Raw genomic sequence first — 51,392 nt, forward strand, 5'->3', positions numbered from 1 at the left:
AAGAACCTCTTCCGTCATCGCAAGGCGCGCTACAAGGGACTGCTCAAGAACACGGCGCAACTGTTCAGTTTGTTCGCCTTGGCGAACCTCGTGATCGCGCGAAACCAATTGCGGACGATTCATGGGAGCAATCCATCATGCGTGTGAGAAATGCGAGAAATGAGGCACTTCCTCGGGTCGAACTTCTCCGAACGGGCGACGCTTCGCTTCGGCATTCAGCCTTGCCACGCCCGCGTCGTCGATAACCTCGCGTGATCGCCTATTAATCAGTGATTCCCTAGGGCATTTACCTACGGAGCGGTGCGCCGGATTCAATAGCATCAAGCTAAAATCTTTGACATAAATCGACATTGCGGTCATGCAGGGAACAATGGCGGTTTCCCGACTTGCCCTTGTCTTCAAGTCTTCCGGATAGGCATGTGCAAGGTATGCGTCGAACCACACAAGGGAGCGTATGAATGATGGATTTCACACCGGATCAACTTGTTGCGTCGGGCAAAGCCAACGCAGCCGCCATGTTTGCGCTCACGAACCGGGCATTCGAAGGCTACGAGCAAATGATTCAACTCAATCTCCAGGCGGCTCGACAGGCGCTTACCGAAAGCGGGTCGTACTGGGCCGAAGCACTGTCGTGCAAGTCCCCGGAAGCAGCCATTGCACAGCAAACGAAACTCTTGCAATCGCGCGCCGAGCGAGCATTGTCGTATGGTGGTCAACTCGGCACCATTGCGTCACGCACCCACGTGGAATGGATGAAGATCGTCGAATCGCAATACGACGTTCATTCCCGCAGTGTTCCGCACCTTTAAACGTCTTACAAGGTACACACCGGTCCGCACGACGGTTGCGATGAGTTCGCTGACTACGTCGTTTAGGCCGCGCATTATGCGCGTCTCGAGTTGTTTCACGACACTATGATGGCCGGAGCGTCGTGCGTCGGCGCATATTGCCAACATCCGAATGTTTCGCTGCGAGGCCCCTATGCTCACGATGCTAAGTCCGCACGAAATCTCAACGTTGATGATGGCGTGGGATGCCCCGGACCAGATTGGATCTCACCGCGAGGAGCTTCTCACGCTACTGGAGCGCCAACTGGTCACCTTTGAGCCCTCGGCTTCCGATGATCGACGGATCCAGGTGACAGCTGAGGGGCGTGCAGTCCTGAAGGCGGTTTCGCGAGTTCGCTAAGCAGTGTCGGCAGGACCGGCTTGGGCTATTCAAGCAGGCCGCGCAGCGCGATAATCGACCACAATGCCCGGAAGCAAGTGGGCGTCAGCCGTCGCCTGGATTGGACGCAATGACGGAGGCAACGATGGACGGATCATGGGTGGGGATTGTGGTCGGGACGTTCGTGCTGGTCCTCGCGGCGATTGTTGTTGCGAATCACTATCGCCGTGAGCATCGTCGTGCGGAGTTGCTTAAAAATCTGGATCACCACGATTGGTGCAGATGGACTCACACTCATCATGCCGGTTCGCGAACAGCGAAAAGATAAGGTGATGTTTCGCGAAGCGTGAATTCAAATATATCGCGGCAGATTTCTCACGAATCGGACGATTACCGCAAGGCGGTGGACTTCTTTCTGCCGGACCGCGTCGGAGCAGGGTGGTGGGCGCACGGTGTGCTCGGCGGTATCCCCGCCGCTGCCTCGCGCAGAGTGCGTGGCGCGTCGGCCGGCCCGATCTCGTCAAACGGTCGACGCATCCCGCCGGTGAGTGTTTGCGGGAAGCGGAAGCGGTTGACGTGCTGCGTCGAGTGTCAGGCCGCCACGCATACAGCTTTGCGCAGGCCGCCACCGCCTAGACTATGATCGTGCAACGGTTGCGGCGACGATAGTGGCGACCGATGCCCCTATGGGCGATCCAATTTGTTAGGATTCCACGTCAAAGTTGACATAATTAACACTGACACCTCGACACGCGTTCAACGCGGCTGGTGCTCGACCTGCAGGTCTGTCCGAGCTCTGTCCGAATCGAAGGCGCGCAGGCGAGCACGTCATCGATCGTCAGCGTTCCGCGGAGTCGTCCAGGGTGTCCTTATGGACAACTTCGACGTCGACAGTTCGGCCATCGTTGCCGAACGCGCGAGTCTGCCGCCGCAGCGCGCGCGTCTTCCACCACAGATAACCGACGGCGATCGCGCCCGCCGCGAACATCACCGCGAGCAGGACCATCGACAGCATCGCTGCGGCCACGAGCACGGCCGCGCCGAGCACGTAGGCCAACAACCGGCCGAACCATCCGGATCCGCCGACCCGGATCTCCTTGTCATATCTCACACGCCGTGGAGGCGGTCTGCCGCTCTGCATCGCTCGTCCCAAGTCGCCGCCGGCCGAGGCGGGCGGCGGTCGTCAGTCGACCATCGCCAGACTGTGAACCGCAGTCGCCGCCAGTGCAAGCCCGTTATTCACGTGAACAGACCCTAATCCGCGAGGGATGGCTCCGCGGCCAGCCCGAGCGCGTGCAGCATGATGCTCAGCAGATCGAGCGCGTTGTTCGTTGCCGTGCCGCTCAGCGTGCAGTCGCGCGTGAAGCGCTGCGGCCCGCCGACCGGCTGCACGCCGATCTGCAGCGTCGCGTTCACCGCGCCGGCTGTCGCCGCCGTAGGCGAGAAGCGTGCGGTCACGATGCGGACGTCGCCCGGCTGCAGCGTGAACGGCGTCGCGGGCGGTGTGGCGAGCGTGAAGCCCGGATTGCCGCCGGCGACGATCGCGATGCTGCCGATTTCCGCCGGTACGAAGCCGACGTTCTCGATCCGCGCGTCGAGATCGAGCGACAGCGTCGGCGGCGTGATCCCGAACGGGAGCGTCTGTGTGATGCCGACGCGGATCGGCCCCGCGCCGGTGACGCCGTCGCCGGAACAGCGCAGTGTCTGGCTGCCGGCGCTGCTGTCGATCTGCATCTCGCCGCCGCGCCGCCCCGCGACGCTCGGTGTGAACACTACGTCGAGTACGCGCTGCTCGCCGGCCGCGAGATCGAACGGCGTGGCAGGCGGCGCGTCGAGACGAAAATCGCCGCCAGCGAGTGCCACGTCGAGATGCATGACCGACAGCGTCGCGCCGCCCGCGTTGTGCAGCACGACTTGGCGGCGCCGGTCGCGGCCGAGCACCGTCGACGAGAAGCCGAGATTGCCGCGAACGATCAGCTTCGCGTCGGCACTGCGCTTGAGCTCGAACGCGCTGCGGCCGTACGTGCCGATGCGGATCGTGCTGGCCGGCGCGGCGGTCGGGGCGAGCACGACGCGCTGGCACGACACGTTCGGCAGATTCGCGCCGACGCGCTCCCATCGATTCGACGCCTCAAGCCAGCGTAGCACCCCCGCGTCGGTCGCGACGTAAAGCGTCGACGGCGCGGTGCTGCGGTCGAACGCGGCCGACAGCACCGGCAGGTCCGGCACGTTGCCGGTCGCCGCGAGCCGTGTGCCGCCGATTTCGCGCCAGTTTGCGCCGCGATCGTCGGTCAGGTACACATGGCGCGTGCGGAACAGCGGGTCGGTCGCCGAGTAGCCGGAGTAGACGATGGCCACGCGGTTGCCGTTCGCGACGGCCGGATCCTCGGCGATCGCGGCGATCGACGTGCGGCCGCCGGGCGTCGTGTCGAGCGCGGGCGAGGCGGCCCAGGTCGCGCCGCCGTCGGTGGAGAAGCGCACTTCGCCGGAACGCTGTGCGCCGCCCGACGTGCGCGCGCGCACGCCGACCCAGAGCCGGTTCGCGGCCGGGCTCACGATGCACGTGATCTCCGACGGGAACTGGCTCGTGCCCGCGACCTGCGTGAAGTTGAAGCCCGCGTCGTCGCTGCGGAACAGCCGCCGCCCGTCGGACGCATAGATGCGCGTCGCGGGGGCCGGCGCATTTGGCACTAGCGCGATGCGCACGAAACGATCGTGCGTCGCGGGCAGGCCGCGCCCGAACGTCGGGCCGGTCGCGCGCGGGCCGTTGCGCCACGGATTGTTCCCGGCCACGCCGACGAGTTCGAAGCTGTTGCGGTCGATCACGCGGATCGTGCGGCCCGCGCCGTTCGACGCGGTGTTGCCGGGCACGTTCGCGATGTCGACCGCGTCGCCGGTCGCGAAGCAGTGGTCGGGCGCGGTGACGACGAGGCCGTGGCCGCTCGCGGCGACCTGCGCGGCGCTCGGGTGCGTCGTGAACACGATCGGCACCGCCTGCACGGTGCGCGGGCCGCGCACGAGGCCGGTGTTCGGCATCGGCGTCAGCGCTGGATCCGTGCCGTCGCTGCCGTCGAGCGTGAACGCGGTCGCGTCGACGACGGTGATCGTCCACGACGGCCGCGCGGCGTCGTTGTTTGCGGCCGTGTTGCCGAGCACGCCGGCGACGTTGACCTGATCGCCGGTCGCGAAGCCGTGCGGCCCGTCGGTCGTGATGCGGATCGGCGCTTGCAGGCTCGCGCCCGCGATGCGCAGCGTGCGCGGGTAGCGCGGGCCGCTCGCCTGCGGCCCGGATTCGAGCGCGGGCAGGGCGGCCGGATGAAAGCCGTTCAGCCGGAACTGGTGATCGTTGTCGACGGTGATCGTGTAGCTGCCGTTCGCGAGGCCGCCGGCGCCGGTCGCGCCCGAGATCGTCACGCGGTCGCCGGTGACGAACGGATGCCGCAGGCAGGTGATCCGCGCCGACGCGGGATTCATGTTCTCGATGCCTAGGATCGGCACCACCGCGTTCTGGCCTTGCGACACCCAATTGACGCCGCCATCCCGGCTCAGGATCAGGTCGCCGTTGGCGAGCCCGTAGACGATGTTGCCGTTCGCCGGATCGACGGCCGTGTGGCTGCCGTCGCCGTCGGTGCCTGCGGACCAGTTGCGCGCGGCGTCGATCGCGCGCTTGCCGGCCGTGCCGGTGTCCTGCATCCCGCCGAACGATACGCCGACGTCGGCACCCTGGCCCATGTCGAAGCCGACGAACAGGTTGGTCTCGATCCCGACGTTCAGCGACACGTAGCTCGCGCCGCCGTCGTCGCTGCGAACGATGCCGCCGTCGGTGCCGACGTACGCAGCGGCCGGCGCGGTTGGCTGCCCGGCGGCCCAGTTCCAGTGCGTCGGCGGCGCGAACGTCAGCTCGTGGTGGTCCCAGTGCAGCAGGCAGAAGCTCGCGGCCGGCGAAAAGTTGCCGACGGAATTGAAGTCGACGCCGCCGCCGGTGATCGGCGTGACGGCCGGCCAGGTCTGGCCGCTGTCGGCGGACGTGAAGAGCTGCTTGAGCGCGATGTAGAGCCGCGTCGGGTCGACCGGATCGACGCCGACCGTCAGGTCGTAGTTGGTCTGGTTCGCCTCGTTGCCGACGAGCCGCGGTTGCAGGTTCGCGAGGCGCGACGTCCAGCTCCGCCCGTGATCAGACGACACAAGCAGCGTACGCAGCCGCGCGCTCGATCCCGAGCCCGACTGTACGGCGGCGAACAGTACGCGGCCGTCGGGCATCGGCGCGGTGGCGCGGGTCAGCATCGATTGCGCGACCGCGACGTTGCCGTAGCTGGCCGGCACGCCGGGCGCGCCGCGCAGCAGGTCGCGGGAGCGCACCGGCCCGTCGCTCGTCAGCGCGAGGCGGTTGAGCCCGCCCAGCGGATCGCCGCCGCCCGCCTGCACAGCGTAGAGCGCGTGATTCCATACCGAGGCGGCTTCGACGCGGCCGCCGGCGCCGCCATAGGCCGCGTTCATCCGCGTGCCGGGCAGCCGCACGTGATCCGGCTGCCCGGCGACGAGCCGCACGCGCCGTTGCCGGTCGGCGCCGTTGATCCCCGGCAGGCCGGTCACGCGCACCGTGTCACCTTCGCGCAGCGTGTGGCCAGGCGCGGTGATCTCGATCGCAGTCGTCGTGTTCGCTGCGGCGTTGATCGAGAACGAGATCCGGCGCGGCGCCGCATCGATCGTGCCGCTGCCGGCCGCATATGCGCCGGTGCCGCGCGACGCGTCGAGCTCGAAGCGATCGTCGTCGACGACGCGGATCGACCAGACGCCGTTCGCGCCGCGGTTGCCGTTCACGCCGTGCACCGCGACGACGTCGCCCGAGACGAGCTCGTGGTTCGCGCTTGTCACGACGATCGGCAGCGCGCCGGCCGGGTTCGTCGCGCCGGTCATCGCCAGCGTGCGCGGCCGCGCGGGGCCGATCGCCCAGCCGGACGCCGCACCGCCGCCCGCGCCGGACGAGCCGCGCAGCGTGAAGTGATCGGCGTCGACGACGTCGACGAGCCAGCTTCCGTTTGCGAGGCGGTTCGGCGCCACGCCGCCGACGAACACGCGGTCGCTGTTCTGGAACCCGTGCGCGGTGCAGCGCACGTTGATCGGCGAGTCGGCGCTCGCGTCCTCGACGCGCAGCACGGAAGTGGCCGCCGGGTCGACCTGCAGCGCGCTGATGAACTGCTGGCTGGTCGACACGCCGGTCGTGTCGGCCGGCTCGAACAGCATCAGCGACGCGCCGTCGTCGAACGCCGGCGGATTGCCGCCGAAATTGCGGCCGCCGTCGACCGACAGATACAGGCCGCTTTCGGTCGCGACCAGCAGCGTATTCGGCGCCGGGCAGACGATCCGGTTGATCCCGGCCGACAGGAACGCGCGCGCGTCGTCGTCGCCGTACGCGGGCGCCCATGTGTCGCCGCCGTCGAGCGACCTGAACAGCCCGCGCGCCTTGCGGATGCCGCCGCCGCCTTCGAACAGGTTGCCGGTGCCCGCGTAGACGATGTCCGGGTCGCCCGGGTCGATCGCGACCGCGCCGATCTGCATCGACGGCAGCAAGTCGGTCAGCGCGTGCCAGGTCTGGCCGCCGTCGCCGCTTTTCCAGACGCCGCCGCTGTTGGTCGCGATGTAGAGCCGGCGCCGGTCGCCGCTCGGGTCGATCGCGATGTCGACGACCTGGCCGGAGTTCGGCCCGATCCCCTGAAAAATCTGGTCGCCGAGCACGTGCAGCGGCGCGGGGCCGATGTTTTCCCACCAGCCCTGGCCACCGAACGGCACGCGCTCGATGTCCGCGATGCTGCGGCCCCATTCGCTGCCCTGGCGGTCGAGGCCGCCCGCGGGCAGATCGTGCTGGAACGACAGCGCCTCGGGTTCCTCGGCGCTGCCTTCTTCCTCGCGATCGTCGTCGTGCTCGCTCATGTTCCGCTTCCCGGTGCCGGTTTTTCCGGCGACAGTTTGAGCCAACCTTCCTGACCTTCGACCGGGTCGCGCGGCAGTTCGCCGTCGCCGTTCGAATTGATCACCTGATCTTCCTGCCACGTCGTCGCGTCGACGCGGTGGCACCAGCTCCACGTGCCGTTCAGCTCGGCCGCGAGTGGCATCCGGATGCGCTTCGGATCGACGAGCACCGGGCCGAAGCGGAAGGTCGGCGCGATCGCCGCGAGGCCGCCCGTCACCCATTCGCGGCGCATTCCGATCGCCTTGCGCGGCAGGAGCCCGCAGGTCGCGTTCACGACGCTGTGCGGCTCCATCAGCAGCGTCAGCATCACGGTCTGGCCGGGCCGCAGGAAGATCACACCGGACGGATCGACGAAGTCGTGATCGACCGGGCTCGCGCCCGCCTGCGTGGCGACGCCGAGATCGTCGGCGAAGTGGTCGTAGTAGCCGGTCGTGCGCGTCGGGTTCTGCAGGAAGCCCTGGCCGGGCCCGAGCGGGCGCGCGAAGCCGGCCGCGGCCGGATCGGGCAGATGCAGCGTCCGGTAGTCGTCGTCGACGAAATAGCCGAGCAGGCCGTCCTGCCACTGCGCGAGCGCGCCGAGCCGCACCGGCACCCGGTGCGCCTGCAGCGCGTCGGGCGCGATCGGCTCGCGGATCTCGAGCGTGAGCCGCGCGCGCATCACCGCGACCGGATGGCCGACGAGCAGCGACAGGTGCTCGTCACCCGCATGGCCGAACGGATCGACGGTCCACAGCGTCGTGTCGATCACGCGCAGCAGCGACGACAGCGCGGTGTCGAAATCCGGATCGCCGCGCGTCGAATCGGCGACGCCCCAGTCGACGAGGCCCTGCGCGATGCCGGCGAGATGCGGATTGCCGATCGCGCGCAGCGGCGACGCGCCGACGGTGCTCGGCTTGCCCGGCGCGTCTTCCCACTGCACGCCGGCGTCGCGGTCGAAGCGCACCGCGCCGATCCCGCCGCCGTCCGGCGCGTGGAACTGCAGCTCGGCGTCGAGATGGTCAGGCAGCAGGAAGCCGCAGAGCGGCGTGCGGTCGTCGCGCGCCTCGGTCGCGTCGTCGGCGGCGGCCATGAAGCGGAACAGCAGCCGCGTCGGCGCGGTGAAGCGCGGCGAGAGCTCGAGCAGGTCGGGGCGGTCGGCGACGGTCATCGGCTCGGAGCGGATCACCGTCGTCATGTCGGCGTTGCTCGTCGCCGACGAGCCGGCCAGATCGACGATCTGCCCGAAGCAGTCGACGAGGCGCAGACGGCGGATCCGCAGATAGCCGGCGCGCAGCGCGAAGAACGGCGCGGGCGCCGGATCGCCGGACGCCGGCGCGGCGGTGCCGTCGGCGACGTAGCCGACGCGCAGCCGCGTATGGAAGCGGTCGAGCGCGCCGGCGAGCACGTCCATGTTGGCGAGCGCCTCGGCGACCGAGCGCAGATCGGCGTCGCCGGCCGCCGCCGCTCGCGTCGCGCGCTGGCCGACCGGCATGTTCGCGAGCTCGGTCAGCAGCGTTTTCGCCATCTCCGAATGGAACTGCTCGATCATCCCCGGCTTCAGCGCGGTCGATCCGCCGGACTGCCGCGCGCGGTCGAGCGTCTGCCGCACCGCGGCCGCCGCGGTCTGCGCGGCGCCGGGCGTCAGCAGCGCGCGGCCGCGCAGCACGATGCCGGCCGGCAGCGCATCGGCGGGCGGCACCGCGTCGGCCTTCGCGTCGAAGTCGATCTCGCCGAGCTGCCAGTCGCTATCGCCGCTCGACAGGTATTCGACTTCCCAGTCCAGATGCAGCGGCACCCACGGACGTTGCGGCGGCGACACCGCGATCGCGCACGGCAGCGTCCCCGCGAAGCCGCTGCGCGCGCCGAGCGGCGCCATGTCGCGATGCAGGTCGCGCGACGCCCACCAGATCGTCTGCTCGACTGCGTAGGTCTTCGCCGCGCGCTGCACGGCATCGCGCGAGAGCCGCTGCGCGGCGCGCGCCGACGCACGCGCGCCGAACGTCGCGGAGCCCGGATCGAGGACCGCGAGCTCGTTGAGCAGCGCGTCGCATTCGGGCGGCACGCTGCCGTTCGCGACGCCGCGCGCGAGCAGGTCCGGCCCGCGCAGCACGCCGCCGCCCGGCAGATCGTGGATCGCCATCGGCGCGAGCTCGCGCACGGTTGTGTCGCTGACGCGGCACGGCAGCGTGCCGTTTTCGGAGAAGCGTCCGTCGGCGCCGTGCTTGAACGAGCGGTTGATCCCCTGCAGCAGGATCACCGGATCGGACGGGATGTAAAAGCGCGGCAGCGCGCGCTTCACCTCGACCGGCTGCGGTGCGGGATCGCCTGCCGGCGGCATGGCGACCGAGTCCGCGATGCGGCGCAGGTTCGCGATGTCGCCGAGGCTGCGGTCCGCATGCACCTTCACGCCGCCGAGCTTCGGATTCACGCGCTGCTCGCTCGCGACGACGCCAATGCCGAGCGCCTGTCCATGCACGACGCCCCGGCCGCCCTTGCCGCCGGGTGCGGCCGGCAGCTTGCCGCGGAACACGCCGGGGTCGGTCTTCGACGGATCGACGCGCGGCGCGCCGGGCGCGCCCGCCGGTGGCCGCTGCATGATTGTCTCGGTCACGTAGCCGCCGGGCAGCGAGCCGAAGCTGGCCGCGTGCACGCGCACGTCGACGCGGCTCGCCGCATCGGCCTCGTCGAGCTGATCGGCGCCGCCGAGCAGCGCGGCCTCGAGCGCGCGCGCGTCGTCGGCCGAATGGTTGGTCGCGGCGAACAGCGCGGCGAGCGCGTCGGTCATCGTGTGGCCGATCGCGACGCGGATGTCGCCGGCCGGCGGCGGCCCGCCGACCTGATCGCCGCCGCCGAGCAGGCCCGACGGTGCGACCGGAATGCCCTGATTCGGCCAGCCGATGCCGACCACGCCGCCGTGCAGCAGCGTGTATTTCGGCCACCAACTGTCGACGATCCGGTGATAGCCGCCGACCGGCAATCCTTCGCGGTCGATCGGCGCCGCCTGCACGACGCCCTCGACATCGAGGCTATGCGCGACGTCGAACGCGGCGCGGCCGCTCATGTCGAGCGCCGCGCGCATCATTGGCATCTCGGTCGCCTCGCGCGTCTCGAGGCCGACGAGCGACGCCGCGCGAATGCGGTCGTACGCATGCGCCGACTGACCGTACGCGCCGGCCGGCAGCGACCAGCCGAGTTCGCCGATGCGCGCCTCGAACGCCGCGAGCGACGTGATCGAATCGCCGAGCACGTCGCGCGCCGGGTCGCCGTACCAGCCGCAGACGAGATACGCGAGCGGGCCTTCGTTCACGCCGTCGAGCGCGTCGTGGAACGCGAGGCGGTTCGTCACGTTGTCGTAGTACGCGGCCCATGCGGGGTCGCCGTTGCCGAGCGCGGTCAGCGCCTTGCGCGGACGGTTGTCCGGCGCGCCGCCTGTGGGCGCGGCGGTCGGATTCTCGCTCGTCGGCCGGGTCGCGTCCGGCCCCGGCTCTTTCCACGCATCGAGTGGCGTGACGACCGGCGCGCGGCCGCCGGCCTCGATCACCCAGCCGGTGACCGCGCGCCGCGACAGGCTCCGGTCCGCGCCGCCGCCGATGCGCAGCACCAGCCAGCGGTCGGGAATCGCCGGAAACGTCGCGCCGTTCAGCTTCGCGCGCTCGGCGGGTGTCGCGTCGTCGGGCGGAATCGCGCCGACACCGCGCGTGAGCCCGTCCGGCAGCGCCCAGTGCAGATGCACCCCGCGCGCACGCGGCGTCGCCCGCTCGGCGAACGGCGCCGGCAAAAGCTGGCCGGCCTCGATCGCGATTTCCGTGTCCGGATCGGGGTCGCGCATCGCGCAGTCGGCCCAGACACCGCCCTCGGCGCGCACGACGAGCGCGTCGACCTGGATCGGCACGAGCACGCGCGGCGTGCGCGGCAGGTCCGGATGCCAGGTCGCGGCGGCGCGCGGATCGAGCCCGTTGGCGACGGCCGCTGCGAAGAGCCGCTTGTCGATGGCCATGATCATTTCCCCTTTGGACCGAACGCCGTTTCGACCGCCATCTTCAACGCGACCTGCCGCACGCGCTGGCTCACGCCGAGCACGCGCGGCTGCGTCGGCGCGGGCGGCTCGCCCGCCAGATCCTCGGTGCCCTCGAAGCGCTGCCGCCACGGCGGATCGAGCACGGCGATCGCGAACGCGGCGCTGCCGCTTTGCACGATCGGCGTCTGGCCGGTGTCGTCGATTTCGGTGCCGGCCTTCGCCGCGAGCTGGTCGCGCAGGCGTTTGATGTCGATCACGTCCTGGCGGCGCGCGCGCCGCGGCAGCGGCACCGGCACTGCGCGGCCGCCCTTGACGAGGAGCTGGCCCGTCTTCGTGCGCAGCGGCACGGTCGCGCTGCTGCCGTCGCTCGACACGTCGACGCCGAACTGGATTCCGTGATGCGGCTCTTCGAGCGTCACGAGCACCGGCACGCCTTCGAACAGCGCGAACAGCACGCCCGGCGACAGCCGTTCGAGACGCAGCAGCGCAAGCTGCTTCGAGATCGCGTGATCCGAGCTCGCGTCGAAAGGCTCGGGGATGCGCTCGGTGTACGCGCGCACGTCCATGTGCGGCCAGCCGGACACTGTGCCCGAGCGCAGCACGAAGCCGGTCACGAGATCGGCCGACGGCGGCGTGCCCGCGAACGTCTTCGCGCGGATCGTCTCGAAGCCCTCGCGGCCGCGCTGCAGGCTGCGCACCATCCGCTCGGACACGTCGAGCGTGCGCGATACCGCGTCCGCGTGGCCCTGGTGATGTGCCTGCTCGCGGCTGCCGATCTTGCCGACCGTGACCGCACCGTCGACGAGCCGGTCGGTCCACGACCGGTCGAGATAGAAGAAGCGGATCGATTCGTCGGGCAACAGGCGCGGATCCGGGATCAGATACTCGAACGGCACGCCGACGAGCAGCCGCAGATGCGCGAGGAACGATTCCATGTACGGCGGCATGCCCGATTCGGGCGCGGCGGCCGGCACTTGCCCCGGCTCGCTGAGCCGCGCGCGCAGCGCGTCGCGGCCGGTGGTCAGCGGTGCTCTCATCGCGTAGTCCTCCCGAACGGGCCGAGCTGCGCCTTCACGTTGTCGAGCAGCTGGCCGCGCAGGCTCTGCAGCCGCGCGAGGCCGACAGTGTCGCGCAGCACCGCGTCGAGCGTCTCGATGCCGCCGAGCGCGAGCGGCGGCGCGTCGACCGCGGTGCCTAGCAGCGCGTCGCCGGTGCCGAGCAGCGCGCGCGCATGGTCGAGCGTGTCGAGCGAGAACGTCTCGCGCACGAGTTCGATGTTGAATCCGGGCACGGCAGCCAGCGTCGCGAGCCCGGTCGGATCGGCGAGCGGCCCGCAGCCGGCGTTCATCCGGCCGACGACCTGCGTCGCGAAGAACGCCGCCATCGGCAGGTGATCGTCGATCAGCTGCACGATGCGCAGATAGTCCTTCATGAAGCGGCGGCTGTCGGTCAGCGCCGAGCGCAGATACGCGCCGCGCCGCCAGCGCATCAGCTCCTGGGCAAGCCGCGCGTCGGCGGCCGCGAGCAGCCGGCCGACCTCGAACGCGCACGCGTACGACACGTCCTCGGCGCCGACGTCCGGCGCGACGCGCCGCGCCTGATCGGCACTGTGGTATGGCCCGTTCGTATCGCGCGTGAGCGGCGTGCCGACGAGCGGCCCGCGATAGAACACGGTTTCCGGCGCGCCGAGCCGGTTGATCGATTCGACGCGCAGATGGCCGGTGTCGAGTATCTCCGGGCCGCCGTCGTGCGGCTTGCCGATCATCCCGACGTCGAGCGCCTGCATCAGCGCGCGGAAGCTCGCGCTGCCCTCGCATTCAAACACCCACGTCGTGAGCAGCACGAGCGACGTCTGGAACAACCGCACGTGCGGCGCCTGGATGCGCTCGGCCAGTGTGAGCGCGCGCATGTCGTCGCGCGCGGAAGCCATCGCCGGCCCAGGCATCGCTGCCGGCGCGGCCCCGACGGCGACGTCGAGCGGCAGCGTGGTGCGCGTGCCGGGCGGCGGTGCGCCGCCGACCGGATAGTCGACGAGCACTGTGTCGGCCATCGCGAGCGTGTCGACGATGTGGAAGCCGAGATCGGGCGCCGGCGGCAGCTCGGGCACGATGTCGGTGCGCTCCTCGATCGACACGAGGCAGCAACGGTACTTGCGGCCGCGCTGCGGCAACCGGTTGCCCATCACGACCGCGAAGAAGCCGTCGGAATCGCCGGCCGCGAGCTCGCGGTCGTCGACGTTGACCTGGCGCACGTGCGTCAGCAGCGCGAGCTCCTCATACGCGGGCATCAGGTCCGCGACGAGGTCGCGCGGCGCCGTTACGGTGTCGACGAGCAGATCGCGCGGCACGCCGAGCCGGTCGACGACGGCCGTCGGCAGCTTGTCGCCGATCTTCTGCTTGGTCTCGATCGTGCACTCACCGTCCTCGAAGATCAGCAGCGCCATCCACGGAATCGGCGTGCCGCCCGCGTTGACCGGCGTGCCGTCGACGCTCGCGCGCGCCGCCGAGAACGGCCGCTCCCACGGCAGCGTGCGGCGGCCGAGCGCGACGTGCGGAATCGCTTCGTCGAACGGCCCGTGGCCGTTCTTCGGCGGGAACATCCCGGACACTTCGGGTGCCGCGAGCGTGAAGCGCGGCCCCTCGACGTTGAAGTACGCGATCCGGTGGTCGAGCGGCTTGTCGCCACCGCCGACCGTCACGCCCGTCGATACGTCGAGCCGGTACTGGCCGTCGTAGAGCGGCGGCAGGATGTAGTCGTGGAGCAGCATTTCGCCGACTTTCGGGTCTGCCATGGTGTCCGGCTCCTTTATGCGAAGCGCACGCGCGTGCGGCCGTCGGCGGTCAGGGGCTCGTCGGGCACCCAGTCCTCCGGCAGGCTGCCGTTCAGTTTCTGTCCCCACTCGCGCGCGGTGCCCGCGAGCCCGACGACGCCCGAAATCCGCACGTCGTCCGCCGTGCCGACCGTCACCGAGATCGGCCGGCCAGCCTTCAGCGCGTCCGGCGACGCCACGACGTCGAACAGCAGCACCGCGCGCTGGCCGCCGCCCGCGCGCACCGGCAACGCGCCGACGGTCGCGTCGCGCACCGACAGATCCAGATCGTCGTCGCCGGGCAGCCGCGCGCCGAGCGCGTCGAGCAGGATCGCGACGACGCTTACGTGCGCCGGCAGCCGGGTCTCGACGCTCGCCTCGACCGGCACCGCGTCGGCCATCGGCAGCACGCCGACCGGCAGGTTCTGCCGATGCGCGACGTTGTCGGCGCGCAGCGACACGCGCACGACCGCGCCGCGCGCGAGCAGCGTACTCGCGCCGACCTGCAATCCCCGATCGGTCGACTGCCAGCCGGTGGCCGGCTCGCGGCCGGCGGGCGCGGCGAACGCGGTGACGGCGCCGGGCGCCGGCGCGGACCGCCAGCCGTCGCCGGCGATGCCGAGCCGGCCGAGCCCGCTCACCGCGACCATCGCGCAGTTCGCCGGCAGCGCGAGCTTCAGCGCACCGGCCGCGCCGTACTCGCGGTCGTCGATCACGCCGCCGCCGCGCGACAACAGTGTCACGCGCAGCGCCTGATCGCCGTCGAAGGCGAGGGCCGTCTGGCCGGGCGGCACGTCCCAGAGCTGCGTGACGCCCGCGCGCAGCACGACACCGTCGCCCGTCGCGAGCGCCTCGGTGCGCGCGAACGCGCGCGCGCGGGCCGCGCCGACCGCCGCGCCGATTTCCGCGCTGCGCAGGCTCGCCGCGCCGCGCGCGAAGCGGGTCGGCCGCGGCGCCGCGACCGGCGCGACGCGCTCGAGACGCGCGCCGGCGACGATCGCGCGCCGCACGAGATCGCGTCCGACGACGACCGTGCCGAGCGCCGCGTCGCGCTGCGCGGCGGACACGCTCGTGCGCAGCCGCGGCGCCGCGTTCTCGGTCGCGCGCGCCGCGACCTGCATCACCGCCTTCAGACGCGGCTTCGCGAGCGCGACCGGCTCGACGGGCGGCGGCGCGACGAGCGGCGCAGGCGCCGGCAGGTCGACCGGATTCATCGACAGCCCGGCCGACAGCGGCGCGACGAGCGGCGCGGCGGACCGGCGCACGAGCAGCGCCTGCCTGGCGACCGACCCGAGGCCGCCCGGGATCACGCCGCTCGCGCCGCGATTCTCGGCGAACACGGTGCCGACGCCGCTCAGCACGGACGCGGACGCCGCGAGCGCGTCGCGATACGAGAGGTCGTTGCCGTAGCCGTAGTACCGATCAGCAGCGCGGCCGGCCACGCGGATGTCGCCCCATTGCGGCGCGTCGGGCTTCGCGAACGGCAGCGGCCGCGGGTTGGTCGCGTCGCGCAGCTTTGCGATCGGGATCACGTCGGGTGTGTTCGAGCGCAACTCCGCGATGCCGCTGATCGCGAGCCCGGTGAGCGCCGGCAGCGTGTTCGCAGCGGCGGGCGGCAGGCCGCTGAACACGCGGTACGCCGCTTCGGAAACCTTGCCGATGCGCGGTGCGAGCACGAAGCGGTTGGCGTCGAGCTGATCCGGCGTCATCCGCTGCCACGCGCCGCCGGTGAACTGCTCGATGAACACGCGATGGATGCTCGTCACGTTTTCCTCGTCCATCGGCCCGATGTCGAGGTCGTACGTCTGCGCGTCGACGCTGAACACCGAGAAGCGCGACGGCGAATTCGGATCCCACGGCTCGATCGCGGACTCCGTGACGAACGCGAACGCGCGCGCCGGCATCCGCGTCTCGGTCTGGAAGCTCCACTCGGCGGTGAGCCGCCACGGCTGATCCGCGGTGCCGGGCGCGACTGGCGCCCCAGGCGGCTCCGGCGAGAGCATGCCGGTCGCAACCTGTGCGCTGACCGGCAGCGCCGCGGGATCGGAGCCCTGCAGATACTTGAGCTTGAACTGGTCCCACGAGATCGGCGGCGGCTTCGGGCGCGCGTCGGGGCCGAACGGCAACGTGACCGACGCGATCGCCAGATCTACGGTGACGAAGCCGTGCAGCGGCGGCCCTTCGAGATGCAGCGTCGCGCCGACCGAGATGCTGATCGAGATCGTCACGCAGCCAATGAAGCAGATCTCCATGCTGAAGCGCGCGCCGACCGAAATGCCGATTTCGGCGACGAAATAGAACGGATCCCACTGCGCGAGAAAATCCGCGTGCGCATTGAACCAGAGCTGCAGCCAGTCGGGGCCGTAGGTCGCCTCGAGGCTCGTGCCGGCCATCACGCAGGTGTTCGTCAGCGCGAAGTACGACTCGCCCTTGATGTGGATCACGCCGAGAAGATTCCAGCGGAAGCCGAGGCGCGGCACGACCGGGTATTCGGGCCGCGGCTGGAAGGACGGATGGTAGCCGCCGAGCGTCAGCAGGAACTGCGATTCGCGGAACCACATGAAGAACGCGAAGCCGCCGGTAAGCTGACAGTCGTGCGACAGCAGCCACGAGTTGTCGGTGAGCTGCGCCTGGATCGAGAACAGCATCTCCGCGCTCGAGAAGCGCGCCTTCAGCGCGAGCTCGATGCTGACGAGCGCGGCGTCGTCAGCCGGCAGCGCTGCGCGCGCGAGGCCGAGCAGCCCGACTTCGACGCCGTGATCGAGCTCGACGTAGAGCACCGCGGTGATGTGCACGATCTCGAACGACGTGCCGCGCAGTCCGACCGCGAGCCAGAATGCGCCGCGGCTCGGCGGCACCGCGTCGCGAAAGCGCAACAGCGCGCCGAGCGGATCGTTCGCGAGCGCCTCCGGATGATCGAGCGCCTGGATCAGCATGAAGTCCGGAATCTGGTTCAGGTCGCTCGGCACGATCAGCCGACGGTTCAACCCGACACCGAGGCCGAACGCGGTCAGGTTGATGATCGGCGCGATGCCGATCGGCACGAACACGCCGCCGAAGATTGCGAGCGACGTGTACTTGTCGCCGCCGGCTTCCTCCGGCACCGCGTAGCTGCCGACCGCGATTGCGCCGATCGTGCCGATCTTGATCAGCAGCATCCCGTCGTACTCGATCGGCGGCGTGTATTTCACGAGCGCGCCGCTGATCGTCAGGCCCGGCTGGCTGAAGCCGATGCCGAGGCCCTTCAGGTCGAGCGTCCACGTCGACGGATCGCCGGCCGTGCGGTACGGGACGATCAGCGTCAGATCGTCGACCTGCGCGGTGAACCCGCCGATCGACGCGCCGCCGTCGACGAGCAGCCCCGCATCGCTGCTCGTCAGCCGTACGCCGACCTGGTCGATGTAGATCGGGCCGAACTTCGAATGCACGCCGATCCACAGCACGCCGGTCGCGCCGCCCATCCGCACGTGAAGCTGGTCGTCCTCGCGATACCAGACCTCGATGTCGACGCCCGGATTGGCCGGATGGTTGTCGCCGCCGGCGCCGCCCTGCGACAGCAGCGCGCCGACGACCGGATTGCCGCCGCCCGCGCCGCCGCCCGTCACCGCGTTGAGCGGCAGCCCGAAGTCCTTGATCTCGAGGCCGCCGCCTAGCCGTTCGACGTGCAGGCCGCCTTGCGTCTCGACGTTCATGAACAGATACGCGCCGACGCCGCCCAGGTGGATCGATGGATCGTCGACGAGCGCCTGGCCGTCCTTGCCATAGATCCCGATGCCGACGCCCGACAGTTCGACGCCGACGTTCAGCGCCGGCTCCGGCCCGCTGGTGTCGAGCACGAAGATTTGCAGCCCGTCTGCAGCTTCCGGCGTGCCGGGATCGGCGCCGGCCGCCTGCGTCCAGCTCTGCGGCGCGCCGAGCAGCACCGCGACGCTCAGGCTGTCGGTCTCGAACTTCACGCGGCCCTTCAGGCGGACGCCGAGCCGGCCGGCTTCGCCCGCCAGCGACAGCGCGAGATCGCCGATCGGGATCGACGCGCCGTTCGCGAGCACCGACAGCCCGCCGGCGACCATCGGCCACACGTCGGGCAGCGGCGTGCGCAGATGGCCGCCGACGTCGACGAGGTGCGCGCCGGTCAGCACGTCCTGCACCGTCGGGCCGGTGCTCCACAGCTTCGTCGCGAGCAGCGACTCGCGCCGCGCGACTTCGAGCAGCGTGCTCGCGACGAGCGGCAGCGCCCAGCCGGTGATCAACTGCTCGACCGAGCCCGCGCCGGGCGTCGCGGAGAAGCTCGGCGCGATCCGCAGATCGAGCGGCCCCGGCTCGCTGTCGCCGATGCCGGACGCGAGCGGCTGCACGCTCAGGTTGAAGCCGCCGTCGGGCCCGGCGTTCGCCGCGAAATCGATGCGCGGCACGAGCGGCACGCCGATCGCGGACAGCACTGCGCCGAAGCGCCCGTCGCATTCGACGCCGCCCGCCTGCGCAACGAAATTGAGCCGCGCGGCGAGGACGCCGGCGAGCTCGAGCTGGTCGACGAAGAGCCCGACCGACGGCGCGTCGCCCTGAAAGCCGACGGACACGCCGACTTGCCCCGTGACGCCCGCCGGCAGGTTCAGCGCGAAGCGCGCGCGGGCGCCGTCCTGCGTGACGACCGCGGGCAGTCCCGGCACGGCCTGCAGCGCTTCGACGGCTTTCTGCGCGACCAGATTGCGGACGCTCGCGGTGAAGCCCGCCGACAGATTGCCTTCGAGCAGGCTGCGGAGCTGGTCGGTATGCGCGGCGAAGCCGCCGGCCGTGTCGTGCAGACCGAGCGCGTCGGTCACGTCGAGCAGCTTCTGCAGCCAGGCCGGCAGCGGCGCGAGCGCGGCGACGAGCTCGTCGAGCGCCTTCGGCAACAGTGCCTCGGCCGCGCCGCGCAGTGCGCCGAGGCCGCTGAACGTCGGCAGGATCTGGATCGGCGCGGTGCCGCCGCCGGGCAGCAATGTGAGCTGCACGACGCCGCGATCGATGCCGAAGCGCACGCCGATGTTGCCCCACGTGCCGTCGAGCGGCAGCGTCAGCGTGACGGTGCCTTCGGGGGTCACGTGCCGCGCCGGATCGATGCGCACGCCGGCATCGAAGCCGAGTACGCCGGCAATGTCGGCGCTTGTCGCAAGGCCGACGCGCAGCGGGTCGGCGGCGTTGCCGGCGCCGGTCGCCGCGAGCCGCAGCCCGGCGGGCAGGCCGAGTCCGGCACCGATCGGCAGGCCCGCGATCCGGCCGATGTCCGCGAGCATCGTCTGGATCCGCGACACGTCGAAGCCGCTGCCGTCGGCGACCGACAGCACGTCGTGCAGCGTCGCGCCGGTGTCGCGCAGGAAGCGTTCGAGCGCGCCGAGATCGAGCGTCGGCACGAGCGTGTGCAGCGCCGCCGATGCCGCCCCGGAGAACAGCACGCGCGGCCACAGATCGGACAGCTTCGCCTGCAGGGCGGCCGGCGTCGGCACCGGGATCAGGTCGAGCCCGTCGAGCCACGGCTGCGCGCGCAGCGTCAGCCGGCCCGCGCTCGCCTGCCAGTCGAGCTCGACCGCGCCCAGATGCGCGTCAACGCCGACGTCGACCGTCAGCGCGGGCAGCGTGACGCCCGCTTCGAACGCGATGCCGAACGATTCGCCGGCCGCGTTGCTGTCGGCGCCGGCGGACAGGTTCAGCGACCACGGCTGCCCGCCGCCGGCTGGTCGGATCACGAATTCGACCGGCGCATCGGCCGGCGCCCAGCGCCACGGTCCTTCGGCCGGGCCGGTGATGCCGAGCCAGCCGCCGGTCGCGAGCGCGGCCGGCAGCCGCGTGCGCAGGAAGCCCAGCGCGTCCGTCGTCAGCGCCGCCCACGCATCGCCGAGCAGTCCGATGCCGCCATGCGGATCGGGGCCGACGAGGCCGATCGCGGTCAGCGCGTCGAGCAGCCGCGTCGCGGCGCCCAGCACGTCGGCGTTGCCCGACGACAGCGCCTGGAACACCTCGCCGAGCAGCGCCGACGTGATCGCGTCCTGCGCGCCGGCGCGCGCGACAGTCGGGCCGTGCAGCGCCGCGTCCGTCAGGCGGACCCACGGCGATGCGGTGCTGCCCGCAATGTCGAGGCCGATCGCCGCTTCGCGCACGCGCACGTCGAGGAAGGCGACACGCGGATCGGACAAGCCCGCGAGATCCGCCGGCAGCGTGCTCGCGCCACCGAGCAGCCAGTCGCCGGGCCGGTAGAAGCGGGCCGCGAAGCCCATGCCGTGCGCGGGCCGTGGCGCGGCGGCGGCCGGATGCGAAAGCGGAATCTGCAGCAGATCGATGCGCAGCCGCGCATCGGCGGCGATCTGGTTCTGCTGCGGCGGCGGCAGATCGAGCGCGGCCGAGAAACCGACACCCAGATGCGTTGGCATCGGCCGCGCGACGGCGGCCATCCGTGTCGCGAAACCCTGCGTGCCCGCCTTGAACGCGGCGAACGCCGAATCGGCGATGGCGACCGCTCCGATCGTATGCACCGGCACGTCGCCGACGTCGAATGCCGCGCCGGTCGCGTCGAATGCGGCGAACGGAAAGCGCTGCGGCTGCGGCAGCGCGCCAGCGGCCGCAGGCGGCAGATAGCCGTCGAGCGCGACGGTCAGCGAGCGGACCGTGTCTGGCAGCGCGCCCGGCGTCATGTCGCCGGCGAGCACCGCGATCGTGCGGATCGCATCGGCGAGATCGCGATCGACGAGGAATGGCAGGTTCGCGCCGACGTGCGGCGTGCCGAGCGTGATCAGTCCTTTCACCTTCGCCTGATTGCCGGCCGTGTAGTGTCGCGCAGCGAGGCCGAACGTTGAGTGCGCGACGATCGTCACCGGCACGCCGGGGCGGAGCGAGGCGATGCGATCGACGAGCCGGCCGATCAGCGCGCCGTGTCGGTTCCAGTCGGGCAGATCGTCGTCGGGCAGGCTGCCAACGTACCAGTCGGCAACGGCCGTCATGCTGTCGAGCGGGTAGGTCAGCGGATCGGGGATGCTCGGATCGTCGAGGGCGAAGCGGGCGGCCGGATCCTTCGTACCGTGAACGTCGGCCGACGCGAGCAGCGCGTTCCACGGATCGCGCCCGGCCAGCGCCGGCGCGAGCAGGAGCACGGCGCGCGGCGCGCCGGCGCCGCCCGCGAGCGCATCCACCTGCGTGCCGACCTGCGTGATCGCGGCCGCCACGCCGGGCAGCCGCCAGTGGCTCGCGAATACCGGATCGCCGGTGGTCCAGCCGCCGACCACCGGCTGCTGTGACGCGAGCGGCACGACGCCGTCGCTGCGCTCCAGCAAATCCGCGAACAGTTCGATTCCGTACGCGAGCGCGTCGCTGCGGCGGCCGTGCAGATGCGCGCGCAGGTCCGCGTCGTAGGTGCCGAGATCACGCAGCAGCGGCACGAGCACCGCCGGCGTCGGCGCGACCGAGGCCAGCGCGCCGAGCCCCGTCGCGATCGCGCTCGGCGGCCCGGCCGGGTCGAGCCAGATCAGCAACTGCGCGGCATCGGCCGAATCGGCGCCGGGGAACGGCAGCATCCACGGCTCTTCGTACGTGCCGCCGCCTTCGAGCGTCAGCGCGTCGAGCACGTTAGCCGGCAGCGCGCCGCCGACGATGCCGAGCAGGCGCTCGAGCCACACCGCCGCGTAGCTTTCGCCGCTCGCCGACGCGCTCGTCAGCATCCGCGCGAGCCAGCCGCGCACGGCCGACAACGGATCGGTGAGCAACAGTCCCGGTGCGGCCGGATCGGCGAGCGTCGGCCAGTCGTCGGGCAGTCCGTCGGCGAAGCGATGCAGGCCGGCGAGCGCGCTTAGCTCGCGGACGTCATCGCCGAGCGCCGCCGCCGCCTGGCCGAGCAGCAGCGACAGCAGCTTTTCGAGGGTGGCGGGCGTGAGGCCGAACGCCGCGGCGGCGGTGGCGGGATTCGACAGGTCGAAACCGGCCGCCGGCGGGAAGCCGAGCGTCGCCACCGTGAAGCTGTCGCCGCCGGCGTCGACGTGCACGTTTTCGAGCCCGACGCGCCACGCGAGCGGCGAGCCGGGCGTCCAGTCGAGCTGCGCGGCGAGACTCGCGACGCTCGCGGTCACTTCGGCGTCGAACAGCGTGCCGCTGTACGCGGGCGTAACCGCGAGACGCAGCGCCTGCGCGCCGATGAACGCGAGATGGCCCGCGCCGGTCGCCGGCAGGTCGAACGCGAGCATTTCGCTCTGCCACGAAAAGCTCAGCGGCGCTGCATCGGCCGCGACGCGCAGCCCGACGCGCAAACGCTGGACGTCGGCCGGATTGCCCGACGTCTGTGCATTCCACGCGGCGAGCTGCAGTTGCAGCGGGCCGATCGCCGGCCCGAGCGCGATGCGCCACGGGTCCGTGGCCGCGCCCGTGCCGGCGACACCGCCCGGCAGTCCGGGCAGCAGCGCGGCCAGCTCGCCGAACAGCGGAGCCCATCCGTGCGTCGCGTCGAGCAGCGCGGCGCGGTGGACTGCGGCAATCGCGCCGGCCGGGTTCGTGACGAATGTCGCCGGATCGATGTGATGCGTCCAGCCCGGCAGCGGCTGCGCCGGATTGGCCGGATCGCGCGGCGCGCCGAGGCCGGCGAGCGCCGCGAGGCTGCGCGCGACACCACCGCCGCCGAGCGCGGCGTCGATTGCGTCGGTGACGGCCGCCGTCGCGGCGGCGGCGACGCTGTCCGTGTTCGTCAGATCGAGCCGCGGGTAGTCGGTGGACGCGACGTGCACGCCGTCGAGCTCGACGAGCGGCTGCAATGCGGCGCCGTCCCAGTGCAGCCCCGCGCGCAGCGAGCCGACGCGAAAGCTGCCTCCGCCGAGCGGCACCAGATCGCCGCCGCCGCCGCCGCTGAGCGATAGTTGCACGATCGCGTCCGGCAGCACGCGCGCGCGGCCGGTGCCGGCGAGCGGAATGTCGGCGAGCGATGCGCCGGCCTCGATCGCGAGCCGCTTGCCGTCGAGCACGAACGCGAGCCGCGCGGCAAGGCCGAGACGGAAGAAGCTGCCGACGCGCGCGGCTTGCAGACGCAGCGACGAATCGCCGCCGAACGGCACCAGCGCGATGCTGAACGACTGCGGCAGCGCGCCCGGCTCGACGGCCGGCGCGGCGCCGAAGAGATCGCCGAACAAGCCGGCGAAATGGCCGAGCCAGGCTTCGATCGGCAGCGGGCCGGCGCCTTCGAACAGGCTTTGCAGCCATTGTTGGACTGCGGCCGGATCGTTCGCGACGCGCGCGAACGGAAAGGCCGGGATCGCGGTGTCCGCCAGGCCGAGCAGGCCGATCGCGTTGCCGACCGCGCGCACGGCCGCCGGGTCCGCGCTCGCGACGACCTGCTTCAGCAGCCCCGCGAGCAGATCGGGAATGTCGTCGCCAAGGCTCGCCGGATCGAGGGTCTTGTCGACCGGCGGCTCGCCGTCGAGCGACAACCCTTCGAGCACGATCCGCAACGAAAACGCGCTCGTCGTCGCGCGCGCGACGACGTCGATCGCGCGCAGCGCGATCCCGCCGCCCGCTCCCGGCGTCAGGCCGACGCCGACGCGCAGGCGCACCGTCAGCGGCCCGTCGTCGGAGCCCGGCAGCGCCGACACCGACGCGCCCGCGCCGATCAGCGGCTGCGTGACCGACAGCCGCGCGGAGACCGGCGTCGCGTCGTCGGCGGTGCCGTAGTCGCCGGCGAGGCCGATCACGAGCCCGCCGCCTTGCTCGCGGACCGTCACGTATGCGTTGCCCGACGGATTCGACGGCAACAGCGGATGCCATTTCTCGCCGGCTGGCACGTTGGGGCCGGTCTTCGGCGGCAGCAGCGCGTCGAGCAGCCGCAGCACTGCGTCGCGCTGATCGGCGTTCGACAGCGCAGTGCGCAGCGACGGCGCGGCGCCGAGCGGCGCGCCGAACCAGTCCTTGTTGAAGCCGCCGTCGGAATTGAGGAGGCCGGCGATCCTGGCCAGATCGGCCAGCTCGCCCGACATGCCGCCGAGATCGATCATTGCGGTGCTCCGTTGCGCTTGCCCGGGAACGCGGCGTCGAAGGATTTCAGCGCGGTCGCGCCGAGGGCCAGCGGCGCGACGGCGGCGAGGCGCAGATGGCCGTCGAGCACGTGGATGCTCTGCGGCACCTGCCCGCGTTCGCTCGCGTGCTGGCGCGCGGTGCCGATCAGCGCGGCCCAGACGGTTTCCTGATAGGTGCGGCCCCAGCGGCCGGCGAGCAGCGGGTGGCCGCGTGGCACGTCGTCGGTCGTCGCGACGAGTCCTGCGGCGTCCTGCACGCCGCCCATCGCGAACGTGACGATCAGTGGTGCGCGGCCGGTCTGCTCACATTCGAAGTCGACGCTGACGAACGCGAGCGACTTGACGAGGCGCACCTGCGCGCTGTCGAGATGGACCAGCACCTGATCGCCGAAGTCGTCCCAGACGACGGTGCGCGAGCGGTTCGCGTCCGCGGCCGCAACCGCGTCCGGGTTGCCGGCCAGCGCGTGCTGGATGATCGTGCGGACGGCGGATTCGCCGAGCACGTCGGGGATCGCATAGCGCGACCGCCTGCCCAAAGTCATGGTTGCCACTTCGAATCCTTTCTTTTTGTTTGAATCGGAGAAGAAGGACCGACAATTTCAGCCGTGCAACTTCGCGTCTACGCTTAAAATCCCGACTGCCGTTCCGATGACTTGGGACGAAGATCACATACCGGTACACGATAGTGCGTGTTTGCGCGTTATTCAAAAAAACTGATCGATGCGCTGGGCGGGAAAAAGCTGAAGTGGCAAACGTGTGTGGAGAAATCGACGTGAAGGCGGGGCGGGGAATCGAGAAAAAGTAATTAGATGCTCAAGAGACGCCATTCGGGATCGCAGGATTCCAATGAAAGGCGTCCGGATTTTCGTGGCGAATTGATTAATCTGATTTAATCGCCCGGTGAAGAAATTCGCCATTCCGATTCGTCGGAACCGCCACGCCGCGCACCGATCCACCGTGCGGCGGATCGCGCGGCGGCCGGCCATCGGTATGCGTCTTGCCGCGGACCGATACGACGCCTAATGCGCAAGTGCAATCATCTGGCGGGAGGAAGATCGTATGCGATGCGCTCGTTGGGACTTTCCCTGCGAGCCCCCGTGTTGGCAACCGCCAGATGTTGCACAAATCGAACGCTTACCCCAAGATGTCTGAATTCAAATATTTGACATAAATACAAATCGCATAAATAGGGTCAGCACCCGACATCTCGAAGATTTTGCAGGGCCGTCACTGCAGTAGACCAACCCGACTCAGTCTGAATCAGACAAATCGGGGCCCAATTCTGCTTCAATCTGGTCAATGGATGGCAGTCCTGCTTCAAGCGACGCGGGGACGTCCCGAAGGAGCTGGTATTCTGCGACGCCCATCGGATTTGCCATGCCACGCAGCGCATACTCGGCAACCAAACGGTTCTTTTCCCGGCACAGGAGCAACCCAATGGTCGGATGATCATCAGGCGACTTCAGTTCCGAGTCGACTGCGGACAGGTAAAAGTTCAGTTGCCCGGCATATTCGGGCCGGAACGGTGTCGCCTTCAGCTCCACCACCACATAACTGCGAAGTTTCAGGTGGTAAAACAGCAGATCGATGAAGAATTCATCGCCGCCGACTTCGAGCCGATACTGTCGCCCGACAAACGCAAAGCCGGCGCCAAGCTCGAGTAGAAAGCGGGTAATGTGCCGCGTCAGCCCCTGCTCGATATCGCGTTCCTGAGCATCTTCGGACAATCCGAGGAAGTCGAAGATGTACGGATCTTTGAGCGCTTCGCGCGCCAGATCTGATTGATGAGGCGGCAGGCGTGCGTCGAAATTGGTTACGGCCACACCCGTCCGCGCATGTGCTTGCGTGTCAATTTGCATCGCGAGAACGTTGCGGGACCAGCCGTGCTCAAGCGCCTTGCCCGCGTACCAATCGCGGACCGCCGGATCCTTTGCTTTGTCGAGCAAGGTACAAAGATGAAACCACGGCAATTGTGCAGCAGGCTGCTGCACAAATTCCGATGACGGCCATGCTTGCGCCAGAGCCCGCATGTATTTCAGGTTGCGCGGCGAGAATCCCCGCATGTCGGGAAACGCAGCCTTCAGGTCCTGCGCCAGCCGATCGATGACTTTTGCCCCCCACCCTTGTCGCTCCTGGCGTTCGAGAATGTCGCTACCGATCTGCCAGTACAGTGTCACCAACTCGCGATTCACACTTGCGGCGGCGCGTGCACGGGCAAGCTCGACCCGCTGCTTGAGCTCTGTGAGCCAGCGGCGATAGTCTTCGTCACCCTGCGGGGTAAGGGAATTTGTCATCCGGCCTTTCGTTTGCAGTGTCGTAGTCAAAAAGACAGTAGGCAATTATCCCGGCTGCAACCGGAATGAGGCAATGCCTTGCCGAACCTGAGGGAATGTTGATCAAGCCCTATAGGGTTCCTAGCGAACGAAATCCTGTCGAATGTTCCGGCGTGTACTTGATTTTTACTCGATCACGCGCACGTGGAATTTCCCGATCTCCGCGCGACGGCGTTTCTCTTCGGCCGTCACGTATTCGGACGCCGTCTGAAGCGAAGCATGCCCGAGTAACCGCTGCACGACGTCTTGCGATGCGTCGGCGGCCAGTGGACATGCCCGAACTCCCCCTGCGGACTCCGGAGAATCCGCAGATCTTTCCGATTCCCTACGCCGACTCGATGATCCTGGTCGGGTTCATCTTCGCTCTGAAACGCGAATTCCGCCAACTGGTCGTGTCACCCGCGGAAATGCCCTTGCTGAAAAACGCATAACAGGTGGCCAGATCGGAGGCCGGCGGGAGCGTTGTGCCTGTTGTGGCGCCGGGTCCGAATATCCAGCACCCGCTTTTCGGATACGCATGCCTCGAGTTGGACGCGCGCGCGTCGGACCGAATCGAGCTGCGCCGCCACTAAAACAGGGGCAACTGCCGTGGATCTCGAGTGGATACTGAGACGCGGTCGACACCCCTCCCGACACGTTGCATCCAGGCGATCACGGGGACGTGCGTCCCATCGACGATTAAGTCGAAGGCAAACGCTTCAAACCCCTCCCGTGCGAGATGCGCCAGCGGTTGCCACGCCGGCGTCCAACCTCTTGCGCTTGTGCGCGCCAGCAATTGACGTTTGGTCAGGCCCGGTACGCACTCACGGACAAAACGGGTGCAAGCGTCGGGAACCGACTCGGGAGGGAACGTCGGCGGTAACGCGAAGGCCGACAGTCGCAAGGTGTCTGTCATCCACGGTTCTCTACAGCAGCGACAACTGATCCGGTTCGATTGTGCGAGTTTCTTGATCGCTTTTCATCACGTCCAGCTCGAGATCACGCTCCGCCAGCATCTTCTTCAGTCGTGCGTTCTCCTGCTCGAGATGCTTGAGCCGCTTGACGTCAGCCGCCTCCAGGCCGCCGAAATGCTGCCGCCAGTTGTAGATCGTCTGTTCGCTAATCCCGTGCTTCTTCGCGACCTCGGCGACCGGCGCCTTGTCGGCCTCACGCAGGATCGTCACCATCTGCTCGTCGGTAAACCGGCTCTTCTTCATGACTTCCTTTCTCCGTTGGAAGCCATTCTCTCAAGTTTCAGATGGTCCGAAAATTCCAGGGCAGGTCAGTGGGAAGCGGCGCATCTTTGGACATGCGTCGCAGTTTACGAGCCTTCGATGCGGTTTACAACATCGACAGCGCGGCGGTACGACGTGGCTGCCGCCAATCGATGCCCTCGAGCAGCATCGACAGCTGGGCGCTCGTCAGATGGATCTTTCCGCCGTCGGCCTGAGGCCAGATAAAACGGCCTCGCTCCAATCGTTTTGTGAGCAACCAGAGCCCGTCGTCGGTCGCCCAAAGCAGCTTCACGAGATCGCCGCGACGCACGCGGAAGATGAATACGTTGCCGCCCAGCGGATTCTCCTCGAGCACCGCCTGTACTTTTGCGGCCAGCCCCTGGAACCCGCAGCGCATGTCGGTCACGCCCGCTGCGAGCCAGATGCGCGTACCCGCTGGAAAGCCGATCATCGTGATAGCTCGCGAATAAGCAGCTTCAGCGTTGCCGGTGATACATCACCCCGCAGACGAATCCGTGCCCGTTCAAACTCGATCTCGCAAACACCTTCTGCCAATGGCACGGCTTCCGAGGTCGTCAGCGCAGATGCCGCGACCGAGGTCTCGTCAACAATACTCACCGGCAACAACGTCGGAATACCATCGGTCGGCTTCTGGACTACATGTTCAGGGCACAGCGGACCAAATGCGCCTTCAAGATATTGGCGACGCCATCGGAAGAGCAAGTTGGTGTTGACATCGTTACGCCGGGCAACCAGCGAAACCGATGCGCCTGGCTCGACGTTTGCTCGACCAGCGCTCGCTTGAATTCGTCCGCGAAGTTCGGTCGTTTGCTCGACTTCACGCGTTTGACGGCTGGCATCTCGTCCACTTTGGTTCCCACTAAAAAATTTAGTGGGAACTACGATACATTCGATCAGGCCCCGTGGGCGAACGGCCGCCCCGAGCCGCTTACGGTCGCCGAGCAACGCTCCGACGATCAATATACCTTGACGGACTGTTCCTGGCCGATTGCCGCCCGACGCGGTCGACCGTTGCCGACCCACATGCGACCTTCGGACTAATCGTGCCGTAGTGACACCGCGAATTGGTGGAATCGCATCAACGAGCGGCAGCAGCTGCGTGGCGTCGTTGGCGTTCGCGCCAGTCAGGATTGCGACGACGGGAACGCCGTTGGCGTCTACGAGGATGTGGTGCTAGGAACCCGGTCGCGCGCGATCCGTGGGGTTCGGGCCAGTTTTTCGCCCGCCCCAACGGCGCGCACGGACGATGAATCGACCGCAGCGTATGACAGATCGATTTGGCCGGCCGCGCGCAACTTGTCGAGCAACAACTCGTGCAGTTGGTCCCATACACCAGCCTTTTGCCAGTCGCTCAATCGCCGCCAGCAAGTTGCGCCCGAGCCGAAGCCCAGGCGAGTCGGCAAGTGGTTCCAGCGAATTCCCGTTTGGCCCAGCCGAGCCGCTTACCCCTGTGGCACGGGTTTCCGGGTTTCAGTGGGTGGGATCGTGCGTTTTGATGCGCAACGATGCGAATTCATGCACTGATGCGTGCAGTTGTGACCCCGCAACATCTGCGCAGGATGATGAGTGACTATTGAAAATACCCTGCGTCTTTCATTTTTTTAATTAAATCTTCACTTCGGTTTATAAACTCCTGCGCTTTGTATTGCATTTCGATATTCTCGACTTGAGCCGGAGGTAAGTACGGTGCCGCAGGAGAAAGGCTTGGGAAGTATCTGTCAGAACTCAAACTCAGCGCCATAGGCGCTTCCCCGGCCTGACTTACCACTAGGTGTGAGACGGAAAAGTCCGGAAAGAGCACGGGACCTTGAACCAACACTTCCCATGAACCTAGCATGTTGATGTTCAAGTCCGAACTTTTGCCGGCTCTGAATCTGAGAACCGCCCCCATGAGGATGTCGCTGCGCTGTGATATAGCCTCGCGTATGGTTGTTGTTTGGTTTGCCGACGCAATAGCGATTGATACTGATAGGCTGGATTGACTTCCCGGTGAAGTCGGTAGCCAACGAGTCCCTTTGCCCTCCATAGTTTGCCAAGGAGTATCTATATCCCCTTCTGATTTAACTTCCCCTTTGCTGGAAATATCATTCCACGAAAAGTGACTGGATGACACTCCTCGCTCTAGGTACAGGGTGTCTGCGTTCCATTTTTTATAAAGATCTAGAAAATCAATCTCTACTTTCGGGTCTCTAAAAGAAACTTGCTGCTGATTTGTCTTGACGAGCCCCTTCTGGAAAGTTAGCCTCGACTCGTCGCCAATTTGCAACGAATTTTCCCAAGGGCTTTGTGTTATTGGTACTCTTGCATTCCCAATTTGCATATATCCAATTTCTTTGGAACCAGATCCTTCGGTGGATGAGCTAGCCTGACCTCTTAGTCGCGAGAAGAGTTTCTCGATTCCCAGCCCCGTTGCATCCTTTCGGCTGATAGGGTTATTCCCGACCATACAGAAGAGGTTGAGCCCGTCCACGGGGCCGGCGGGATCGGGGTTAATCCATCGGGAGAGCCACGGGGCGTAATAGCGCATGCCGTAGTAGTAGAGGCCGGTGGCGTCGCGCTCCTGACCCGAGTAGCGCACGTACTTGTACTTCGCCTCGGTGTCACTGCGTGCGGACCACATGGCGGTGCCGCCATACGGGTAGTACTCTTCCCAAGTCAGGACATCGGCGTGCGCGTCGAGTTCGAGCCTCGACGAGCCGATCTGATCGTCGAGGCTGTAACGCTGCTGGTCGTTCTCGATCGTCGGCGGCTTGCCTACCTCCCAATGCAGCACGCGCACCGACTGGCGGCCGGCCGCGGCGAGGGTGAGCACCTGCAGGCGCTCGACCGGCGTGGGCGTCGCTTCGCCGGCACGGGTCTGCTCGGTGTCGCGCAGCTCCAGCCCGGGCAGGTAGCGCACGCGCTCGGTGCGGGTGGTGCCGCTGGTGCGGGCCGTGCCGAGCTTGGTGGCGCGCTGGCCGGCGCCATCGTACCAGTACACCTCGGTGTCGTCGTCATTGCCGCCGCGCAAAATCTGCGTGGTGCGCTGCAACTGGTTGCGGCTGTCCCACGCAAGCGGCTGGTCCGGGCCCAATTCCTTGAGGTTGCCGCAGGCGTCGAAATAGCCGTTCACGTCGCCGCGCGTGAGGCCGTCGGTTTGCGGCACCGCGAGGTTCGAGGTAGGGGCGACCACCATTCGCTGTGTGTAGGGCGTGGTGCCCTGGTGATGCATGGTGGTGAGGTTGGCGCCGCGGTCGTAGCTGTAGGTACGCGTGTAGTTGGTCAGCTCGCCGGTCTCCTGCCACAGGGGCACGATCGGCGCCGGCAGTCGCTGGCCTTGGCGCCCGGCGTTGGCGTTCTCGCACCCCGTGGCCCGGATGAGCTGGTACAGCGCATCGTAGCTGTAGTGGCTGGTGGGTTCGACGCGCTGATTGCGGGTATGGCGAGTGACCTTGGCCGTGTCCTCGATGGCCAGCAGGTTGCCGACCGGGTCGTACTGGTAGGACAGCGCCTGCAGGAGCGGCGAGCGGCCGGATTGAGTGGGACGGGTGGTGCGTAGCTCGGCGAGGCGCTGGGTCTGCGGCTCGTAGGTGTAATCGGTGACGACGCCGTTGCCGGCGGCTTCGTGCAGCACCTGGCCGGCGGCGCTGTAGGTGACCGCATGCAACAGCGGCTGCCAAGCGGACTGGCCTGCCAGTTGCAGGTCGCTCGCGGCGAGCTGACCGGCGACGTTGAAGCGCTGTCGCTGCCGGTTGCCGAGCGCATCGATGCGCTCGGTTTCCTGGCCAAGGGCGTTGTAGGTCCTGCGCGTGACGTAGATTCCGGGGGCGAGATCGTCGCCCCAGGCGGCCGGCTCGTCGCCGGCCCAGTCGCTGTCGAGCACGTCGTCGCGCAGGAACTGCTGCTCGCTGGTCAAGAACTGGCCGGTGATCGCATAGGACGGAGTGACGCTCAAGCCGGCGGGCGACCACGCTTGAGACAGTTGGCCGCGCAAGTTGGCGTCGGGGTCGGCGTTGGCGTCGCCATACACGAAGCGCTCGCTGACGCGCGGCGCATCCGTGCCGGCCTGCTCGGCGACCGACACCAGACGGTGCAGCAGGTCGTAGGTGCGGCGCAGCTGCTGGTCGCGGCCGCCGTGCTCCCACACGACGGCGCCCTCGACGTCAAAGAGCGCCGTGCGCACGCCGGCGTCCTGACAGTGAATTGCCAGGGGCTGGCCGGAGAGCGAGCGGATGTAGAGAAAGTTGGGCAGCACGGCCGGGTTAAGCCGCTGCTCGTTGAACAGGCGGGGATCGGTGCTGGAGTCAAGCTGGCCGCTCACGGACCAGGTATGGCGCGTGATTAACTCGTCGAGCGTATCTTCCGCCGCCGTGCGGTTGTACTGCACGGTACGTACGACCAAGCCGCGGTTGTCGACCACGGTGACAGTCGGGGTGCCCGCGCAGCGGCGCGCCGTCGCGGCATCGGAAACAGTCGTCACGATACCAATTCTCCTAAGGAATCACTGATTAATAGGCCAACGCGCGAGCTTTTCGGCGGTGCTGACGCGCAAATTCCGGATGCCGAAGTGAAGCGCAGCCAATTCGGGGAAGTTTGCCCCGGGGAAGTGCCTCATTTCCTGCATTTTTCATACACGTGACGGACTACTCCCATGAACCGACCGCAACCGGTTTCGCGCGATCACCAAGTTCGCCAAAGCGAACAGGCTGAACAGTTGCGCCGTGTTCTTCGCCAGTCCCTTGTAGCGCACCTTGCGACGACGGAACAGGTTCTTGACGACATGGAACGGATGTTCGACCCGCGCGCGGATTTGTGCCTTGGTTCGCTCGAGCGCGATCATCAGATCCCTCAGCGCACCGTCGGGCATCGCCTTGATCTTTCCTCGCTTGGCCGCCACGCGCCACTTCACCGACTTGCTCTTCATTTCATCGCGCTTGTCTACGCCGATGTAGCCCGCGTCGCCGAACGCTTCTTGCTCGTGTCCGTGCAACAGCGCGTGCGCTTGCGAAACATCCGACACGTTGGCAGACGTGCCGACCACGCTGTGAACCAGCCCCGAATCGGCATCGACGCCGATATGCGTCTTCATGCCGAAGTACCATTCGTTACCTTTCTTCGTTTGATGCATGTCCGGATCGCGACGCTTCTCGGCGTTCTTGGTCGACGGCGGCGCTTCGATGATCGTCGCATCGACCAGCGTGCCTTCCTTCATCATCAGCCCGCGCTCGCACAGCGAGATGCCAATCTCGTCGAACAGCTTGCGCGTCAGGTCATGTTCGAGAAGCAGGCGCCGGAACTTCAGCAGCGTGGTCGCGTCCGGCACGTTCTCCACGGCCAGATCAATCCCGGCGAAGGCCCGCATCGCGATGCTGTCGTACAGCGCATCCTCCAGCCCTTCGTCCGACAGGCTGTACCACTGCTGCAGGAAGTAGATTCGAAGCATTCGCTCCAGACCGATCGGCGGGCGCCCGCGCGCTCCTTTCGGGTAGTACGGCTCGATTGCCGTCAGCAATCGCGACCACGGCACGAGCTTCTCCATCTCGTCCAGGAAACGCTGACGCCTGGTCACGCGCTTCTTGCCCGCACTTTCCGCTTCCGCAAAGCTCATTTGCCGTTTCATCGTCTTGGGCTCGTTCAGTGAACTATCTTTTACAACGTCCTCGGCTGCGTCAGCGATGACTACCGAGCCGGATTAATCAGTGTTTCCCAAGGGCTAATGCTGCCAATTCGGCGCAAGAGTGTCGAGCCGCTGGCGGCACATCTGGAACCGGAGCATGTGAGCGCGCGGCACCAATCGCTGCATCATTTCGTGGCGAAGTCGGAATGGTCTGATACAGCGCTGCTCGAGCAGGTGCGGCGCTGGGTTCCTGCTCCTTTTGATCCTGATCGTGGCGCCGCTGTGCGCGGTGCTGCCCAATGCGACAACGGTCGTTCTGCTCGCACCCGTTATCATTCGGGTCGCGCAAGCGCTCGACGTTGATATTGCACCGCCGATGATTCTGACCGCGATCGTCAGCAATTCCGCCGGCTTGCTGACGATCGTCGGCGACCCGGCGACCTATCTCGTCGGCAGTTCGGTCGGCATGACGTTCGAGTTCTATCTGCGCCACGTCAGCATGGGTGGCTCATGGCGATGGCAATCGTTGTGCCGCTCTTGCCGCGGCTTATGCCGGGCGTATGGAATCTGCGGCGTGCGTTGCTGCCGGCCCGGACGCCGGGGCGCATCGAGCGGCCAGTCTATGCGAGTTTGACGCTCGCGGTGCTGGTGGCGATGGTGGGTCTCTTCGTATTCGGCGAGCGTCTTCCCGCGCCGATCGTTCCGCCGGCCGTCGCGCTGATCGCGAGCGCGCTCGCGCTGCTTGTTGGCTATGCGGCACGCGTCGAGCCGACCGACAACGTGTTGCGCGATGTGGACTGGAAGACGCTCATGTTTCTGGCGAGCATCTTCTGTCTCGTGCAGGCGATAGTCAAGACGGGCCTGCTTCAGTTGATGGCGCTGCGGCTCTATGACCTGTTCGGCACGCACGTCACACTCGCTGCGCTAACTGTAATCGCGGGGATCGGCTTCCTGTCGAGCCTGCTCGCCAACGTTCCCGTCGCCGCCGCATCGGTCGTGATGATCAAGGGCTACCTTGTGGCGGCGGAGGTCGTGCCGGAGACGGCGCTGTCCGCACATTTTTGCGCATTGGCCAGCGGTGTCGATCCCGGTGTTTGTCGGGATGATGTTCGGTGCGACATTCGGGGGCAACGCGACGCTGATCGGCGCATCCGCGAACATCGTTGCGGCGGCAGGCATTTGCGTCCGACAGGGCAAGCCGATCACGTTCGCGCAATTTCTGCACCTTGGGCTACCCATTGCGCTGTGTCAGTTGGTGGCGTCGGCGCTGTACGTCGCCGTGCTTTCGCAATTTAAGCGCTAGACATCCTACTCACGTGATCGTGCCACCGCGGAAAATGTCATCAGGACTGGAATTCGGTCGCCCTGTATACCTAAAATTGGTTGCAAACACGAGAGTAATTGCAATTCCCGACGCCATCGTTCAGGCGGTATGTAGCATGAAGCTACACCTCCAAATGCAGATTCGACGATGGTTTTGCCGCCCGCCGCGAAACGCGTGACTGACGCAGAAGCAGCCGGCGCGTCGCCACGGAGAAAGAGACATGGCTCTCCCCACGCCGGGTACCGAGATCGCGCTGGCGATATCAGTTGCGCTATTCGTGTGGCAGTTACATAACTTGTGTGCGCGACCTCAAGCGCCACTCGATTCGAGCGGCGATCGCGATGCGCTATTCAGTGTCGATCGGATCGCTGCATTGCAATGTGATGCCCCGCGAGGAGAACCCCGCGGCGAAGGGGTTTTTGCGCATGCGGGCTTGCACATCCAGCCGACGCTGCGCCGCGCGTCGGACTTGGCGGCACGCATTCCATGGTTAGGAAAGAGGTTGAAACCAGATCGTAAGCATCACAAGACGACAATGCCGATGCATGATGCGCTTGAACGCGTTCCGATGGCGATTATTGGTTTCAATGAACGTAATGAAGTCGCCTTTGCCAACGAATGGGCGAAGGCGCTGTTCGGTTACTGTGGCGACACGTTGACTAGTGCATCCGAGCGCATACTGTTTCCTGAATTTCCGGTGAACGTCACGTATCACGTATCGGAGCAGCTTGCGCCGGGCATGTCGCCGCCGTGGCAAACGATGAAATTGGCTGTGGCGAGGCGCAGTGATGGAGCGGAATTTCCGGTGGAAGTGACGGTGAGCGAATGCCGAATCGATGGTGCGCTGACCCGGCTCGCGATGATCGTTGATTGCCGGGAGCGAGTTGAGTTGCACCGGAGCCGACAGGAACTCGCGCACCTCGCGCGAATTTCCGCGCTTGGCGAACTGGCGGGGTCGCTTGCGCACGAACTGAACCAGCCGCTGACCGCGATCCTGAGCAACGCGCAGGCGGCACAGCGTTTCATGGAGGCCGACCCGATCAACCTGATCGAGGTACGCGAAACCCTGAAAGACATAGTGGCCGACAATTGCCGCGCAGGTGAAATCATCCGAAAAATGCGGGCGCTCGTCCGGAAGGGCGACGTGGATCTTCAGCTGCTTGACGTTGGCAGTGTCATTCGTGACGTCATGCTGCTCGTGCACAGTGACGCGGTTCTGCGCGGTATCCGGACGACGCTCCACATCGAAGACGCGCTACCCGCCGTGCGTGGTGACCGGGTGCAGCTTCAGCAGGTCGTGCTCAATCTCCTGCTCAATGCATTTGACGCAGTGCATGACAAGCCTGCCGTGGACTGCGTCGTGGCTGTGCGGGCGTGGGCCGAGCCAGAAGGGACGGTTCGTGTCTGCGTGCGTGATCGAGGGCATGGACTGACGGTCGACCAGCTCGACAAGATCTTCAAGCCGTTCTTCACGTCGAAGCCACACGGGCTGGGATTGGGCCTGTCGATCAGCCAGACGATCGTCGCCGCGCACGACGGCCGTCTCTGGGCGGAAAACAACCCGGATAGGGGCGCTTCGTTTCATGTTGCGCTGCCGACAGAGGGCACTGCGGAATCAAACCGTGCGCGCCGACAGTCATGAACAATCACGCTTCCCTCGTTTTCATCGTGGACGACGATCCTTCGGTTCGACTCGCGCTTTCGAGGCTCGTCCGGTCGGCAGGTCACCGGGTCGAGTCATTCGAGTCGGGGCGTGCGTTTCTCGCTGCCGCCGATCCGACGAATTGCCCTGCGTGCCTGTTGCTGGACCTTCAGTTGCCGGACGTGAGCGGACTCGAATTGCAACGCCAACTGAGCGCGGTGCTGCCGATCATTTTCATTACAGGACATGGTGATATCTGCACGACCGTGGTCGCGATGAAGGCCGGCGCGACGGACTTCCTGCCGAAGCCGGTCTGCGGCACAGTTCTGCTAGACGCAATCCGGCGCGCGCTCGAGAGTTCGGTGCAGATGGATAAACGCCGCCGGGAACTCGCCAGCCTACAGGAGCGTGCCAACCGTCTAACGCCGCGAGAGCGGGAGGTCTTGACACTCGTCGTGACGGGCCGCCTGAACAAGCAAGTCGCCGCCGATCTCGGCATTGCAGAAAAGACAATCAAGATCCACCGCGCACGCGTGATGGAAAAAATGGAAGCGGCGTCGCTGGCGGATCTGGTTCGTCTCGCCGAAAAGATCGGTATCGGCGTTTCGACTTCCGTACGTCCGGTCCATTAAACATCCGCGCTACGCGTCCCTCGTCTCGACGGTGGACCAAAGTCTTATATCGGTTTTGCAACTCGCCTGATAGCCTCAATTTGCGGGATCGCGGTGACGCGGGCAACGGCCGAATCCGGAAATTCTCACAATGGATAACGTCAAGCCATTCGTTGTGGTTGTCGACGACGATGAATCGGTGGGCCGGGCGATCAAGCGTCTGTTGCGATCTGTCGGCATCGGCGCAGACACGTTTCTCAGCGGCGATGATTTTCTCGACACGCTTGCTTCGATGCCTTCGTACCATCCCGCTTGCGCGATTCTCGATATCCAGATGCCCGGGCTCAACGGACTCGAGGTGCAGCGGCGCTTCGCCGTAACGGGTGTGCCAGTCATCGTGATTACCGCCTACGACGATGTCGCCGTGCGCGAACAAGCGCTTGCTGCTGGTGCGATCGCCTATGTGCGCAAGCCGTTCCACGATTCCGTGCTGATCAAGACTGTCCGCGCCGCACTGGGTATCGTGTCGCCATAGTGATGCTGTATTCGAGCGCCGGCGCGATATGGGACCAAAGTCCCATTGTTCTTCCTGCGCATGGCTGCCACACTTGAATGCGACACGTGCGCCCCATTCTCTGAGGAATTTGCTGGATTGCACGATCGCTGGTACCAAATAGGAGTACGAATCATGATCGAACGCATTCGCAAGCTGGCTGTCATCTCGCTGTTGGCCGTGATGGCGGCCTGCTCGACCGGTCAATCACCGTCCGCAACCAGTTCCATGAAGTCGGATCCTGTCCTCGACGAGGACGCCCAGGCGGCGCTCGCGAATTTGTATGCTGCCACGCCGCAGGCGAAAGACGTGGCCGCCACGGCCAAAGGCATTCTGGTCTTTCCGAGCGTGGTGAGGGCCGGATTCATCGCCGGTGCGTCGCACGGCACGGGAGAGCTGATCGAGGACGGCAAGGTTACCGGTTACTACGCGACGACATCGGTCACGTATGGCCTTCAGGCAGGCGTCCAGACTTATGGTTACGTGATGATGTTCATGTCGGACAAGGCGCTCGACAACCTGAAAACGAGTTCCGGCTTCGAGGTGGGAATGGCGCCAACGGTTGTGATCGGGGATGCTGGCGCTGCTAAAAATCTGACCACCACGACACTCAAGTCGGATATTTACGCGTTCATCTTCAACCAGAAGGGGCTGATGGCCGGGATAGGTCTGAGGGGGTCGAAGATCACCCGCCTCGATCGATGAAGCAGGCGTCTGCTGCTCAAGACATCTGTGCGAATGGTGATCTGGATTGCGATCGGAATAATTCGGTCGAAGCGAGACCAAACATGGAATCCACATTGCAGCGTTCGAAGTCTGAATGTCAAGGCAAGTCCGAAGAGGCCCACACGCGGCGGTTCGCATGCTTCGTGATTTGTCTTGTCACATTGACGGTCACCGGTTTCGCGTCTGCTCAGCAGCAGCCGATCTTCTATCCGGCAAAGGAGCAGAGTGCGCAAAAACAGCAGACCGACACGGCGGAATGCCAGGTATGGGCAAAACAGACCACTGGCGTTGACCCGGTCGCCCTCGCGCAACGCTCGGCATCTCCGCCTGCTCCCCAGCCGCCGCAGGGTGGCCCCGTGACGGGCGCGGCAGGCGGAGCGGCCATGGGGGCCGCGATTGGTGCAATCGCCGGTGATGCAGGTAAGGGGGCGGCAATCGGTGCTGTCACGGGTACCGCCGGTGGCGGCATGCGCCGGCTTCGTCGGGAGCAGGCCGCCGCTCAGCAGCAGCAGGCCACGCAGAGCAGCACCGCGAGCCAACTATCGACGTTTACGCGCGCCGTGACTGCGTGCATGAACGGGCGAGGTTACACGAGCCAGTAGTATCGAAGCGGAACGACGGGTGCAGCCATGAAGAACATTGTACGTCGGGTGCTGGTGGCGACGGCCATCTTGCTGGATTGCGCAGGCGCATATGCTGGCGATTTCGATGGAAGCAAGCGGCTGCTGTGCGCGACGATTGAGGCTCATGCATGCGATCCGGGCCTTCCTTGCGCGCGTGCGCTGCCCGCAGACCTCGGTGCGCCGAAGTTCCTATCCATCGACTTCGTGAAAAGAACGGTTGCCGGACCCTCGCGGAGCTCACCGATTCAATTCATGGAGAAAGGCCAGACCCAGGTCGTCATGCAGGGCACCGAACTCGGCGTTGCGTGGACACTCGTGCTCGACACGCGTGACGGGACGATGACTGCGTCGCTTGTCAATCGAAATAATGCCGTGCTGGTGTTCGGAAACTGCACGGCGATGTAGCGTCGGGAATCATCTCATGAAACCCGTAACCCTACTTTGTTCGATGCCGCTGATCGCGGCCCTCGCCGTCTGCACGGGATGCAAGAAGCCGGCAGCGGTCCCGAAGCTCGGCGAGCCTGAAGTGACGATCGTGACGGTCGCGCCACGCGACACGCCGGTGGACTTCGAATTCACCGCGCAGACGCAGAGTTCGCACGAGGTCGAGATTCGAGCGCGGGTGGACGGATTCCTGGACAAGCGCACCTATGTCGAAGGTCAGATGGTGAAGTCTGGCCAGACGCTCTTCCAGATGGACCACAAGCCGTTCGATGCCGCGCTGCAGACCGCGAAGGGACAGCTCGCGCAGCAGCAGGCGAGGCTCAACGTCGCGAAGGAAAATCTCGCGCGGGTCAGGCCGCTCGCCGCACAGAACGCGCTGAGCAAGAAGGACCTCGACGACGCAGTCGGCAACGTGCAGCAGGCCGAGGCCGCCGTGATCGCCGCGCAGGGGCAGGTGCAGACGGCGCAGCTCAACCTCGGCTACACGACGATCAAGTCGCCGATCACCGGCCTGTCGAGTTTCGCCCGGCAGCAGGACGGCAGCTACGTCACGGCCACCGCGGCGGGACTGCTCACGTACATTTACCAGCTCGACCCGATGTGGGTGAATTTCAGCATCTCCGAAAACGAGATGCTCAAGCGCCGCGATGAAATTGCGAAAGGAAAGCTGCGCTTTCCGCCGAACGACGAATTCGTCGTGACGCTCGTGCTGGCCGACGGTACGGAGTTTCCGCAGCGCGGGCGGATCAATTTCGCGAACCCGGCATTCAGCACCGACACCGGAACGTTTCTGGTGCGCGCCGTGTTCGACAACCCGAACGGCACGTTGCGCCCCGGGCAGTTCGTGCGCGCGCGCGTGTCCGGCGCGACGCGGCCCGGCGCGGTGCTGGTACCGCAGCGCGCTGTCCTGCAGGGCGCGAAGAGTCACTACGTGTGGGTCGTCGACCATGAATCGAAGGCGCATCAGCGCGTCGTCGAAGTCGGGGAGTGGCACGGCGACGACTGGTTCGTCACCGACGGGCTGAAGGCCGGCGAGCGCGTCGTGGTCGACGGGGCGATCCGCGTGGCGCCGGATACGCCGCTGAAGATCGTTCCCGGGGCGCCGCCGTCGGCCGCGAGCGGATCCGGCGTCGCCGCGGCCCAGTGACGGGGCGGCCTCATGAACATCTCCCACTTCTGCATCGACCGGCCGATTTTCGCGTCCGTCATCTCGATCGTCATCACGCTGGGCGGCGCATTGACGATGCTCGCGCTGCCGGTGGCCCAGTACCCGGACGTCACGCCGCCGCAGATCACGATTGCGGCGTCCTATCCGGGTGCGAGCGCGGACGTCGTCGCCAATAACGTGGCCGCGCCGATCGAGCAGCAGGTCAACGGCGCGGACAACATGATCTACATGAATTCGTCCAGCTCGTCGACCGGCAACCTGACGATCAACGCGTACTTCGAGATCGGCACCAACCCCGAACTCGCGCAGGTGGACGTGCAGAACCGCGTGAACCTGGCGCTGCCGCAACTGCCGCAATCGGTTCAGGCGCAGGGCGTGCAGATCCAGAAGAAATCGTCGGCGTTCATGATGGTCATCGCGATCTATTCGCCGCAGGAACGCTACGACGCGACCTATATCGCGAACTACGCGAACATCTACGTGCTCGATGCGATCAAGCGCATCGGCGGGGCCAATCAGTCGGCCATCTTCGGCACCCCCGACTATGCGATGCGCATCTGGCTGAAGCCGGACCGGATGGCGCAACTGGGCGTCACGGCAGCCGACGTCCAGCGCGCGGTCGCCAACCAGAACCAGCAGTTCGCGGTCGGGCGGCTCGGTCAGGCGCCGACCGGCGGCGCGGTCGAGCAGTCTTTCGCGGTGACGACTCCGGGCCGCCTCGCCGAGCCGGCTGACTTCGACAACATCATCATCCGTGCGGCGAGCCAGGGCACGGCGATCGTCCGCCTCAAGGATGTGGGGCGGGCCGAGCTGGGGCAGAAGGACTATTCGATCCGCAGCCGCTTCCAGGGCAAGCCGGCCACGATCATCGCGGTCTATCAGCAGCCGGGCGCCAACGCGCTCGATGTGTCGAAGCAGGTGCGCGCGACGCTCGCGGACATGAAGAAGTCGTTTCCCGAAGGGCTCGACTACCAGATCGCGATGGACACGACGGAGTTCACGCGCGCGTCGATCACCGACGTCGTGCACACCTTCTTCGAGGCGCTCATCCTGGTCGTGATCGTCGTGTTCGTGTTCCTGCAAAGCCTGCGCGCCACCATCATCCCGGTGCTGGCGGTGCCGGTGTCGATTCTCGGCACCGCGATGGGCATGGCGCTGCTCGGCTTCTCGATCAACATGCTGACGCTGTTCGGGATGGTGCTCGCGATCGGCATCGTGGTCGACGACGCGATCGTCGTGATCGAGAACGTCGAGCGCAACATGACGGTGCACAAGCTCGACCCGAAGGCGGCCGCCAAGCGCGCGATGGACGAGGTGGCCGGGCCGGTGGTGGCGATCGTGCTGGTGCTGTGCGCGGTGTTCGTGCCGGTCGCGTTTCTCGGCGGCATCACGGGGCAGCTCTACAAGCAGTTCGCGATCACGATCGCGATTTCGGTGGTGATCTCGGGTGTCGTCGCGCTGACGTTGTCGCCGGCCCTGGCCGCGCTGCTGCTCACGAGCGCGCACCACGAGAAGAAGGGCTTCTTCCGATGGTTCGAAAACGTGTTCGCGCGGCTGACGGCCGGCTACACGCGCGCGGTCAGGTTCGTCATCAAGCGCTTCGTGCTCGCGCTCGTCCTGTTCGGCGGCATGATCGTGCTGACGGTGTTGATGTTCAGGGCGATCCCGGGCGCGTTTCTGCCGCCGGAAGATCAAGGCTACCTGCTCGGCGCGATCGTCATGCCGGACGCGGCAAGCCTCGACCGCACGGGCGACGTGTCGCAGCGGGTCGCCGACTACTTCATGAAGCAGGCGGCGGTGGGCAGCGTGACGACGGTCGACGGCTTCAGCCTGCTCGACAGCCAGAACAAGAACAACGCCGGCACGTTCTTCATCGGCCTGAAGGGCTTCGACGAGCGCTACAAGTTCGCGAACATCAGGACGCAGAACGCCCGCGCCGTGCTGGTCGATGCGTATGTGAACCTGTCCAGGATCAGGGAGGGAATCGTCATTCCCGTCAATCCGCCGTCGATTCCGGGGCTCGGTACGACCGGCGGCACCGAGGTATGGGTGCAGAGCAAGGGCGACGCGTCGATTGCGCAGTTGGCGGGCGTCGTGCAGGAATTCGTGAACAAGGCGAAAGCGCGGCCGGAGCTGTCTGGTGTGACATCGACCTTCAACGCATCGTCGCAACAGCTGCTGGTCGATGTGGATCGCGACAAGTCCGAGACGCTCGGCGTGCCGATCCAGGACGTGTACAGCGCGATGCAGACGATGTTCGGCTCGCTCTACGTGTCGCAATTCAACCGGGCGAGCCGGCTCTGGCAGGTCATCCTGCAGGCGGAACCGTCCTACCGCCTCAAGCCGCAGGACCTGGACCGGATCTACGTGCGCAGCACGAACGGCAACATGGTGCCGCTCAAGTCCGTGGTGACCTACCGGTACGTGACGGGCCCCGACCTGATCACGCGGTTCAACAATTTCCCCGCGGTCAAGATCACGGCCAATGCAGCCCCCGGCTACAGCTCCGGCCAGGTCATCGCCGTGCTGGAAGAGCTGGCGGCACAGTTGCCGCCCGGTTACGACGTCGCGTGGAGCGGCGAGGCCTACGAGGCGCGCAAGGCGGGTGGAACGTCCGGCCTGGTGTTCGGTTTCGGCCTCGTGATGGTGTTCCTGATCCTCGCCGCGCAATACGAGAAGTGGTCGCTGCCGTTCGGCGTGCTGATGGCGGTGCCGTTCGCGATGTTCGGCGCGCTGGTCGCGATCCTGCTGCGTGGGCTCAATAACGATGTCTACTTCCAGATCGGACTGACGATGCTGGTGGCTCTGGCCGCCAAGAACGCGATCCTGATCTTCGAGTTCGCGGTGATCAACCGCGAGGCGGGCGCATCGCCCTACGACGCGGCGCTCACCGCTTCGGAAGAGCGCTTGCGCCCGATCATCATGACCTCGCTGGCGTTCATCCTCGGCGTCGTGCCGCTGGCGATCGCGCTCGGCGCGTCGGCGAACAGCCGCCATTCGATCGGCACGGGCGTCATCGGCGGGATGCTCGGGGCCACTGCGATCGCCGTGTTCTTCATCCCGATGTTCTATTACCTGCTCGAGGCGTGGTCGTCGCGCTCGCGCGGCAAGGCCCTGCCGCCTTCGTCGGAGGCCGGGCCCGGGTCGCCGCACACCGCCCCATCCGTACCCTGCAAGGACGACTGACATGCGACGCGCCGCGTTCTGGCGCCTTTGCGCGCCGGTCTTGTTGATGGGCCTGGGCGGATGCCTGCTCGGCCCGGACTACGTGCGGCCCAAGGTCGACGCGCCGGCGTCGTTCCGGTTCGCGTCCGGCGAGGCGGCGGACGTCGCCAACAGCGCGTGGTGGGAGCAGTTCCAGGACCCGACATTGAACGCGTTGATCGCGACCGCACTGGCGGAAAACCGCGACGTCAAGGTTGCGTCGGCGCGCGTCGACGAATTCCTCGGTCAGTTCGTCAGCACGCGCTCGGCGTTGTTTCCGCAAGTCGCCGCCGGGTTCGACGCCACGCGCCAGCGCTCGTCGCGAAGCGGCGCGATTCCGCTGCCGCCGACGGTTCCGTCGGTCTCGAACCAGTTTCAGGCGACCCTGTCCGCAACGTGGGACCTCGACCTGTTCGGCAAGGTCAGACGCGAAACCGAAGCCGCGCGTGCCAACCTGCGCGCGAGCGAGGAAGCGCGCCGCGCGACGATCCTGACGCTCGTGGCGTCGGTCGCATCGTCCTACATCACGCTGCGCAGCCTCGACCGCCAGCTGGAGATCGCGAAAGCGACGACAGCGAGTCGCGCGGACTCCGTCAAGGTGTTTACGGCGCGCTTTAACGGGGGCGAAGTGTCGCAGATGGAGCTGGCGCAGAGCCAGTCCGAATACGAGACGACGCTTGCGACCATCCCGCAGCTCGAAACGCAGATAGCACTACAGGAGGACGCGCTGTCGGTGCTGCTCGGCCGCAATCCCGGCCCGATCGTACGCGGCCGCGCGCTCGCCGAGCTGGAGACGCCCGCCGTTCCCGCGGGGCTGCCGGCGGATCTGCTCGAACGCCGGCCCGACCTGCTGCAGGCGGAACAGAACCTGATCGCGCAGAACGCGCTGATCGGCGCGGCCCGCGCGCTGTACTTCCCGTCGATTTCGCTGACCGGGCTGTTCGGTTCGGTCAGCGCGCAGTTCTCGAATCTCTTTACCGGGCCCGCGCGCGTCTGGTCGTTTGCCGGGTCGGCGACGCTGCCGATCTTCACCGGCGGCAACATTTCCGGGCAGGTCCGCCAGGCAGAGGCACATCAGCAGGAAGCGCTCTACGCGTACCAGAAGGCGATCGAGGTCGCGTTCCAGCAGGTCGAGGACGCGCTGATCGGATCGCAGAAGTCGCGTGAGCAGCTCGCCGCGCAGGCGCGCCAGATCGACGCGTTGCGCACGTACGAGCGGCTCGCGCGGTTGCGCTACGAGGGCGGTTATACGAGCTATATCGAGGTGCTCGACGCGGAGCGCACGCTGTTCAATGCGGAGCTGTCGTACACGCAGACGCGCAGCGCGACGCTCACGTCGCTCGTCAATCTCTACATGGCGATGGGCGGGGGCTGGGTCGTCACGGCCGAGCGGATGACCGCACCGCCGCACGCCGCCGCCGATCGGCCCGTGGCCGACGAGGGGCCAAGATGAACCGCACCGGTCTGATCGTCTGCCACGAATGCGACCTGCTGCAGCGGAGCGGACCGGTGGCGCCTGGCGGCGCGCTGCGCTGCCGGCGCTGCCGTGCGGAGCTTTACCGGAATCGCGAGGACTGCCTGACGCGCGCGCTGGCGTTCGCCACGGCCGCGGGCGTGCTGTTCGTCATTTCGAACCTGTACCCGATCGTCGGCCTGTCGGTGGGCGGGACGGTGGTCGAGACGACGCTGGCCGGATCCGTGCGCGTGCTGTATGCGGACGGGATCTGGCCGCTCGCCGGCCTCGTGTTCGCGACCACGATGCTGATGCCGTTCGTGCAGATCGCCGGCATGCTCTGGCTGCTGGTGCCGTTGCGGATGAACCGCGTGCCAGCGTGCGCGGCGCTCGTGTTTCGGCTCTGCCACCTCGCGGCACCGTGGGGGATGACGGAAGTGCTGATCCTCGGCTTGCTGGTGGCGCTGGTCAAGCTGGCCCACATCGCGAGTGTCGTGACGGGCGTCGCGCTCTATTCGTTCGGCGGGCTGATGCTCGTGCTTGCAGCCGCCGGCGCGGCGTTCGATGCGCATGAATTGTGGTCGCGTATCGACGCGGCGCAGGGCCATGGCGACGGGCGCGGCAGCGGCATGCCGATGCCGCGCGGTGCCGTCACGGCCGCCGATTGCAGCCTCGCGCTGTGTCACGACTGCGGGCAACTCGCACGCGCGCCGGCCGACGCGCAGGATCTGGCCTGTCCGCGCTGCGGCGCGGCGCTGCACCTGCGCAAACCCGCGAGCGTGTCGCGCACTTGGGCGCTCCTGATTGCCGCGATCGTCCTTTACATCCCCGCGAACGTGCTGCCGGTGATGTACACGAGTTCGCTGTTCGGTGCGCAGAAGGACACCATCCTGAGCGGCGTCGTCTATTTGTGGGTCTCCGGATCGTGGCCGCTCGCGGTCGTGGTGTTTATCGCGAGCATCGCGGTGCCGCTGCTCAAGATTCTCGCGCTCGCGTATCTGGCGTTCTCGGTCCAGCGGCATTCGCGATGGCTGCAGGAACAGCGTACGCGCATCTATCGGATGGTTGAATTCGTCGGGCGCTGGTCGATGCTCGACATCTACGTGATCACGATGCTCGTCGCGCTCGTGCAGTTCCAGGCGCTGGCGACGATCAAGGCCGGTCCTGCGGCGATCGCGTTCGGGGCGGTGGTGGTGCTGACGATGTTCGCGGCGACGACATTCGACCCCCGCCTGATCTGGGACACTGGAGAGCAGCATCATGGGTGGCCCCGAGCAGAAGCCTGACATGCCGGACATTCCGGACGCCGTCGCCACGACGCGCTCGCGCTGGCGCATGCAACTCGTGTGGCTCGTGCCGATCGTCGCCGTGCTGATCGGCGGATGGCTGGCGGTGAAGGCCGTCATCGAACAAGGCCCGACGATCACGATCACCTTCAGGACCGGAGAAGGTCTCGAAGCCGGGAAGACGAAGATCAAGTTCAAGAACGTCGATATCGGCGTGGTCAGGTCGGTGGTGCTGTCCACCGATCACAAGCGCGTGGTGGCGACCGCGGACATCACCAAGGACGCGACGTCGCTGCTGGTCGAAAACACGCGTTTCTGGGTCGTGCGCCCGCGTATTTCCGGCGGGACGGTGTCGGGCCTCGGCACGCTGTTGTCCGGCTCGTTCATCGGCGCTGACGTCGGCGATGCGAAGGGCGCGCGCCGCACGTTCACCGGCCTGGAGACGCCGCCGGTGTTCACGAGTGACGAGCCGGGCCGGACGTTCGTCCTGAAAGGCATGGACATGGGGTCGATCGACGTCGGCACGCCGGTCTATTTCCGGCGGCTCCAGGTCGGGCAGATCGTTTCGTATTCGCTCGACTCGGACGGCAAGGGCGTGACGGTGCACGCGTTCGTTAATGCGCCGTACGACCGGTTCGTGAACGCGGATTCGCGGTTCTGGCACGCGAGCGGCATCGACGTCGCGCTCAGCCCCGACGGCTTGCAGGTCGAGACGCAGTCGCTGGTGTCGATCATGATCGGCGGCATTGCGTTCGAGACGCCCGGCGAGCCGCTCGAGCAGGCAGCGGCGCCAACCGACATGGCGTTCACGCTGTACCACGACCGCGCGGAGGCGATGAAGCGCCACGACGCCATCGTCTCGAAGTTTCTGGTGAACTTCACCGACTCGGTGCGCGGCCTGGCGGTCGGAGCGCCCGTCGATTTCCGCGGCGTGACGGTCGGCGAAGTGACGGGAATCTATACGCGCTTCGATCGCGAAACCCGCAAGTTCAGCATTCCCGTCGAATTCAATCTTTATCCGGAGCGTTTCACGTCGCGCTACCGGACAGGTGCCAAGGGGGGGCGCCTTTCCCGGCATCCCGAGCAACTGGCGAACCTGCTCGTGGAGCGCGGGCTGCGCGCGCAGTTGAGGACCGGCAACCTGCTGACCGGGCAACTCTATGTCGCACTCGATTTCTTTCCGGACGCAGCGAAGGCTTCGATCGACTGGGCCGCCAACCCGCCTGAACTACCGGCGATTCCGGGATCGCTGCAATCGCTGCAGGATTCGGTGACCCACCTGATGGCGAAACTCAACGGCATGCCGCTCGACAAGATCGGCAACAACGCGCAACAGACGCTGGCGAGCGCCAACCTGCTGCTCAAGCAGCTCGACACCGTGGTGCCGCAGGCGCGCGATACGCTGGCATCGGCGCACATCGCGCTCGATTCGGCGAACAGTGCGCTGCAGCCGGGCTCGGAGCTGCAGCAGAACACCGGCGATGCGATGCGGGAGATCGCCCGCACGGCCGCGGCGTTCCGGACGTTGGCGGACTACCTCGAGCGGCATCCTGAAGCACTGGTGCGGGGCAAGACGGAGGGGCGGCCATGATGCGCATCCATTCGCTCATCGCCGTCGCGCTGATGGCCGGACTGCTCGGCGGATGTGGCAGTTCGCCGATGGCCCGCTTCTATACGTTGAGTCCCGACGCGACGCTCACCGGCAACGGCGCCGCTGCGCCGGTTCATGTCGTGGTGAGCCCCGTGACCGTGCCTGAAGTCGTCGACCGGCCGCAGATCGTCACGCGCGCGGCCGGTAGCCGCGTGGACATCGATGAATTCGCACGCTGGGCCGAGCCGCTGAAGACGGATATCGCGCGCGTGATCGCGGCCGATCTCGGCATGCTGCTCGGTTCGGCCCAGGTGAACGTGTTCGATAGCGGCGTGGGTGCCACGCCGGCCTGGCGGGTGCGCGTGGACGTGATGCGCTTCGATTCGATGCCGGGTGATTCGGTCACGATCGACGCGCAGTGGGCGATCCGCGCGCCGGGAACGCCCGATGTGGTGATGGGCCGCTCCGTCGCGCACGAGCCGGTGCAGGGGCAGGGTTACGACGCGCTGGTCACGGCGCACAATCGGGCGTTGGCGTCAGTGAGCCGCGATATCGCGTCGGCTATCCATACGAACCGGACTCAATGAGGCCGGAGCAGCAATGAATTATTGTCGAAACTGGTGTACGCGGTGTCGGGAGCGAGCGAGAGAAGGCGGTGGTGATTGAAGGAGAAAGTTGCTTTCGACGGTAACACTTTCCCAATCGAACTCTACCACCATAGCAAAACATACGCAGGAAATGCACGGCAGTCAAACGGCAGAAGCAGACATCAAGGGCGCGCCCGGCCTGGACGATCTGATTCAGCAAGGCGCGCGGCGGATCATCCTGCAAGCCATCGAGGCGGATTTGGCAACGTTGCTCGAATGGTACTCGATCGTGAGGACGATCGACGGCCGGCGGGCGGTCGTACGCAACGGCTACCTGCCGGAGCGCCAGATTGTCACGGCGCTCGGCCCCGTGCCTGTTCAGGTACCGCAGCTCCGCGACCGTTCGGATTCGGGCGTGAAGTGCAACTCGGCGATCGTGCCGCTGTACGTGCGCAAGTCGCCGCGTGTGTCGTCGTCGCTGCCGTCGCTGTACCTGCGCGGCGTCTCGACGGGCGAGATGAGCGACGCGCTGTCTGAGCTGCTCGGCGAGCAGACCAAGGGTCTGTCGGCGAACACCGTGAGCCGCCTGACGGCGGCATGGGCAGATGAGTAACGAGCAGTGGAACAAGCGCGACCTGTCGAGATCGCGTTGGGTCTACTGGTGGGCGGACGGCGTCCACACGCAAGCCCACGCCGAGGATGCCGACGGTCAGTGCTTGCTTGTGATCATCGGCGTGACGCCGGACGGCGACAAGGAGCGCGTCGCGCTCAGCGACGGCTATCGCGAATCGAAGGCATCGTGGGTCGAGCTGCTGCTTGACTTGAAAGCCCGCGGCCCGCAGGCACTGCCACTGCTGGCGGTCGGTGACGGCGCGATGGGATTGTGGGCGGCACTCGACAAGGTGTTCCCGCAGACACGGCATCCATCAGCGCTGCTGGTTCCACAAGATCGGCAACGTGCTCAATGTCATGCCGAAGTCACAGTACGGCCGTGCCAAGGCGGCACTCCCCGAGATCTGGAATGCCGCGACGCGCGCCGATGCGATCGTCGCGTTCAACGGGTCCGTCGACACGTACGCAGCCAAGTACCCGAAAGCGGTCGAGAAGCTGACGAAGGATCGTGACGCGCTGCTCGCCTTCTACGACTTCCCGGACGAGCACTGGCAACACGTGCGAACCACGAATCCGATCGAATCGACGTTCGTGACCGTGCGGCATCGCACGAGCCGCACGCGCAACTGCCTGTCGCGCACGACCTTCCTCGGCATGGCATTCAAGCTGATCGAAGCGGCCGAGCAGTCTTGGAGAAAGATCCGCGGCGTCGACAAGATCGAGCCGCTCCTGAAGGGCATTCGCTTTAAGAGACGGTTTCAGAAAGGCTGCTGAGTCCGCTGCAAAATGTTCCAGCAGATCATGGAGCAGCCGAGTTTGAGGAACGCTTCATGAATGTCGGCACGCCGTTCGAATCGGATACGGAGACGTCGAAAGTGGTGCATCCGAGCATGCGTGCGCTTAACGACCCATCGAACCTTCCCAACGCCGCTGCCGTGTGGTTGTCCGCGTCGGGCAATGCTTGTGGGAATGCCTCGCTCGTGCAGGATGCGCCGGTACTTGTCGTGATCGTAACCCCGATCCGCATAGTCGGGTTTGGGCCGGCTCAGTGGCCGACCGCGAACGCCTTTGATCGGCGCGATCGCCTCGATCAGGGGGATCAGTTGCGTGACGTCATTGCGGTTGGCGCCGGTCAAGATTGCCGCGATCGGTGTGCCGTTGGCGTCGGTGGCGAGGTGGTGTTTGGAACCGGGTCGCGCTCGATCGGTTGGGTTCGGGCCAGTTTTTCGCCCGCCCCAACCGCACGAATCGACGAGGAGTCGACTACCACACGTGAGAAGTCGATCTGGTTTGCCGCGCGTAGTTTGGCCAGCAGCAACGCGTGCAATGCGTCCCACACGCCAGCCTGTTGCCAGTCGCGCAGCCGCCGCCAGCAACTCACGCCCGAGCCACATCCCATTTCCGCAGGAAGATCGCGCCAGCGAATGCCGGTCTTCAGCACGAACAGAATGCCCGTCAGCGCTGCGCGATTCGGCATGGGCTTGCGACCCGGGTATTTGAACCGACGGGGCTTGGCAGGTGGTAGACGTGGCTCGATTAGTTTCCCCAACTCGTCGTCGACGATCGGCTTGCCCATCTCCCTGATCCGGTTGTCATGACGGCTCAGGTTAACAGGTCGCGAGAAAAGGCAGTATGACTTTCCGTGAGGCAGAGGCTGGCCTGCCGTGGGGAATCAAACGCGGGTTAGCATCGCTGCCAGAGCCGCACGGTGTGGATAGGGCCACACCCGGCATTTCCGGCACGGAGGCCAGCATGGAAAACGATAGCACGGTGTACGTGGGACTTGATGTTCACAAGGAGTCCATCACGATCGCCTACGCGATCGGCATGGGGGAGGTGGAACTGCTGGGCAAGATCGGTACGATGCACGGCGATATCGATCGCCTGTGCAAACGCCTGCAGTCAAAGGGGCGACGCGTGCGCGTTGTCTATGAAGCCGGGCCGTGCGGCTATGGGCTCTACCGCCAACTCATGCAGAAGGAGTTCGACTGCATGGTGTGTGCATCGTCGCTGATTCCGAAGAAACCGGGCGAACGCGTCAAGACGGATCGACGCGATGCGATCAAGTTGGTGCGCGCGCTACGCGCGGGTGCCCTGTCGGCCGTGTACGTACCGGGTATCGAAGATGAGGCCTTCCGGGATCTGGCCCGTGCGTGGGCCGCAGCCAAGGACGATCTGAAGCAGGCGCGGCAGCGACTGAAGTCGTTTCTGCTCTCGCACGGTGTGCGCTATACGGGCAGCGCCAACTGGCGCCCAGCCCATCGACGATGGCTTAGTACTACAGCCGTAGATACTAACCGACAGGCGGGGTAAAACCACGGCGTCGGTAATGGGACTGTTGCGCGCGCCACTGGTGAGTACGTCGCCAAATTGACCATGCAATCACATGATTGAACGGGTGGACGGCGCGCCATAACAGACGGTACAACAGTCGACGAATTTCC

Annotated in this window: 27 protein-coding genes and 8 pseudogenes; 20 read left to right on the forward strand and 15 right to left on the reverse strand. The window is 66.6% G+C overall.

Annotated features, from left to right (window positions below; translation table 11 throughout):
* Both KVT39_RS34440 and KVT39_RS34445 read left to right on the forward strand, forming a co-directional pair.
* Positions 1 to 147 (forward strand): annotated as a pseudogene (locus tag KVT39_RS34440) (IS5/IS1182 family transposase); the annotation flags it as partial.
* A gap of 311 nt (positions 148 to 458) precedes the next feature.
* The gene (locus KVT39_RS34445) at positions 459 to 809 is read left to right on the forward strand and encodes a phasin family protein (RefSeq protein WP_217591175.1); all 351 of its coding nucleotides are present in this window, start codon (positions 459 to 461) and stop codon (positions 807 to 809) included.
* A gap of 1,196 nt (positions 810 to 2,005) precedes the next feature.
* On the opposite strand, the gene KVT39_RS34450 is transcribed toward KVT39_RS34445, so the two are convergent.
* The 8 genes from KVT39_RS34450 to KVT39_RS34485 all read right to left on the reverse strand — a co-directional run bounded on the left by KVT39_RS34450 (position 2,006) and on the right by KVT39_RS34485 (position 26,254).
* Positions 2,006 to 2,224, reverse strand: a complete 219-nt coding sequence (locus KVT39_RS34450; protein ID WP_254640745.1) for a hypothetical protein — start codon at positions 2,222 to 2,224, stop codon at positions 2,006 to 2,008.
* A gap of 197 nt (positions 2,225 to 2,421) precedes the next feature.
* Positions 2,422 to 7,098 carry a hypothetical protein gene (locus KVT39_RS34455; protein ID WP_217591177.1) on the reverse strand — a complete coding sequence of 1,559 codons (4,677 nt, stop codon included), beginning with the start codon at positions 7,096 to 7,098 and terminating at the stop codon, positions 2,422 to 2,424.
* A complete protein-coding gene (locus tag KVT39_RS34460) occupies positions 7,095 to 11,114 on the reverse strand; it encodes a hypothetical protein (RefSeq protein ID WP_217591178.1) in 4,020 nt (1,339 codons plus the stop codon). Before KVT39_RS34460 ends, KVT39_RS34455 begins: the two co-directional genes overlap by 4 nt.
* Positions 11,115 to 11,116: 2 nt before the next feature.
* The gene (locus KVT39_RS34465) at positions 11,117 to 12,172 is read right to left on the reverse strand and encodes a hypothetical protein (protein ID WP_217591179.1); all 1,056 of its coding nucleotides are present in this window, start codon (positions 12,170 to 12,172) and stop codon (positions 11,117 to 11,119) included.
* Positions 12,169 to 13,926, reverse strand: a complete 1,758-nt coding sequence (locus tag KVT39_RS34470; protein WP_217591180.1) for a hypothetical protein — start codon at positions 13,924 to 13,926, stop codon at positions 12,169 to 12,171. The genes KVT39_RS34465 and KVT39_RS34470 overlap by 4 nt, the downstream gene beginning before the upstream one ends.
* A 14-nt stretch (positions 13,927 to 13,940) precedes the next feature.
* The gene (locus KVT39_RS34475) at positions 13,941 to 23,939 is read right to left on the reverse strand and encodes a DUF6603 domain-containing protein (protein ID WP_217591181.1); all 9,999 of its coding nucleotides are present in this window, start codon (positions 23,937 to 23,939) and stop codon (positions 13,941 to 13,943) included.
* Entirely contained in the window at positions 23,936 to 24,502 is a 567-nt protein-coding gene (locus tag KVT39_RS34480) for a hypothetical protein (RefSeq protein WP_217591182.1), read from the reverse strand. The genes KVT39_RS34475 and KVT39_RS34480 overlap by 4 nt, the downstream gene beginning before the upstream one ends.
* A gap of 708 nt (positions 24,503 to 25,210) precedes the next feature.
* Positions 25,211 to 26,254 (reverse strand): PDDEXK nuclease domain-containing protein, encoded by a 1,044-nt coding sequence (locus KVT39_RS34485; protein ID WP_217591183.1) that lies wholly within the window; start codon positions 26,252 to 26,254, stop codon positions 25,211 to 25,213.
* A gap of 314 nt (positions 26,255 to 26,568) precedes the next feature.
* Between KVT39_RS34485 and KVT39_RS34490 the strand changes: the two are divergent.
* A pseudogene (locus KVT39_RS34490) lies at positions 26,569 to 26,724 on the forward strand (helicase); the annotation flags it as partial.
* A 525-nt stretch (positions 26,725 to 27,249) separates the two neighbouring features.
* On the opposite strand, the pseudogene KVT39_RS34495 reads toward KVT39_RS34490, so the two are convergent.
* The 6 genes and pseudogenes from KVT39_RS34495 to KVT39_RS34520 form a co-directional block, all read right to left on the reverse strand.
* Positions 27,250 to 27,489 (reverse strand): annotated as a pseudogene (locus KVT39_RS34495) (transposase); the annotation flags it as partial.
* Positions 27,490 to 27,613: 124 nt separating this feature from the next.
* Complete coding sequence (gene tnpB / locus KVT39_RS34500) at positions 27,614 to 27,958, reverse strand: IS66 family insertion sequence element accessory protein TnpB (protein ID WP_217591184.1); 345 nt, start codon at positions 27,956 to 27,958, stop codon at positions 27,614 to 27,616.
* Between the two features lie 233 nt (positions 27,959 to 28,191).
* Positions 28,192 to 28,287: pseudogene (locus KVT39_RS38190) on the reverse strand (transposase); the annotation flags it as partial.
* 294 nt (positions 28,288 to 28,581) lie between these two features.
* Positions 28,582 to 28,955, reverse strand: a pseudogene (locus tag KVT39_RS34510) (transposase); the annotation flags it as partial.
* A 143-nt stretch (positions 28,956 to 29,098) separates the two neighbouring features.
* A complete protein-coding gene (locus tag KVT39_RS38710) occupies positions 29,099 to 31,987 on the reverse strand; it encodes an RHS repeat-associated core domain-containing protein (RefSeq protein ID WP_368858953.1) in 2,889 nt (962 codons plus the stop codon).
* 147 nt (positions 31,988 to 32,134) lie between these two features.
* On the reverse strand, positions 32,135 to 33,127 hold the full coding sequence (locus KVT39_RS34520; protein WP_217591185.1) for an IS5 family transposase: 993 nt from the start codon (positions 33,125 to 33,127) through the stop codon (positions 32,135 to 32,137).
* A 75-nt stretch (positions 33,128 to 33,202) separates the two neighbouring features.
* Between KVT39_RS34520 and KVT39_RS34525 the strand changes: the two are divergent.
* The 16 genes and pseudogenes from KVT39_RS34525 to KVT39_RS34595 all read left to right on the forward strand — a co-directional run.
* Positions 33,203 to 33,373, forward strand: a pseudogene (locus KVT39_RS34525) (transposase); the annotation flags it as partial.
* Between the two features lie 22 nt (positions 33,374 to 33,395).
* A complete protein-coding gene (locus tag KVT39_RS38200; protein ID WP_368858954.1) occupies positions 33,396 to 33,758 on the forward strand; it encodes an SLC13 family permease in 363 nt (120 codons plus the stop codon).
* On the forward strand, positions 33,641 to 34,420 hold the full coding sequence (locus KVT39_RS34530) for an SLC13 family permease (protein WP_254640753.1): 780 nt from the start codon (positions 33,641 to 33,643) through the stop codon (positions 34,418 to 34,420). The genes KVT39_RS38200 and KVT39_RS34530 overlap by 118 nt, the downstream gene beginning before the upstream one ends.
* Before the next feature lie 248 nt (positions 34,421 to 34,668).
* Entirely contained in the window at positions 34,669 to 36,090 is a 1,422-nt protein-coding gene (locus KVT39_RS34535; protein ID WP_217591186.1) for a sensor histidine kinase, read from the forward strand.
* Entirely contained in the window at positions 36,087 to 36,722 is a 636-nt protein-coding gene (locus KVT39_RS34540; protein ID WP_217591187.1) for a response regulator transcription factor, read from the forward strand. The genes KVT39_RS34535 and KVT39_RS34540 overlap by 4 nt, the downstream gene beginning before the upstream one ends.
* A gap of 130 nt (positions 36,723 to 36,852) precedes the next feature.
* Entirely contained in the window at positions 36,853 to 37,236 is a 384-nt protein-coding gene (locus tag KVT39_RS34545; RefSeq protein WP_217591188.1) for a response regulator transcription factor, read from the forward strand.
* A gap of 153 nt (positions 37,237 to 37,389) precedes the next feature.
* On the forward strand, positions 37,390 to 37,959 hold the full coding sequence (locus tag KVT39_RS34550; RefSeq protein WP_217591189.1) for a YSC84-related protein: 570 nt from the start codon (positions 37,390 to 37,392) through the stop codon (positions 37,957 to 37,959).
* An 83-nt stretch (positions 37,960 to 38,042) separates the two neighbouring features.
* Positions 38,043 to 38,582, forward strand: a complete 540-nt coding sequence (locus KVT39_RS34555; protein WP_217591190.1) for a glycine zipper domain-containing protein — start codon at positions 38,043 to 38,045, stop codon at positions 38,580 to 38,582.
* 27 nt (positions 38,583 to 38,609) lie between these two features.
* Positions 38,610 to 39,008: a hypothetical protein gene (locus tag KVT39_RS34560; protein WP_254640748.1), complete on the forward strand. Its 399-nt coding sequence runs from the start codon at positions 38,610 to 38,612 to the stop codon at positions 39,006 to 39,008.
* Between the two features lie 16 nt (positions 39,009 to 39,024).
* Entirely contained in the window at positions 39,025 to 40,194 is a 1,170-nt protein-coding gene (locus KVT39_RS34565) for an efflux RND transporter periplasmic adaptor subunit (protein ID WP_254640749.1), read from the forward strand.
* 12 nt (positions 40,195 to 40,206) lie between these two features.
* On the forward strand, positions 40,207 to 43,401 hold the full coding sequence (locus tag KVT39_RS34570) for an efflux RND transporter permease subunit (RefSeq protein ID WP_217591191.1): 3,195 nt from the start codon (positions 40,207 to 40,209) through the stop codon (positions 43,399 to 43,401).
* 1 nt (position 43,402) lies between these two features.
* On the forward strand, positions 43,403 to 44,872 hold the full coding sequence (locus KVT39_RS34575; protein WP_217591192.1) for an efflux transporter outer membrane subunit: 1,470 nt from the start codon (positions 43,403 to 43,405) through the stop codon (positions 44,870 to 44,872).
* Positions 44,869 to 46,158, forward strand: a complete 1,290-nt coding sequence (locus KVT39_RS34580; RefSeq protein WP_217591193.1) for a paraquat-inducible protein A — start codon at positions 44,869 to 44,871, stop codon at positions 46,156 to 46,158. The genes KVT39_RS34575 and KVT39_RS34580 overlap by 4 nt, the downstream gene beginning before the upstream one ends.
* Positions 46,133 to 47,749: an intermembrane transport protein PqiB gene (locus tag KVT39_RS34585; protein ID WP_217591194.1), complete on the forward strand. Its 1,617-nt coding sequence runs from the start codon at positions 46,133 to 46,135 to the stop codon at positions 47,747 to 47,749. The genes KVT39_RS34580 and KVT39_RS34585 overlap by 26 nt, the downstream gene beginning before the upstream one ends.
* A complete protein-coding gene (locus KVT39_RS34590; protein ID WP_217591195.1) occupies positions 47,746 to 48,336 on the forward strand; it encodes a membrane integrity-associated transporter subunit PqiC in 591 nt (196 codons plus the stop codon). Before KVT39_RS34585 ends, KVT39_RS34590 begins: the two co-directional genes overlap by 4 nt.
* A gap of 151 nt (positions 48,337 to 48,487) precedes the next feature.
* Positions 48,488 to 49,722, forward strand: a pseudogene (locus tag KVT39_RS34595) (IS256 family transposase).
* On the opposite strand, the gene KVT39_RS34600 reads toward KVT39_RS34595, so the two are convergent.
* Positions 49,707 to 50,524, reverse strand: a protein-coding gene (locus KVT39_RS34600; protein WP_254640750.1) for an IS5 family transposase whose coding sequence is annotated in 2 segments (ribosomal slippage) — positions 49,707 to 50,176 and positions 50,176 to 50,524 — 819 coding nt in all. Because the reading frame shifts where the segments join, the coding sequence is not laid out codon by codon here. The pseudogene KVT39_RS34595 and the gene KVT39_RS34600 overlap by 16 nt on opposite strands.
* Positions 50,525 to 50,700: 176 nt before the next feature.
* Between KVT39_RS34600 and KVT39_RS34605 the strand changes: the two are divergent.
* Positions 50,701 to 51,225, forward strand: a pseudogene (locus KVT39_RS34605) (transposase); the annotation flags it as partial.
* Positions 51,226 to 51,392 lie beyond the last annotated feature (167 nt).

The sequence above is a fragment of the Burkholderia sp. GbtcB21 genome, from assembly GCF_019091065.1.
Classification (GTDB): domain Bacteria; phylum Pseudomonadota; class Gammaproteobacteria; order Burkholderiales; family Burkholderiaceae; genus Burkholderia; species Burkholderia pyrrocinia_C.

What these genes read in the sequence shown, in the direction of transcription:
- KVT39_RS34445 (WP_217591175.1), top strand. Translation starts at nt 459, where the DNA reads ATGATGGATTTCACACCGGATCAACTTGTTGCGTCGGGCAAAGCCAAC.
- KVT39_RS34455 (WP_217591177.1), bottom strand. Translation starts at nt 7,098, where the DNA reads ATGAGCGAGCACGACGACGATCGCGAGGAAGAAGGCAGCGCCGAGGAA.
- KVT39_RS34460 (WP_217591178.1), bottom strand. Translation starts at nt 11,114, where the DNA reads ATGGCCATCGACAAGCGGCTCTTCGCAGCGGCCGTCGCCAACGGGCTC.
- KVT39_RS34465 (WP_217591179.1), bottom strand. Translation starts at nt 12,172, where the DNA reads ATGAGAGCACCGCTGACCACCGGCCGCGACGCGCTGCGCGCGCGGCTC.
- KVT39_RS34470 (WP_217591180.1), bottom strand. Translation starts at nt 13,926, where the DNA reads ATGGCAGACCCGAAAGTCGGCGAAATGCTGCTCCACGACTACATCCTG.
- KVT39_RS34475 (WP_217591181.1), bottom strand. Translation starts at nt 23,939, where the DNA reads ATGATCGATCTCGGCGGCATGTCGGGCGAGCTGGCCGATCTGGCCAGG.
- KVT39_RS34480 (WP_217591182.1), bottom strand. Translation starts at nt 24,502, where the DNA reads ATGACTTTGGGCAGGCGGTCGCGCTATGCGATCCCCGACGTGCTCGGC.
- KVT39_RS34485 (WP_217591183.1), bottom strand. Translation starts at nt 26,254, where the DNA reads ATGACAAATTCCCTTACCCCGCAGGGTGACGAAGACTATCGCCGCTGG.
- tnpB (WP_217591184.1), bottom strand. Translation starts at nt 27,958, where the DNA reads ATGATCGGCTTTCCAGCGGGTACGCGCATCTGGCTCGCAGCGGGCGTG.
- KVT39_RS34520 (WP_217591185.1), bottom strand. Translation starts at nt 33,127, where the DNA reads ATGAAACGGCAAATGAGCTTTGCGGAAGCGGAAAGTGCGGGCAAGAAG.
- KVT39_RS34530 (WP_254640753.1), top strand. Translation starts at nt 33,641, where the DNA reads ATGGCAATCGTTGTGCCGCTCTTGCCGCGGCTTATGCCGGGCGTATGG.
- KVT39_RS34535 (WP_217591186.1), top strand. Translation starts at nt 34,669, where the DNA reads ATGGCTCTCCCCACGCCGGGTACCGAGATCGCGCTGGCGATATCAGTT.
- KVT39_RS34540 (WP_217591187.1), top strand. Translation starts at nt 36,087, where the DNA reads ATGAACAATCACGCTTCCCTCGTTTTCATCGTGGACGACGATCCTTCG.
- KVT39_RS34545 (WP_217591188.1), top strand. Translation starts at nt 36,853, where the DNA reads ATGGATAACGTCAAGCCATTCGTTGTGGTTGTCGACGACGATGAATCG.
- KVT39_RS34550 (WP_217591189.1), top strand. Translation starts at nt 37,390, where the DNA reads ATGATCGAACGCATTCGCAAGCTGGCTGTCATCTCGCTGTTGGCCGTG.
- KVT39_RS34555 (WP_217591190.1), top strand. Translation starts at nt 38,043, where the DNA reads ATGGAATCCACATTGCAGCGTTCGAAGTCTGAATGTCAAGGCAAGTCC.
- KVT39_RS34560 (WP_254640748.1), top strand. Translation starts at nt 38,610, where the DNA reads ATGAAGAACATTGTACGTCGGGTGCTGGTGGCGACGGCCATCTTGCTG.
- KVT39_RS34565 (WP_254640749.1), top strand. Translation starts at nt 39,025, where the DNA reads ATGAAACCCGTAACCCTACTTTGTTCGATGCCGCTGATCGCGGCCCTC.
- KVT39_RS34570 (WP_217591191.1), top strand. Translation starts at nt 40,207, where the DNA reads ATGAACATCTCCCACTTCTGCATCGACCGGCCGATTTTCGCGTCCGTC.
- KVT39_RS34575 (WP_217591192.1), top strand. Translation starts at nt 43,403, where the DNA reads ATGCGACGCGCCGCGTTCTGGCGCCTTTGCGCGCCGGTCTTGTTGATG.
- KVT39_RS34580 (WP_217591193.1), top strand. Translation starts at nt 44,869, where the DNA reads ATGAACCGCACCGGTCTGATCGTCTGCCACGAATGCGACCTGCTGCAG.
- KVT39_RS34585 (WP_217591194.1), top strand. Translation starts at nt 46,133, where the DNA reads ATGGGTGGCCCCGAGCAGAAGCCTGACATGCCGGACATTCCGGACGCC.
- KVT39_RS34590 (WP_217591195.1), top strand. Translation starts at nt 47,746, where the DNA reads ATGATGCGCATCCATTCGCTCATCGCCGTCGCGCTGATGGCCGGACTG.